The 57,671-nt window shown below is 36.3% G+C and carries 61 protein-coding genes and 2 pseudogenes (1 of these 63 only partly in view); 17 read left to right on the plus strand and 46 right to left on the minus strand.

From position 1 onward, the window contains the following. From polA to NSQ69_RS22595, 4 genes are all read right to left on the minus strand, one after another. Positions 1-1,445: the 5' portion of a DNA polymerase I gene (polA, locus tag NSQ69_RS22580; RefSeq protein WP_033731402.1), read on the minus strand. Its footprint begins 1,189 nt before the window's first position; the window shows 1,445 of its 2,634 coding nt (coding positions 1-1,445); its start codon is at positions 1,443-1,445; its stop codon lies beyond the left edge, outside the window. A 284-nt stretch (positions 1,446-1,729) separates the two neighbouring features. After that, a complete protein-coding gene (gene phoR, locus NSQ69_RS22585; protein WP_002167588.1) occupies positions 1,730-3,493 on the minus strand; it encodes a sensory box histidine kinase PhoR in 1,764 nt (587 codons plus the stop codon). Continuing rightward, positions 3,486-4,205 carry a two-component system response regulator PhoP gene (gene phoP / locus NSQ69_RS22590; RefSeq protein WP_002129355.1) on the minus strand — a complete coding sequence of 240 codons (720 nt, stop codon included), beginning with the start codon at positions 4,203-4,205 and terminating at the stop codon, positions 3,486-3,488. The genes phoR and phoP overlap by 8 nt, the downstream gene beginning before the upstream one ends. A gap of 164 nt (positions 4,206-4,369) precedes the next feature. Further along, positions 4,370-4,606: a hypothetical protein gene (locus tag NSQ69_RS22595; RefSeq protein WP_002129357.1), complete on the minus strand. Its 237-nt coding sequence runs from the start codon at positions 4,604-4,606 to the stop codon at positions 4,370-4,372. Positions 4,607-4,697: 91 nt separating this feature from the next. Between NSQ69_RS22595 and NSQ69_RS22600 the strand changes: the two genes are divergently transcribed. Continuing rightward, entirely contained in the window at positions 4,698-4,829 is a 132-nt protein-coding gene (locus NSQ69_RS22600; protein ID WP_002015487.1) for a hypothetical protein, read from the plus strand. 54 nt (positions 4,830-4,883) lie between these two features. Here NSQ69_RS22600 and NSQ69_RS22605 read toward each other — a convergent pair whose 3' ends face one another. From NSQ69_RS22605 to NSQ69_RS22625, 5 genes are all read right to left on the minus strand, one after another. After that, the gene (locus tag NSQ69_RS22605) at positions 4,884-5,357 is read right to left on the minus strand and encodes a MaoC/PaaZ C-terminal domain-containing protein (RefSeq protein ID WP_002015489.1); all 474 of its coding nucleotides are present in this window, start codon (positions 5,355-5,357) and stop codon (positions 4,884-4,886) included. Positions 5,358-5,573: 216 nt separating this feature from the next. Continuing rightward, positions 5,574-6,512: a malate dehydrogenase gene (mdh, locus tag NSQ69_RS22610; protein WP_002131240.1), complete on the minus strand. Its 939-nt coding sequence runs from the start codon at positions 6,510-6,512 to the stop codon at positions 5,574-5,576. 19 nt (positions 6,513-6,531) lie between these two features. Next, entirely contained in the window at positions 6,532-7,824 is a 1,293-nt protein-coding gene (gene icd / locus NSQ69_RS22615) for an NADP-dependent isocitrate dehydrogenase (protein WP_002088934.1), read from the minus strand. Between the two features lie 160 nt (positions 7,825-7,984). After that, on the minus strand, positions 7,985-9,100 hold the full coding sequence (citZ, locus tag NSQ69_RS22620) for a citrate synthase (RefSeq protein ID WP_012261808.1): 1,116 nt from the start codon (positions 9,098-9,100) through the stop codon (positions 7,985-7,987). Between the two features lie 419 nt (positions 9,101-9,519). After that, positions 9,520-9,981: a DUF441 domain-containing protein gene (locus NSQ69_RS22625; RefSeq protein ID WP_000625507.1), complete on the minus strand. Its 462-nt coding sequence runs from the start codon at positions 9,979-9,981 to the stop codon at positions 9,520-9,522. 431 nt (positions 9,982-10,412) lie between these two features. Here NSQ69_RS22625 and ytvI point away from each other — a divergent pair, with 431 nt between their 5' ends. After that, positions 10,413-11,531: a sporulation integral membrane protein YtvI gene (gene ytvI, locus NSQ69_RS22630; RefSeq protein ID WP_002129361.1), complete on the plus strand. Its 1,119-nt coding sequence runs from the start codon at positions 10,413-10,415 to the stop codon at positions 11,529-11,531. A 474-nt stretch (positions 11,532-12,005) separates the two neighbouring features. Here the strand turns inward: ytvI and NSQ69_RS22635 are convergent, their stop codons facing one another. From NSQ69_RS22635 to dnaE, 8 genes are all read right to left on the minus strand, one after another. Further along, positions 12,006-12,395 (minus strand): FxsA family protein, encoded by a 390-nt coding sequence (locus tag NSQ69_RS22635; protein ID WP_002129362.1) that lies wholly within the window; start codon positions 12,393-12,395, stop codon positions 12,006-12,008. 231 nt (positions 12,396-12,626) lie between these two features. Continuing rightward, entirely contained in the window at positions 12,627-14,384 is a 1,758-nt protein-coding gene (pyk, locus tag NSQ69_RS22640; RefSeq protein ID WP_002015497.1) for a pyruvate kinase, read from the minus strand. Positions 14,385-14,437: 53 nt separating this feature from the next. Continuing rightward, positions 14,438-15,397: a 6-phosphofructokinase gene (pfkA, locus tag NSQ69_RS22645; RefSeq protein WP_002015498.1), complete on the minus strand. Its 960-nt coding sequence runs from the start codon at positions 15,395-15,397 to the stop codon at positions 14,438-14,440. A gap of 128 nt (positions 15,398-15,525) precedes the next feature. Beyond that, positions 15,526-16,500 (minus strand): acetyl-CoA carboxylase carboxyl transferase subunit alpha, encoded by a 975-nt coding sequence (gene accA / locus NSQ69_RS22650; protein ID WP_000818787.1) that lies wholly within the window; start codon positions 16,498-16,500, stop codon positions 15,526-15,528. Continuing rightward, on the minus strand, positions 16,488-17,357 hold the full coding sequence (gene accD / locus NSQ69_RS22655) for an acetyl-CoA carboxylase, carboxyltransferase subunit beta (protein WP_002015500.1): 870 nt from the start codon (positions 17,355-17,357) through the stop codon (positions 16,488-16,490). Before accD ends, accA begins: the two co-directional genes overlap by 13 nt. Before the next feature lie 185 nt (positions 17,358-17,542). Beyond that, positions 17,543-18,187 carry a FadR/GntR family transcriptional regulator gene (locus tag NSQ69_RS22660; protein WP_002129364.1) on the minus strand — a complete coding sequence of 215 codons (645 nt, stop codon included), beginning with the start codon at positions 18,185-18,187 and terminating at the stop codon, positions 17,543-17,545. Positions 18,188-18,201: 14 nt separating this feature from the next. Next, positions 18,202-19,410 carry an NAD(P)-dependent malic enzyme gene (locus NSQ69_RS22665; RefSeq protein WP_161793975.1) on the minus strand — a complete coding sequence of 403 codons (1,209 nt, stop codon included), beginning with the start codon at positions 19,408-19,410 and terminating at the stop codon, positions 18,202-18,204. 133 nt (positions 19,411-19,543) lie between these two features. Continuing rightward, positions 19,544-22,876, minus strand: coding sequence for a DNA polymerase III subunit alpha (dnaE, locus tag NSQ69_RS22670; RefSeq protein ID WP_002129365.1), 3,333 nt, complete (start codon positions 22,874-22,876; stop codon positions 19,544-19,546). A 42-nt stretch (positions 22,877-22,918) separates the two neighbouring features. Here dnaE and NSQ69_RS22675 point away from each other — a divergent pair, with 42 nt between their 5' ends. Together NSQ69_RS22675 and ytrI are read left to right on the plus strand one after the other, a co-directional pair. Continuing rightward, on the plus strand, positions 22,919-23,332 hold the full coding sequence (locus NSQ69_RS22675) for a YtrH family sporulation protein (protein WP_002015507.1): 414 nt from the start codon (positions 22,919-22,921) through the stop codon (positions 23,330-23,332). Then, positions 23,329-23,832: a sporulation membrane protein YtrI gene (gene ytrI / locus NSQ69_RS22680; RefSeq protein ID WP_002088948.1), complete on the plus strand. Its 504-nt coding sequence runs from the start codon at positions 23,329-23,331 to the stop codon at positions 23,830-23,832. Before NSQ69_RS22675 ends, ytrI begins: the two co-directional genes overlap by 4 nt. 58 nt (positions 23,833-23,890) lie before the next feature. Here the strand turns inward: ytrI and NSQ69_RS22685 are convergent, their stop codons facing one another. Then, on the minus strand, positions 23,891-24,823 hold the full coding sequence (locus NSQ69_RS22685; protein WP_002167586.1) for a DHH family phosphoesterase: 933 nt from the start codon (positions 24,821-24,823) through the stop codon (positions 23,891-23,893). 315 nt (positions 24,824-25,138) lie between these two features. Between NSQ69_RS22685 and NSQ69_RS22690 the strand changes: the two genes are divergently transcribed. Beyond that, entirely contained in the window at positions 25,139-25,444 is a 306-nt protein-coding gene (locus NSQ69_RS22690; protein WP_002129367.1) for a YtpI family protein, read from the plus strand. 8 nt (positions 25,445-25,452) lie between these two features. Here the strand turns inward: NSQ69_RS22690 and NSQ69_RS22695 are convergent, their stop codons facing one another. Both NSQ69_RS22695 and NSQ69_RS22700 read right to left on the minus strand, forming a co-directional pair. Continuing rightward, complete coding sequence (locus NSQ69_RS22695; protein ID WP_002034294.1) at positions 25,453-25,716, minus strand: DUF3949 domain-containing protein; 264 nt, start codon at positions 25,714-25,716, stop codon at positions 25,453-25,455. A 213-nt stretch (positions 25,717-25,929) separates the two neighbouring features. After that, the gene (locus NSQ69_RS22700; RefSeq protein WP_002034295.1) at positions 25,930-27,243 is read right to left on the minus strand and encodes a DRTGG domain-containing protein; all 1,314 of its coding nucleotides are present in this window, start codon (positions 27,241-27,243) and stop codon (positions 25,930-25,932) included. Between the two features lie 247 nt (positions 27,244-27,490). On the opposite strand from NSQ69_RS22700, the gene NSQ69_RS22705 reads away from it, so the two are divergent. Next, the gene (locus tag NSQ69_RS22705) at positions 27,491-27,649 is read left to right on the plus strand and encodes a hypothetical protein (RefSeq protein WP_002184837.1); all 159 of its coding nucleotides are present in this window, start codon (positions 27,491-27,493) and stop codon (positions 27,647-27,649) included. A 40-nt stretch (positions 27,650-27,689) separates the two neighbouring features. On the opposite strand, the gene NSQ69_RS22710 is transcribed toward NSQ69_RS22705, so the two are convergent. Further along, positions 27,690-28,373, minus strand: coding sequence for a metal-dependent hydrolase (locus NSQ69_RS22710; protein ID WP_002129370.1), 684 nt, complete (start codon positions 28,371-28,373; stop codon positions 27,690-27,692). A gap of 149 nt (positions 28,374-28,522) precedes the next feature. Between NSQ69_RS22710 and pepQ the strand changes: the two genes are divergently transcribed. Continuing rightward, positions 28,523-29,620 (plus strand): Xaa-Pro dipeptidase, encoded by a 1,098-nt coding sequence (gene pepQ, locus NSQ69_RS22715; RefSeq protein WP_078203644.1) that lies wholly within the window; start codon positions 28,523-28,525, stop codon positions 29,618-29,620. 45 nt (positions 29,621-29,665) lie between these two features. Here pepQ and NSQ69_RS22720 read toward each other — a convergent pair whose 3' ends face one another. The 7 genes and pseudogenes from NSQ69_RS22720 to NSQ69_RS22750 all read right to left on the minus strand — a co-directional run bounded on the left by NSQ69_RS22720 (position 29,666) and on the right by NSQ69_RS22750 (position 32,800). Beyond that, positions 29,666-29,872: a hypothetical protein gene (locus tag NSQ69_RS22720; RefSeq protein ID WP_002088956.1), complete on the minus strand. Its 207-nt coding sequence runs from the start codon at positions 29,870-29,872 to the stop codon at positions 29,666-29,668. A gap of 63 nt (positions 29,873-29,935) precedes the next feature. Further along, a pseudogene (locus tag NSQ69_RS22725) lies at positions 29,936-30,226 on the minus strand (anti sigma factor C-terminal domain-containing protein); the annotation flags it as partial. Positions 30,227-30,328: 102 nt separating this feature from the next. Continuing rightward, entirely contained in the window at positions 30,329-30,784 is a 456-nt protein-coding gene (locus NSQ69_RS22730) for a GNAT family N-acetyltransferase (RefSeq protein WP_016120885.1), read from the minus strand. Between the two features lie 71 nt (positions 30,785-30,855). Then, positions 30,856-31,200 (minus strand): DUF6176 family protein, encoded by a 345-nt coding sequence (locus tag NSQ69_RS22735; RefSeq protein WP_002184835.1) that lies wholly within the window; start codon positions 31,198-31,200, stop codon positions 30,856-30,858. A gap of 2 nt (positions 31,201-31,202) precedes the next feature. Then, positions 31,203-31,997: a GNAT family N-acetyltransferase gene (locus NSQ69_RS22740; RefSeq protein ID WP_088045188.1), complete on the minus strand. Its 795-nt coding sequence runs from the start codon at positions 31,995-31,997 to the stop codon at positions 31,203-31,205. Beyond that, positions 31,994-32,326 carry a cupin domain-containing protein gene (locus tag NSQ69_RS22745; protein WP_016127529.1) on the minus strand — a complete coding sequence of 111 codons (333 nt, stop codon included), beginning with the start codon at positions 32,324-32,326 and terminating at the stop codon, positions 31,994-31,996. The genes NSQ69_RS22740 and NSQ69_RS22745 overlap by 4 nt, the downstream gene beginning before the upstream one ends. A gap of 45 nt (positions 32,327-32,371) precedes the next feature. Then, entirely contained in the window at positions 32,372-32,800 is a 429-nt protein-coding gene (locus tag NSQ69_RS22750; protein ID WP_341099690.1) for a hypothetical protein, read from the minus strand. A 131-nt stretch (positions 32,801-32,931) separates the two neighbouring features. On the opposite strand from NSQ69_RS22750, the gene NSQ69_RS22755 reads away from it, so the two are divergent. Together NSQ69_RS22755 and NSQ69_RS22760 are read left to right on the plus strand one after the other, a co-directional pair. Continuing rightward, on the plus strand, positions 32,932-33,195 hold the full coding sequence (locus NSQ69_RS22755; protein ID WP_088045191.1) for a helix-turn-helix transcriptional regulator: 264 nt from the start codon (positions 32,932-32,934) through the stop codon (positions 33,193-33,195). Further along, complete coding sequence (locus NSQ69_RS22760) at positions 33,192-33,617, plus strand: hypothetical protein (protein WP_016127532.1); 426 nt, start codon at positions 33,192-33,194, stop codon at positions 33,615-33,617. Before NSQ69_RS22755 ends, NSQ69_RS22760 begins: the two co-directional genes overlap by 4 nt. Before the next feature lie 51 nt (positions 33,618-33,668). Here NSQ69_RS22760 and ald read toward each other — a convergent pair whose 3' ends face one another. Together ald and NSQ69_RS22770 are read right to left on the minus strand one after the other, a co-directional pair. Then, entirely contained in the window at positions 33,669-34,802 is a 1,134-nt protein-coding gene (gene ald, locus NSQ69_RS22765) for an alanine dehydrogenase (protein ID WP_003191779.1), read from the minus strand. 213 nt (positions 34,803-35,015) lie between these two features. Then, the gene (locus NSQ69_RS22770) at positions 35,016-35,807 is read right to left on the minus strand and encodes an SDR family oxidoreductase (RefSeq protein WP_002034312.1); all 792 of its coding nucleotides are present in this window, start codon (positions 35,805-35,807) and stop codon (positions 35,016-35,018) included. A gap of 147 nt (positions 35,808-35,954) precedes the next feature. On the opposite strand from NSQ69_RS22770, the gene NSQ69_RS22775 reads away from it, so the two are divergent. After that, a complete protein-coding gene (locus NSQ69_RS22775; RefSeq protein ID WP_001066676.1) occupies positions 35,955-36,413 on the plus strand; it encodes a universal stress protein in 459 nt (152 codons plus the stop codon). 41 nt (positions 36,414-36,454) lie between these two features. Here NSQ69_RS22775 and NSQ69_RS22780 read toward each other — a convergent pair. Next, positions 36,455-37,125 (minus strand): annotated as a pseudogene (locus NSQ69_RS22780) (hypothetical protein). Between the two features lie 95 nt (positions 37,126-37,220). On the opposite strand from NSQ69_RS22780, the gene NSQ69_RS22785 reads away from it, so the two are divergent. Continuing rightward, on the plus strand, positions 37,221-37,400 hold the full coding sequence (locus NSQ69_RS22785) for a hypothetical protein (RefSeq protein ID WP_002129390.1): 180 nt from the start codon (positions 37,221-37,223) through the stop codon (positions 37,398-37,400). 98 nt (positions 37,401-37,498) lie between these two features. Continuing rightward, a complete protein-coding gene (locus NSQ69_RS22790; protein WP_016120889.1) occupies positions 37,499-38,065 on the plus strand; it encodes a DinB family protein in 567 nt (188 codons plus the stop codon). A gap of 58 nt (positions 38,066-38,123) precedes the next feature. Here NSQ69_RS22790 and argH read toward each other — a convergent pair whose 3' ends face one another. Both argH and NSQ69_RS22800 read right to left on the minus strand, forming a co-directional pair. After that, positions 38,124-39,512, minus strand: a complete 1,389-nt coding sequence (gene argH, locus NSQ69_RS22795) for an argininosuccinate lyase (RefSeq protein WP_088045196.1) — start codon at positions 39,510-39,512, stop codon at positions 38,124-38,126. Continuing rightward, positions 39,509-40,714, minus strand: coding sequence for an argininosuccinate synthase (locus tag NSQ69_RS22800; RefSeq protein WP_002129394.1), 1,206 nt, complete (start codon positions 40,712-40,714; stop codon positions 39,509-39,511). The genes argH and NSQ69_RS22800 overlap by 4 nt, the downstream gene beginning before the upstream one ends. A gap of 167 nt (positions 40,715-40,881) precedes the next feature. Here NSQ69_RS22800 and NSQ69_RS22805 point away from each other — a divergent pair, with 167 nt between their 5' ends. Then, positions 40,882-41,199, plus strand: a complete 318-nt coding sequence (locus NSQ69_RS22805) for a hypothetical protein (RefSeq protein ID WP_002015540.1) — start codon at positions 40,882-40,884, stop codon at positions 41,197-41,199. 28 nt (positions 41,200-41,227) lie between these two features. Here NSQ69_RS22805 and NSQ69_RS22810 read toward each other — a convergent pair whose 3' ends face one another. Beyond that, positions 41,228-41,422, minus strand: a complete 195-nt coding sequence (locus NSQ69_RS22810; RefSeq protein ID WP_016120891.1) for a hypothetical protein — start codon at positions 41,420-41,422, stop codon at positions 41,228-41,230. Between the two features lie 856 nt (positions 41,423-42,278). On the opposite strand from NSQ69_RS22810, the gene NSQ69_RS22815 reads away from it, so the two are divergent. Beyond that, positions 42,279-42,941, plus strand: coding sequence for a YitT family protein (locus NSQ69_RS22815; protein WP_002015542.1), 663 nt, complete (start codon positions 42,279-42,281; stop codon positions 42,939-42,941). A 31-nt stretch (positions 42,942-42,972) separates the two neighbouring features. Here the strand turns inward: NSQ69_RS22815 and NSQ69_RS22820 are convergent, their stop codons facing one another. Beyond that, positions 42,973-43,806, minus strand: a complete 834-nt coding sequence (locus tag NSQ69_RS22820; protein WP_002129397.1) for an EcsC family protein — start codon at positions 43,804-43,806, stop codon at positions 42,973-42,975. A gap of 137 nt (positions 43,807-43,943) precedes the next feature. Between NSQ69_RS22820 and NSQ69_RS22825 the strand changes: the two genes are divergently transcribed. Beyond that, positions 43,944-44,579: a DUF1796 family putative cysteine peptidase gene (locus tag NSQ69_RS22825; RefSeq protein WP_002129398.1), complete on the plus strand. Its 636-nt coding sequence runs from the start codon at positions 43,944-43,946 to the stop codon at positions 44,577-44,579. Between the two features lie 71 nt (positions 44,580-44,650). After that, positions 44,651-45,085 carry an NUDIX hydrolase gene (locus NSQ69_RS22830; RefSeq protein ID WP_050001021.1) on the plus strand — a complete coding sequence of 145 codons (435 nt, stop codon included), beginning with the start codon at positions 44,651-44,653 and terminating at the stop codon, positions 45,083-45,085. Positions 45,086-45,112: 27 nt separating this feature from the next. Here NSQ69_RS22830 and ackA read toward each other — a convergent pair whose 3' ends face one another. The 5 genes from ackA to NSQ69_RS22855 form a co-directional block, all read right to left on the minus strand. After that, a complete protein-coding gene (gene ackA / locus NSQ69_RS22835; RefSeq protein WP_002129402.1) occupies positions 45,113-46,306 on the minus strand; it encodes an acetate kinase in 1,194 nt (397 codons plus the stop codon). Positions 46,307-46,605: 299 nt separating this feature from the next. Continuing rightward, on the minus strand, positions 46,606-47,592 hold the full coding sequence (locus NSQ69_RS22840) for a class I SAM-dependent methyltransferase (protein ID WP_002088985.1): 987 nt from the start codon (positions 47,590-47,592) through the stop codon (positions 46,606-46,608). Between the two features lie 211 nt (positions 47,593-47,803). Next, entirely contained in the window at positions 47,804-48,304 is a 501-nt protein-coding gene (tpx, locus tag NSQ69_RS22845) for a thiol peroxidase (protein WP_002015549.1), read from the minus strand. Positions 48,305-48,439: 135 nt separating this feature from the next. Beyond that, a complete protein-coding gene (gene ytfJ, locus NSQ69_RS22850; RefSeq protein WP_000350005.1) occupies positions 48,440-48,835 on the minus strand; it encodes a GerW family sporulation protein in 396 nt (131 codons plus the stop codon). Positions 48,836-48,847: 12 nt separating this feature from the next. Then, positions 48,848-49,486 carry a DUF2953 domain-containing protein gene (locus NSQ69_RS22855; protein WP_002129404.1) on the minus strand — a complete coding sequence of 213 codons (639 nt, stop codon included), beginning with the start codon at positions 49,484-49,486 and terminating at the stop codon, positions 48,848-48,850. A gap of 205 nt (positions 49,487-49,691) precedes the next feature. On the opposite strand from NSQ69_RS22855, the gene NSQ69_RS22860 reads away from it, so the two are divergent. Then, positions 49,692-50,495 (plus strand): NAD kinase, encoded by an 804-nt coding sequence (locus NSQ69_RS22860; protein WP_002015552.1) that lies wholly within the window; start codon positions 49,692-49,694, stop codon positions 50,493-50,495. A 261-nt stretch (positions 50,496-50,756) separates the two neighbouring features. On the opposite strand, the gene NSQ69_RS22865 is transcribed toward NSQ69_RS22860, so the two are convergent. The 6 genes from NSQ69_RS22865 to NSQ69_RS22890 all read right to left on the minus strand — a co-directional run bounded on the left by NSQ69_RS22865 (position 50,757) and on the right by NSQ69_RS22890 (position 57,393). Next, on the minus strand, positions 50,757-52,325 hold the full coding sequence (locus NSQ69_RS22865; RefSeq protein ID WP_341099696.1) for an amidohydrolase: 1,569 nt from the start codon (positions 52,323-52,325) through the stop codon (positions 50,757-50,759). Positions 52,326-52,413: 88 nt separating this feature from the next. Further along, the gene (locus tag NSQ69_RS22870; RefSeq protein ID WP_002190882.1) at positions 52,414-52,845 is read right to left on the minus strand and encodes a VOC family protein; all 432 of its coding nucleotides are present in this window, start codon (positions 52,843-52,845) and stop codon (positions 52,414-52,416) included. Positions 52,846-52,947: 102 nt separating this feature from the next. Next, a complete protein-coding gene (gene mbcS / locus NSQ69_RS22875; RefSeq protein ID WP_002167572.1) occupies positions 52,948-54,534 on the minus strand; it encodes an acyl-CoA synthetase MbcS in 1,587 nt (528 codons plus the stop codon). A gap of 221 nt (positions 54,535-54,755) precedes the next feature. Beyond that, positions 54,756-54,950: an alpha/beta-type small acid-soluble spore protein gene (locus tag NSQ69_RS22880; protein ID WP_000168891.1), complete on the minus strand. Its 195-nt coding sequence runs from the start codon at positions 54,948-54,950 to the stop codon at positions 54,756-54,758. Between the two features lie 79 nt (positions 54,951-55,029). Further along, positions 55,030-56,244, minus strand: a complete 1,215-nt coding sequence (gene thiI / locus NSQ69_RS22885; protein ID WP_003191812.1) for a tRNA uracil 4-sulfurtransferase ThiI — start codon at positions 56,242-56,244, stop codon at positions 55,030-55,032. A 6-nt stretch (positions 56,245-56,250) separates the two neighbouring features. Then, on the minus strand, positions 56,251-57,393 hold the full coding sequence (locus NSQ69_RS22890; protein WP_002167571.1) for a cysteine desulfurase family protein: 1,143 nt from the start codon (positions 57,391-57,393) through the stop codon (positions 56,251-56,253). Positions 57,394-57,671: the final 278 nt, after the last annotated feature.

The raw sequence follows: 57,671 nt of genomic DNA on the forward strand, positions 1-57,671 counted from the left end.
AGTGGTAATTCTAATTCCGTAAATAATTCATATTGCTCGTTCTTTTTTAATTCTTCTAAGAACGTTTGCTTTACATCATATAATACATGCACTTTACGAGCTACATGCTCCGCTACTACCTCTAACTCCGGAACAGCACGCTTCGCACCTTTCCCGTAAACTTCTTCGTCAGATTTTACGGCATGCGTTTCTTTCATTTTCGCTACAGTACGGAAATCTTTATCTGTATCGGCTGGATCAAGTAAATAAGCGGCAATTAATAAATCAAAGTCAATCCCTTGAATATCTACACCTTTCCACTTGAGAGCAACGATAGCACGCTTCGCATCAAATGTATGTTTTCTCATTTCTCCATTTGCAAGCCACTCTTTAAAAGCATCCGATTTAAGAGCAACATCGGCTGGAATGAAGTAACAACCATTTTCATTTTGAATACCAAAACCTTGAATATCGGCTTTATGATAATTATCTTCTTGCACTTCAACAATAAGCGCACTATCTTGCTGAAGCATTTCTTCTGTAACTTCTTCTACAATATCAAATGTAATATCATCTAATTCAGCTGGAGCCGTTTCCTCCGGCGTAACACCTAACTTATTTAAAAGGGATGTAAATCCTAAATTCTCGAACATTGGAATCAAATCGCTTGGTTCATACCCTTTATATTCCATATCATCTACATGCACAGTAATCGGTGCGTCTGTAATAATAGTCGCAAGTTCTTTACTCATAAGAGCTTGTTCTTTATTCGCTTCTAACTTTTCTTTTAATTTCTTTCCACTCACTTGATCTAAGTTTTCATATACTGCTTCTACTGTTTCAAATTGCGTTAATAATTTAATGGCTGTCTTCTCACCAACACCTGGTACACCTGGAATGTTATCCGATTGGTCTCCCATTAAACCTTTCATATCGATAATTTGCTTTGGTGATAAGCTATATTTCTCAAATAAAGCTTCTTTCGTATATTCATCTACTTCCGTAATCCCTTTGCGAGGAATACATACGAGTGTATTATCTGAAACAAGTTGCAGTAAATCTTTATCTCCTGAAATAACTTTAACATGAAACCCTTGCTCACTCGCTTCTTTCGCTAACGTTCCCATAATGTCATCCGCTTCATAATTTTCCAGCTCATAACGCGGTACATTGAATGCATCAAGCACCTCACGAATAAACGGGAATTGCTCTGATAACTCAGGTGGAGTCTTTTGACGCCCTCCCTTGTAATCACTATACGTTTTATGACGGAATGTTGTTTTCCCCGCATCAAACGCCACAAGCATATGCGTCGGTTTTTCTTCCTCTAGTATCCTCATTAACATCATCGTAAAACCATAAATTGCGTTCGTATGTATACCTTTGTCGTTATTTAAAAGCGGTAGTGCAAAGAAAGCACGATACGCGATATTATTACCATCTACTAATACGACTTTTTTTTCCAAACTACAAACCTCCCCATACATATTTGAAACGATTTTTCCCACAGAAAAAAACCGTTCCTGTCCTCTCTCTATATTAACATGACTAATAGAGAGAAGAAAAATAACGGTTTTTTTCTATCATATATAAACAGACTTACATTGGCATAAAGGGAAGTGACGAGAATAGCATAACTACTCTCGTCCAAAATTACTCCTTGGATGAAGGGGTTTTCATATATTATATTAACAGAGCTTTATTAATATTTAATTAAGCCATTGTTAATATATTGTAAATATCCTTCATCCTATTTTTCAGTAGCTGATTTTGGTAAAACAACTGTAAATGTTGTTCCTTCCCCAACCTCACTATCCACTGTAATCGTACCTTGATGCGCTTCAACTAAATGTTTTACAATTGATAAACCAAGACCCGTTCCACCCGTATTTCTACTTCTTGCTTTATCCACTCGGTAAAAGCGTTCAAAAATACGTGGGATTTCCTCTTTACTAATACCAATTCCAGTATCAGATACTTTTATATAAGCATTATATTTATCTTCTGCCAATTCAACAGAAACAACGCCTCCAGCCGGTGTGTATACAATCGCGTTATTAATTAAATTAATAAAGATTTGTTTCAAGCGACCTGGATCCCCAATGACAGAGACACGTTTTAATGCATTCACTTGTAAAGAGATTTCTTTTTCTCCCGCTTTATTATCAAGCACCATATGAATATCTTCAAGAAGTTCCTTCATATCAACGGTCCCCATATTTAGTTTAAACCCTTGTTGCTCGATCTTTGACAAGTCTAATAAATCTTCAATTAATCCTTGCATGCGTTCACTTTCTTTTAAAATAATATGTAAGAAATGTTCGCAGAATTTTTTATTATCCATAGCCCCATCCAAGAGCGTTTCTGAAAAACCTTTAATAGAAGTAATTGGCGTCTTTAGTTCATGAGAAACATTCGCTAAAAAGTCTTTTCTCATTTGTTCTAATTTCTTTAACTCTGTTATGTCATGGAACACAAGAACAATACCTTTCCATTCATGGTTCGTCCCAATAATTGGCGCTCCATATACTTCGAAATGCTTTCGCTCAATTCCAAGCGGCAATAACATTTGTTTACGCACTTTCACTTCTGTCATAAAGATTTCTTCCACAAGCTCAATAATTTCTGTATGATGAAACGATTCATAATATAAGCGATCTAAATATTCTTCATCTGTTACGTGGAAAGTTTCCTTATAAGAACGGTTTACAAGGTTTATATAACCGCGGCTATCAATTAAAATCATTCCACTTCCCATATTTTCAATTAACGTATGCAGACGATCCTGTTGCATTTCCTGCTCAAGAGTCATCTCTTGTAAATTACGAGCTAAAATATTAATCGCTTTACTCAGCATCCCTGTTTCATCCGAATGACTTTCATAAGCGCGTGCTTTATAATTTCCCTTCGCTAATTCAATGGCAACTTTCGTAACCGATTCAATCGGCCTAATATATTGCCCCGTAATTTTCATACCTAAAAATACGACTACGAGACAAGCGATAACAAATCCTATAATTAATAATCCCCACGTTTTTTGATGTACGTCTTTCAATGGCTCAATTGTACTTTTCACCAAAATATATCCTTGTTTTCCTGCTAGATCTTGAACGAACACCGCATGATAAAATTCATTCTTTTGATCTGTTTCTTGCGTAATCACTTTACTTCGTTGTTTTGCTGCTTCAGAAGAAAGTTCTTTAATCATCTCTTGATTAAATGCAGATGGTTGCCCTCCGCTATATTGAACTTTCTTTTTTTCATCAACAAATATAATAGAAGCTGGTATTTTTTCTTCTAACTTTTCAAATACATAAGGCTTTTTTAAAACAGCATCAAACCCTTGCTCTTCTGCTAATACCGCAACATACTGTGTCTCTTTTATCATTCTCTCTTTAGCATGATCTATATAGTAGTTTTCAAATACAGTTTCTAATAATACACCTAGTCCAACTAAAATAAAAACGATAAGAGAAACAAATGTAAAAAGAAGCCTGGAACGAAACTTATTCATCCACTTTTGGCTCCTCTAATTTATAACCTAAACCACGTATCGTTTTAATGTACGTCGGTTTTTTCGTATTTTGTTCAATTTTATCGCGCAAATGGCTAATATGGACATCAACAATTCTTGTATCACCGGCAAAATCATAATTCCATACAGCACTTAATAATTGGTCACGAGTTAATACACGACTTTTATTTTTCGCAAGATAAACAAGTAACTCAAATTCTTTCGGTGTTAATTCCAGTTTCCTTCCTTGGAAGTACGCTTCATAAAACTCCGGTAAAATTTTAAGCTCTCCAATTTTGATGCTCTCTTCATCTGGCGATTCTGAAACTTGTTCTTCCTGCTGTAATTTCGTACGGCGCAAAATCGCCTTCACACGAGCAACAACTTCCCTTGGACTAAATGGCTTCGTCATATAATCATCAGCCCCAAGCTCAAGACCTAGCACCTTATCAAATTCATCATCTTTTGCTGTTAACATTAAAATCGGCGTCATAATACGCTGCAATCGTAATTCTTTACAAACTTCCATACCATCCATTTTTGGAAGCATTAAATCTAATATAATTAAATCTGGGCGTTCTGTAGTCGCTTTTTGAAGCGCCATTTCTCCATCCATTGCTGTAATAACTTCAAACCCAGCTTGTTGTAAATTAAATTCAATTAAAGTTAAGATAAATTCCTCATCATCAACTACTAAAATACGATTGTTCATTCTTTTCCTCCAAGTTATAGACTTGAAACCTTCTTCATCCTAGTATTTTCCCCGTTATTCTCATCATACTAGAAAACAAGGTCTCCCTCAATATAATTGTCTATTCATGGAGCTCGTTTGTACTAGAGTTTCGGAAAATAAAAGCAATCGTAACTTCATTCCCTCTATCCGGTCGCTATCCAAACTTTATAGATGAATCTATCTTTTTTAAACTCTTCTTCCGTATGAACTATAAACTCTCGATTTTGCGCTAGGAAAAACGAAAGAGCATACGCTATTTTATAATCTGGTGTTTCATATCCATCAAATACTTTCCCGTACATTTCATTTGCGATTGAATCGGCCCATACTTCAGCTTCTCTTATCGTTTCAAAGATAACGTCTTCTCTTTTCCACTTCATCTAAAAAAACCTCCCCCTTAATTGACTTCAATTACCAATAATCATATTATTAATTTAAATATATAAATAAATTCGATAAAAGGGGGCTATTATGCGAATATTACTACCTATTTTAACTTTAGTAGTAACATGTTTCCTTACTTTTAACGTACCTAGCTGGGATACGATTAAAACAGGTTGTTCAGAATTTGCTGAAGGGTTCAAAGAAGGATTTTTCAACTAAAATAGCGCTAGCCCCTTATAAAAGGTATGCTAGCGCTATTCATATTTTCATATTTTAAAAATTATCTAATGCTTTTTCCATAATGGAAACAGATTTAAAAGGTGGTGTTACTGTTAATGAACCTTTTACAACAGTTTCTCCTTTTTCATCATGAGCAAATACAAGCATATCAATTGTATGTTCCTCCTCTGAAACAGCCACAACTTCAAAGTGGATTTGTAACGTTTCATAATGGTGAACATGTTTCACGAACGTAAGGTCCTTCCTAGTAATATGACTACCTGGACCTGGTAAATATTTCGTAACCGCCGTTGTAATCAGTCCCGTTAGCATAATGCTTGGGACAATCGGCTTTTCATACGGAGTTTGGGATGCGTAATCATGCTGAATATATAATGGATTGGCATCATTCGTTAACCCTAAGTACAATAACAAATCTTTATCCTCAATTTTTTCAGTGATAGATAATTTCTCTCCTACTGTAATTTCATCCATTCTACGACCAATTTGAACTTTTTTCTTTAACATGTTACAACCCCCTCCGATTTTTTCACCTTATTATCCTACTAAAAGCGATACCTTATCCGAAATTTACTGTGATGAGGGCAATGTATAGTATAAGTCTATAGTTTCATTATAGGATACACCAAATGATAGCGTTTTCATATTATTTCAAAAAAACATTTCAATATATAGTAGAAAAAGATTCGGGGCCCCGAATCTTTTTCCACTTATATTTAATTATTAAACAAGAACTTTCATAACGTTACGTACAGATTCTACAGAGCGATCTAACGCTTCTTTCTCATCTGCAAGAAGTTCTAATTCAATAATTTTTTCAATTCCATTACCACCTAGAATTACTGGTACCCCTAAGTAAAGGTCACTATAACCATATTCACCTTCAAGGTACGCAATAGCTGGTAATACACGGCGTTGATCTTTCAAGATCGCTTCTGTCATTTCAACTAAAGAAGCTGCTGGTGCGTAATATGCACTACCGTTTCCTAATAAGCCTACAATCTCACCGCCACCTTTACGTGTACGTTCTACGATTGCTTCTAAACGCTCTTTTGGAATTAATGTTTCTAACGGAATGCCACCTGCATAGGAATAGCGTACAAGAGGTACCATATCGTCACCATGTCCACCAAGAACAAATCCTGTAATGTCTTTCACAGAAAGGTTTAACTCTTGTGAAATAAATGTACGGAAACGAGCTGTATCTAATACACCTGATTGACCGATAACACGCTCTTTCGGGAATCCTGCTTCTTTAAATACAGAATATGTCATTGCATCAACTGGATTTGTTAATACAAGAATAATCGCATTTGGTGAATGTTTCGCAATGTCGCGCGTAATACTTTTCATAATTTTAGAGTTTGTTGCTACTAAGTCATCACGGCTCATACCAGGCTTACGCGCAATACCTGCTGTAATAACGACAACGTCAGAATCAGCAGTATCTGCGTAATCAGATGTACCAATAATGTTAGCATCAAAACCTTGTACTGGGCTCGCTTCTAACATATCTAACGCTTTCCCTTTTGTTGGATTTTCCAGCTGTGGAATGTCCACTAATACAACATCTGCAAGTTCTTTTTGTCCTAATAAGAATGCTGTTGTTGCTCCTGTAAATCCTGCACCGATGACTGAAACTTTCTTGCGTTTGATTGTCATAATTTACCCCCCGCTTTAATTATGCGTTTTTGATTATCGCTACATCCATGTTTTTAATAAGTTCATTAGCGAACTCAGAACATTTCACTTCTGTTGCACCTTCCATTAAGCGTGCGAAATCATAAGTTACTACTTTTGATTCAATTGTTTTCTCAACTGAATCAGTTACTAAATTCGCAGCTTCGTTCCATCCTAAGTGCTCTAATAATAATACACCAGAAAGAAGAACTGAAGATGGGTTTACTTTATCTAAACCTGCATATTTTGGAGCTGTACCATGTGTAGCTTCAAAGATAGCATGTCCAGTCACATAGTTAATGTTTGCACCAGGTGCAATACCAATTCCACCTACTTGTGCAGCAAGTGCATCAGAGATGTAGTCTCCGTTTAAGTTCATTGTTGCAACAACATCAAACTCACGTGGACGAGTTAAAATTTGTTGTAAGAAGATGTCTGCAATAGAATCTTTTACGATGATTTTCCCAGCCACTTCTGCGTCTGCCATCGCTTTATTCGCTGCATCTTTTCCATCTTTTTCAACAATGCGATCATATTCAGCCCAAGTAAATACTTTGTCGCCGAATTCTTGTTCAGCTACTTCGTAACCCCAGTTTTTGAAAGCACCTTCTGTAAATTTCATAATGTTTCCTTTATGAACTAATGTAACAGAAGAGCGTTTTTCGTTAATTGCATATTGAATTGCAGCGCGAACAAGACGCTTTGTCCCTTCCTCTGAAATTGGTTTAATACCAATCCCTGATGTTTCTGGGAAGCGGATTTTATTAACACCCATTGCTTCTTTTAAGAAAGCAAGAACTTTTTCTGCTTCTGGAGAACCTTGTGCATATTCAATTCCAGCGTAAATGTCTTCTGTATTTTCACGGAAAATAACCATATCAGTATCTTCCGGACGTTTTACAGGTGAAGGAACACCTTCAAAGTAACGAACTGGACGTAGACATACATATAAATCTAATTCTTGACGAAGCGCAACGTTTAGAGAACGAATACCACCACCAACTGGAGTTGTAAGTGGACCTTTAATTGCGATTAAATATTCACGAATTAAATTTAAAGTCTCTTCTGGTAACCACTCGCCTGTTTGGTTGAATGCTTTTTCCCCTGCAAGCACTTCTTTCCAAACGATTTTCTTCTCACCATCATAAGCTTTTTCAACTGCTGCTTCTATTACGCGAGATGCTGCAGCCCAAATATCAGGACCAATTCCATCTCCTTCGATAAATGGAATAATCGGATTGTTTGGTACATTCATAACACCATTAGTTACAGTAATTTTTTCACCTGTCGTCAATGTGATAACCCCCATGTTTGAAATTTCATATGTATGAAACTGAGGGAATAACCCCTCAGTTCAAACCGTTAGTCAAATTTAAATATTCTAATCATTACATCTTCCCAAAAAAATCAGACTTTTGAAAGCGTATTTTCACTATCAAAATAGTGTTTTTCGCTTATCGTTGCGCTAGCGGAACGTACACTTGATGTGTCGGTCCATCATAATCAGCACGCGGACGGATTAAACGGTTGTTTTCATATTGTTCTAGAATATGAGCTAACCAGCCTGACATACGGCTAATTGCAAAGATAGGTGTAAATAAGTCATGGTCAATTCCTAAACAATGGTATACAGAAGCTGAATAGAAATCAACATTTGGTGGAAGACCTTTTTCTTTTGTTACAATGTCTTCAATTTTGATAGACATATTATACCATTTGTCTTCTCCTAAAAGCACGCATAATCTCTTAGACATTTCGCGTAAGTGTTTCGCGCGTGGATCACCATGCTCATATACGCGATGACCAAATCCCATAATTTTCACTTTATTTTGAAGAGCATTATGAATATATGATTCTACATTTTCTTCTTCGCCAATTTCAGTTAACATCTTCATTACATTTTCATTTGCCCCGCCGTGAAGAGGACCTTTTAATGCACCGATTGCTGCTGTAATACCAGAATACACATCTGAAAGTGTAGCTACGCAAACACGTGCAGTAAATGTAGAAGCGTTTAACTCATGATCGGCATGAAGTACAAGTGCCTTATCAAAAGCCTCAATTTCAACTTCATTTGGCTCACGATCATTTAACATGTACAAGAAGTTTGCAGCTAATGATAGATCTTTTCTTGGCTCAACAACATCTAAACCTTTGCGAATTCTTGCATAAGCCGCAATTAAAGTTCCGACTTGAGCCTGTAATTTAACCGCTTTCAAATAATTAGACTTTCCATCCATTATTTCAGCGCTCTCATCATATAATGATAGCATGGAAATCGCAGTTCGTAAAACCGACATCGGGTGCGCGATTTTTAAATCTACTTGTTTCAAATATGTTAAAACCTCACCTGGTACCTTATAGTATTCAGATACTGTTCCACTAAATTCCGCTAGTTCTTTTTCGTTAGGAAGCTTGCGGTGCCATAATAAGTACACTACTTCTTCGAACGTAGCATTCTCAGCTAAATCATCAATATTATACCCAACATAAGTTAATGTATCATCAATAATAGAGCTCACAGATGATGTTGTTGCTACTACCCCTTCTAAACCTCGAATAACAGTCATGACATTCTCTCCTTTTCCTGAAAATTCTCCCAACCTTGCTCCTTATATCTATTTGCTCCCCTTATAAATTATGAACGCTCGTTCACTCTTTAGGCAAGCAAAATGCACGTTCATGCAAATTTATTGCGATGTTCCCCTCTTTTTGTCCATTGCTTACATGGAAAGCATGAGCGTGAATGTCTCCCCGAATCCTCACGCTCAGAACAACAAGTTAGTGAGGAAAATGAATTCCGAAGAGTTTATGATAAAAACAACATAAAACAATATCATTATAAAATTGTTTTATGTTGTTTTTATTTTATCTGGTGTAAAGTCTCTGCTGTTATGTAACTTTTCAAAGTTTCTAATCCTATTATAAACAATTATCTGACTTTTGTGAACAGAAAGAATTCAAAAATTTTATATTACTATAAAATTCCTTATTTAAACATCTGTATAATACTCATAACTGCATAGGCAATTCCAGCCCCAATTAATGGACCTACAGCGACTCCATTAAATAAAGCTACAGCTATAATTGTCCCAAAAACAAGTGCGGTTGTAATATGTGGGTCCGTCGTCAATAATTGTACGCCGCCTTTCGCTAACAAAGCGACCGCCACACCTGAGGCTAAAGCAATCCATGCATAATACGATTTCGCTGCTTCTCCGAGTTGTTTAAAGCCTATTTCCCCTGTCGCAATCGGTACGAGCACTGCTATTGTAATGACTGTTACACCAAGGTTAATCCCTTTCGTTTGTAGATAAGGAAAGACTTTATCTCCTAAAAACGTAAATTTCAATAAGAATAACACTCCAATAGCTACAGTAAGCGATTGGTTTTTAGCAATAAGTCCTATAATAAGTAGTATGAATAAAAATAACGTTGACTGACTAATCATGTTTGCACTTCCTTTCTGAAAATAATGAACTCGCTTCCAAACAAAAATACCTTTAAACCTATCGTTATACATGCTATATCGATGCGTATTTACCAATTATAATAAAGAAACAAATTGATTTTCATGCGCATTTCAAAATTACAAACAAGACTTTAACCAGAAAAAAATAAAGCATGCATATACATTTAAAAGCGGATGTCTCTCCTTTCTTTTATAATAAGAAACAGGTAAAATAAAAAGGAGAGAAAATGAAGTTTTTACCATATAGTAGAAGCATCACCAACAAGCTTCTGTAGTCATTAATCCGCTGCAGAAGCAGGCTAAATCCATCATTCCACTATAACATAAAGTGAAACTTTGATCAGTGAATCTCACTAGTTATAAGTTGAACGAATTAGGATAATCCAAATTGGAATGGGAGGTATACATCTTTGAACCGAAACTTACTATATATGATATTACGACTCATATTTGTCATTGTAGCAACGGTAGTTGGGTTCTATGCATTGCTGTACATGTCAGGTCTTATCTACCCTTTTATTATCGCTTTTGCATTCGCTTATTTGATTAATCCTGTCGTCAATTTCCTTAATCAAAAACTACAATTCCCTCGCGCATTAGCGGTACTCGTTAGCTTAATTCTCGTATTCGGAGCTATCGTTGGACTTGTTACATACCTTGTAACTGAAGCAATATCTGCCACAACGTACTTACTACAAATTGTTACAGTTAAGTTTCCAGATATCGTTGCATTCGCCCAACAATTTGCACTTAATCATATTATGCCTCTCTATGATGATTTAATCTCTAAATTTAATCATCTCGGAGAACCACAGCGATACACTATTACACAAAACATTCAAAACTTAGGCACCGAAGCAACGACACAAATGAAAGAACTTTTAACCGCCATTATAAGTGGGTTAACAAATTTCATTAGTGCATTACCAACAACTTTAACTGTCCTTGTCTTCGTCTTATTAGCCACCTTCTTCATTAGTTACGATTGGCACCGTCTTGCTCATAAAGTAAGAAAACTTCTACCTAATCGTTTGCATGGATACGGAAAAACTATTTTTGTCGATTTAAGAAAAGCTTTGTTTGGTTTTGTTAAAGCGCAACTTACACTCGTATCTATGACAACTATCATTGTACTAATCGGCCTTTTAATATTACGCGTGCCATACGCAATTACTATCGCGATTATTACAGGGGTTGTAGATTTACTCCCGTATTTAGGAACTGGAGCCGTCTTCGTTCCTTGGGTTATATACGTATTTTTCACAGGCGATACTGCATTCGCCATCGGTCTTCTCATCCTATACATCGTCGTGATTGTCCAAAGACAAATCATGGAGCCAAAAGTACTTTCATCTAATATTGGACTAGATCCATTAGCGACACTCATCGCTCTATTTGTCGGCTTTAAGCTCTTTGGTTTTTTAGGATTAATCATCGGTCCAGTCATATTAGTACTACTTAATACATTACACAAAGCTCATGTATTCCACGACTTATGGAAATTCATTAAGGGTTCACCATCAAAATAATATTTCCTAATTCATACACAATAAAAAATCAACTGTAATCAGTGGGAAATTCCCACTGATTACTCACTGTACTTTTTTGTACTACCTACATCTATAAGAGAATTTCCTAAAAAAGGATAATCCTCTTATTTTTTTGCATAAAAACGCATATTTTAGGACGAAAATACATTTTTATTCTATATATTTTATAATTATTACTTACATTTATTACTTTTTATGTAAACGAATAAATATACAAAACGAGGCAGATGAACCCTTTAATCAGTAATTTTTCTTCTCCTGTCTAACTTCTGCTCACTAGTCGAATCTTACTACAAGCAAAAAACAGCATCCTAATGTAACACTTTTCATTCACAAGAACCCTCTGCATCCTATCGTTTAATAACTAACAAAAATCCAACCCGAGCAGGAAGCTAACGATTGACTATAAATAGCAAATAAAAAAATAACGCGTAGATCGCTATAATCTACGCGTTATTTCTGAACAATAATAGTAGTTCTCTTTCTAAATTTCCAATCAATCCACTTCATAACAGCCGGCTTCAATAAAGCCCTCGTTATAGGAACAACAAAGATAAAACCTATTATATCCGTCACATATCCAGGCAGTACTAAAAGAATACCTCCTACGAATATAAAAATACCATTTAGAACCGCATCACCCGGCATTTCTCCTCTATTTAGCCTAAATTGAATCTCTCTAAGTACTTTAAACCCTTGTCGTTTCGCCAAATATACACCCACAATACCCGTAAATACAATCATAGCGAACGTAGACCATAAACCTATTACATGACTCGATCCTATTAACACCGTAATCTCAATCGCCGGCACTAAAATAAGTAAGAACAGTAACCACTTCATAGCTCGCACTCCTTCATATTTCATTTAAAAGTTTTGAAAGTATCACCCTTGCAAAACCCCTTATAAGCCCCTTAAAACGCTCATACAAGCTTCATAAAGGACAAATAACCCTCTTCCACTAAACATTATAATAAACGTTTTTCAAAGCGATTTCAGGTATTTAAAGCTATCTCTATCCTTTTTTGTGTAAAAAAAAGAGAAGGACTCCGATCCTTCTCTCCGTATTACTTCTTATAGCACTTCCGCATGTCCATTATAAACAATTCCGCGTGCTGCATCAACTGTTACTTCTTGGCCATTTTTTAAAGTTGTTGTTACGCCGTTTACACCAACGATAACAGGAATACCGATTGATACACCTACAACAGCTGCATGGCTTGTTAGACCGCCTTCTTCTACAACTAGAGCAGCAGCTTTTTCAATTGCAGGAATCATATCTTTATCTGTGCTTGTTGTAACAAGGATATCACCTTTGTTTACGTTCGCTACAGCTTCAGCAGCTGTTTTCGCTACAACTACTTTACCTTTTGCAGATTTACGACCGATTCCTTGCCCTTTAGCAACTTTTTCACCAACAACGTGGATTTTCATTAAGTTTGTTGTACCAGTTTCAGCAACCGGAACACCAGCAGTGATTACTACAGTATCTCCAAGTCCGATTAGACCCGCATCCATACCTGTTTGAATTGCTGTATCTAACATTTCGTCAGTAGAAGCTGCACGTTTCTCAGACATAAATGCTTGAACACCCCAAACAAGTGCAAGACGACGTCCTACTTGCTCGTCAGATGTTACAGCTACGATTGGAGATTTCGGACGGTATTTAGAGATCATTTTCGCAGTATGTCCACTTTCTGTTGGAGCTACGATTGCAGCTACATCAAGAGCAAGTGCTGTGTGCGCAACAGATTGGCTAATTGCATCTGTAATTGTTGGTGTGAACTCTTTAATACGTTTTTTGAACATATCTTCATATTGTAATGATTTTTCAACACGTACCGCAATGTTAGCCATCATTGTTACAGCTTCTACAGGGTATTGACCCGCAGCAGTTTCACCTGAAAGCATGATTGCATCTGTTCCATCGAAGATTGCGTTTGCTACGTCACTTGCTTCCGCACGAGTTGGACGTGGGTTACGTTGCATAGAATCTAACATTTGTGTTGCAGTAATAACTGGTTTGCCTAATACGTTACATTTTTTGATTAGACGTTTTTGTACTAATGGTACTTCTTCTGGTGGAATTTCTACACCCATATCACCACGAGCAACCATTAGACCGTCAGAAACTTCTAAGATTGAATCGATGTTGTCGATACCTTCTTGATTTTCGATTTTTGGTACGATTTGGATGTATTGAGCGTTATGCCCTTCTAATAATTCACGAATTTCTAATACATCAGATGCTTTACGTACGAAAGATGCTGCGATGAAATCAACTTTTTGCTCGATACCGAAAACGATATCTTGCACGTCTTTTTCAGTGATACCAGGAAGCTTAATGCTTACGTTTGGTACGTTAACACCTTTTTTATTTTTTACAGTTCCGCTGTTTAATACTTTTGTACGGATGTTTCCGTCAGCTTTCTCGATTACTTCTAGTTCGATAAGACCGTCATCGATTAGAATACGAGAACCTGGATCAACATCATCATAAAGACCAGCATAAGATACAGAGAACTTCTCTGCAGTTCCTAATACTTGTTCAGTAGAAAGAATTACTTCTGCACCTGTTACAAGCTCAGCTTGTCCGTCTACGAAGTCATGTGTACGGATTTCTGGACCTTTTGTATCAAGTAAGATACCAACTGTTTTACCAGTTTTCTTTGAAGCTTCACGAATATTTTTAATACGAGCTCCATGCTCTTCATGGCTACCATGAGAGAAGTTTAAACGAGCAACGTTCATACCCGCTTCCATTAATTGCTCTAATTTCTCAATACTTTCACTAGCAGGACCTATAGTACATACAATTTTAGTTTTACGCATATTGCACCTCCGAAAATTATGAAACCGTTCCCAAATACAAGGCATTAAGCCGATTAGATAGATAATTCTTTAGATAATTGATACATATCTTTATCGATTGTATGCTTTTGAGCTAACGCTTCGATAATGTCATGATCAACAAGTTTATTATTTTGAATACCAACACAACGTCCGCCATTACCAGCAATTAATAATTCAACTGCTCTTGCGCCAAGACGACTAGCTAATACACGGTCTTGTGCACTTGGTGATCCACCACGTTGTACGTGACCTAATACAGTTACACGAGTATCAAAGCTTGTTGCTTCTTCAATGTGCTTACCGATGTCAATTGCACTTCCAACACCTTCAGCTACAACGATAATACTGTGCTTTTTACCACGTTCACTACCGCGTTTCAGACGAGAGATAACATCTTCCATGTCATACTTTTCTTCTGGAATTAAGATAGTTTCTGCACCATCAGCTAAACCAGCCCATAATGCGATATCTCCAGCGTGACGTCCCATTACTTCAATAACATATGTACGTTCATGAGATGTAGCTGTATCACGGATTTTATCAATTGCATCAATAACAGTATTTAAAGCTGTATCAAAACCAATTGTGAAGTCTGTTCCAGGGATATCATTGTCGATTGTACCTGGTACACCTACACATGGGAATCCTTGCTCAGTTAATTTTTTTGCGCCTTGGTACGAACCATCTCCACCAATAACGACAAGTCCTTCAATACCATGTTTCTTTAATTGCTCGATTCCTTTTAGTCGTACTTCTGGGTCTTTAAACTCAGGACATCTTGCTGTATATAATTTTGTACCACCACGGTGGATAATATCGCCAACAGAACCAAGTTCTAATTTTTCAATATGACCAGAAATTAAACCAGCGTATCCATGGTAAATACCATATACTTCAATATCATGGAAAATCGCTTTACGAACAACTGCACGAATGGCAGCATTCATACCAGGTGAATCTCCACCACTTGTTAATACACCAATACGTTTCATTTGTACTCACCTCATAAAGATTATTTGCCTTATAATAAAATAACACGAAAAAATACAAAAACACAATGGAGAAGATGTGTCTTTTCATAATAAAAACGTGCATTCGCGAAGAGGAACGCACGCTTTTCTTATTTTATCCCAATGGAAGCGTTTGAAAACGAAACTTGCCCAATTTTCATATATTTTTCATAACGTTTTTCGATTAATTCATCTTTCGAAATTCCGCTTAATTGTTCAAAAGTTTTCTTAAGCATTAAATCTATATTTTCTGATTGTTTCAAAACATTACGATGTGCTCCGCCTTTTGCCTCTGGAATAATTTCGTCAATTACACCTAATTCTTTCAAATCTAATGCTGTAATTTTCATCGCTTCTGCAGCTTCTTTTGCTTTACCAGCATCTTTCCAAAGAATCGCCGCCGCACCCTCTGGTGTAATAACAGAATAAGTGGAATTTTCCAGCATATGAATGTAATCTCCTACTCCAAGACCTAACGCACCACCGCTACCACCTTCACCGATAACGATACAAATAACAGGTACAGTTAAACCCGCCATTTCAAATAAATTACGGGCAATTGCCTCACTTTGTCCACGTTCTTCAGCTGCTTTACCAGGATAAGCTCCCTTCGTATCGATGAAACAAATAATGGGACGATTAAACTTTTCCGCTTGTTTCATTAGACGCAGTGCTTTTCGATATCCTTCTGGATGAGGCATCCCAAAATTACGACGAATATTTTCTTTCGTATCTTTTCCGCGTTGGTGCCCAATTACAGTTACGGGCATCCCCTTATATTTCGCAATGCCGCCGACAATCGCTGCATCGTCGCCAAATAGGCGATCTCCATGACATTCAAAAAAATTAGTAAATAAGTGCTCAATATAATCGAGCGTTGTCGGTCGTTCTGCATGACGAGCAATTTGAACACGGTCCCATACTTTCATATTGCCGTATATATCTTCCTCTAGTTTTTCTAGCTTGTCTTCCAAAATACGAATCTCCTCACTGAAGTCCATCTGGCTGTTTTTCGTATAGTCTTTCAGTTCACGAATCTTATTTCTTAGCTCAACAACTGGTTTCTCAAATTCTAGCTCTGCCATACAGCCATTTCCCCTCCTTGATGAACTTCTAAAATCTTACGGAGTGATTCTCTCATATCATCACGATGCACCACCGCATCTAATTGACCGTGCTCTAGTAAAAATTCTGCCGTTTGGAAATCTTCCGGCAGTTTCTCACGCACTGTTTGTTCAATTACGCGTCTACCAGCAAATCCGATAAGTGCACCTGGCTCTGCAAGATTGTAATCACCAAGTGAAGCGAAACTCGCTGAAACCCCGCCCGTCGTTGGGTGAGTCATAACAGAAATAAATAACCCTCCTGCATTACTATGCTTTTTCAAAGCTACGCTTGTTTTTGCCATTTGCATTAAACTTAATATCCCTTCTTGCATACGAGCACCACCCGACGCAGTAAAGATAATAAATGGAACTTGTAAGTCGTATGCCTTTTCAACCGCACGGGCAATTTTCTCTCCTACAACAGAGCCCATGCTGCCCATTCGAAAACGAGAATCCATTACTGCAACAACAACAAGCATGTCATCAATTGTTCCTTCACCAGTTACAACCGCTTCATTCAATTTAGTCTTCTTACGATCGTTTTCTAGTTTCTCTTCATATCCCGGAAACTCAAGTGGATTTAGTGAAACCATCTCTTTGTCATACTCACGAAATGAACCTTCGTCCAATATACTATCAAGGCGTTCCCATGCATTCATCGGATGATGATATCCACAATTCACGCATACTTTTAAATTTTTAAGAAGCTCTTTCGTATACATGATTTTTTTACATTTCGGACATTTTGTCATAACGCCATCTGGTACATCTTTTCGTACTTGTTCTGAAGGTATTGCAGCGTACTTTTTCTTTTTCACGAATAAATCTCTTAGCACAATTTGACCCCCTTCATTGAGAGCTAAGGTTAGCGTAAGAAGAAAATGGGGCTAACACCAATGTTTGATGTTAGCCTTATCTTCTCAATCTGTCTAATAACCTCTCTCTTTACGTTTAACTTTAACCGCTATGCGGTAGAATGTTTGTCATAACGTGTCATGGTCATTTCGACAAATTTTATACATTACGAGTGAAACTGTATATTCTCTACTAATTCATCGTAAATTTTTAACGCATCATTTTCTTGTTTCACTTCCAAAGTAGCATAAAGCTTTCTATACATTTCGATAGAATCTCCTGAAACTTCACAAGAAAGAGTTGCAACGTAATCATTTACGATCATCCAAATGCGATAGAGTAAATAATTATTGAATTGTTCAATAAGTGTTTTAAAGAACGTTTGATGAAGCACCGGAATTGAGCTTTCATTTTCTTCAAGCACTTGGTGTAATTTACTTAGTACTTCAGAAAACGTTTCTTTCGGTAAATTACATACAAGTCGAATCATATCTTTCTCAAGCAATCGTTTTGTTTGTAATAAATCACGAATTGTTTTCTCATCTTGCAGCAAGAACGGAGCAATTAATTGTACAAGACCGTTATCGTAAAAGTTTCGAATAAACGTTCCCTCACCACGTCTCGTTTCAATTAATCCTACCAGTTCTAACGCACGTAATGCTTCTCTTACAGAGGAACGTCCAACATTTAAGCGTGAACTTAACTCACGCTCAGATGGCAAACGATCCCCTGCTACTAAACAATCCTCTTCCATAATGGAACGGATTTTTTTTACAATTTCGAGATATACTTTTGTATTTGATGATGTCAATGGAAATTCCTCGCTTATTCTTTACCAATCAGCGCTAATTGTTTTGTTTTCTCAGCGACTTCATTTGGATCTACTTGACGGCGAGCTACTCCTGTCTCCATTGCTGCTTTCGCAACGTAAGCCGCTACTTGAGGCGCTACACGCGCGTCAAATGGTGCTGGAATGATATGATCTGCATTCAACTCATCCTCTGATACAAGCTCTGCAATGGCCTGTACAGCTGCCATCTTCATTTCTTCATTAATTTGTGTCGCATGTACATCAAGTGCACCGCGGAAAATACCTGGGAACGCTAGTACATTATTTACTTGGTTCGGGAAGTCAGAACGACCTGTTCCAACAACAGCTGCGCCCGCTGCTTTTGCCAATTCTGGCATAATTTCTGGAACCGGATTCGCCATTGCAAAAATAATTGCATCGTCATTCATTGTACGAACCATCTCTTCAGTTAATGCACCTGCTGCAGATACACCAATGAATACGTCCGCACCTTGTAAAACATCAGCTAAAGAACCTTCTATACGACTCTTATTTGTATATTTTGCAACTTCATCTTTCACCGGATTCATACCGACAGGACGACCTTCATAGATTGCACCTTTACGGTCACACATAATAACGTCACGTACACCATAGCGATATAAAAGTTTAATGATTGCAATACCTGCTGCACCTGCACCATTTGCGACAACTTTAATGTCAGACATTTTCTTTCCAACTAACTTCAGCGCGTTCACAAGGCCTGCTACTGTTACGATAGCTGTTCCGTGTTGATCATCATGGAATATTGGAATATTTGTCTCTTTTTTCAAACGTTCTTCAATAACGAAGCAGTTTGGCGCTGCGATATCTTCTAAGTTTACACCGCCAAAAGTTGGCTCCATTAATTTTACAGTTTCAACAATTTTATCTACATCGTTTGTATTTAAGGCAATCGGGAATGCATCTACACCAGCAAAGCTCTTGAATAATACAGCTTTACCTTCCATTACTGGAAGAGATGCTTCAGGTCCAATGTTACCAAGACCAAGTACAGCCGTTCCATCTGTCACAACTGCTACCATATTTCCCTTCATTGTATATTCATATACCTTACTTTTATCGTCATAAATTTCTTTACAAGGCTCTGCAACCCCTGGAGAATATGCAAGACTTAAATCTTTTGCATTTTCTACTTTTACTTTTGATACAGTTTCTAATTTTCCTTGATGCACTTTATGCATGTGAAGTGCTTCTTCACGAAGTGTTGACAAACTATCCACTCTCCTCAAATTATGCTTGCTGATATCAATTTCTCCAAGTGGTCTGACCACGAACACTACTACTATAATAATCGAAGTGTAGGGAAATTGTCCATTATATTTTCACAACGACATTTTCGTCACCGACAATTTCTCGAAGTGCTCCTAGACATTCTTCACTTGGATGAATCGATAAACTTCGAGATAATTGTACCATTTTATGTTCCTTTTCATAATAAATTAGTACTTTCGTAAAACCTGAATAATCAAACAATATTTTTGTAACTTGATTTACAAGCTTTTTTTCATATTGAGACGGCAATTTCACGTAAACAGATGCTTCTTTCATTCCTTCATAAACATCCATTTCTTCTAGCGGATATAGTCCATTCACGATCCATTGCAACTTATGATTTCTTTGCTCGATCGTACCATCAACTAAAACGATTGCACCTTCTTGTAACCTGTCCGAAAAATGTATATACGTTTCTGGAAAAATAACGGCTTCCATTTCATCATTTTGATCACAGAATGTAATAAACGCCATCTTTTGCAACTTTTTCGTACGAATAACTTTCACACTTGTTATATATACGATCGCTCTTTGTACTTTTTTCTTATGTCGCATCGCCTGAGCAAGAGATGGAATTTCTAATTCTTTTCCTAGTTCCGCATACTGCGCTGTCGGATAGCTAGATAAATAAAAACCGAGTGCTTCCTTCTCTTTATTTAACTGTTCAATAAAGGATAGCTCTTCTCCTTGTACGTATTTTGATTTCGGAACAGCATCCCCTAAATCAAAATCACGTGCAAGATTTGCATACTCCAACGCTCCTTTAAGACTTCTCCATAACGTCGTCCTCGAAACACCAAAACCGTCAAAACAACCAGACCAGACAAACGCTTCTAAATTTCGCTCTGTTACAAATTTTGATGGCATACGAAGACAAAACTCAAATAAATCTTCGAACATTTTTTCCTCTCGTTCTTCGAGTAATGCCGTCACGGTAGCCATCCCGATATTCCGAATCGAAAGTAAACTATATCGAATCGCATTTCCTTCTATTTGGAAGTTGTAACCACTTCTCTGAAGAGAAGGCGGTAAAACGTGAAAACCTTTCCGCTTCGTTTCTCGTACATACTGCACAATCTTATCTTCATTTCCAATTGCACTTGATAATAACGCAGTCATAAATTCCAGCGTATAATTTGCTTTTAAATATGCAAGCTGATATCCGATCATACTGTAAGCTACAGCGTGACTTCGGTTAAAACCGTAATTCGCAAATCTTACAATTAAATCATAAATTTGTTCTGAAGATGTCTCATCGTATCCATTTTCCAAACAACCTTGAACAAAATGCTTACGTTCTTGATCTAAAATATCACGATTCTTTTTACTCACTGCACGGCGCAGCAAATCCGCTTCTCCAAGCGAAAATCCAGCTAACTTCGATGCGATTTGCATAATTTGTTCTTGGTATACAATTACGCCGTATGTTCTTTCTAAAATCGGCTTTAAATCCGGATGTAAATATTCAATTTGTCTTTTCCCATGCTTCGATTCAATAAAGGTTGGAATTTGTTCCATCGGTCCTGGTCTGTATAACGAGTTAACAGCGACTATGTCTTCAAATTCATTCGGTTTTAACCCACGAAGTACATTTCGCATACCACCTGATTCAAGCTGGAATACACCTGTTGTATCCCCTCTTCCTAACAATTGAAACGTCTTTTCATCTTGCAGAGGTAAATTTCTTATATCAATTTGTTTCCCAGTTTTTTCAACAATAAATTTTATAATATTTTCAAGTAACGTTAAATTACGTAAGCCTAAAAAGTCCATCTTGAGCAATCCAAGTTCTTCTAATGCATCAGCTGGATATTGCGTAACATAAACATCGTTATGCCCTTCTTGAATCGCTACACTTCCCGTTAACGGTTCTTGGCTCATAATAACGCCAGCTGCATGAATAGACGTATGACGCGGTAATCCCTCTACACGTTTTGCAATTTCAAACACACGCTCATGTAACAGATTCCCTTGTATAAACTCACGGAGCGATTGCGATTCCTCATATGCATCTCTTAACGTTATACCAAGCTTTGATGGGATAAGTTTTGAAAATATGTCAATATCTCTTGGCAGGAGCCCCATTACACGAGCAATGTCTCTAATTGCGGCTTTCGCTGCAAGAGTTCCGAACGTTACAATTTGAGCAACACGAAGCTGACCATATTTATCTTTCACATATCGAATCATCTCATCACGTCTTATATCTGGAAAATCAATATCAATATCTGGAAGTGTCACACGTTCAGGGTTTAAAAACCTTTCAAATAATAATTCATATTCAATCGGATCAATATCTGTAATTTCCAATACGTAAGAAACGAGTGAACCAGCTGCCGATCCACGGCCTGGCCCAGTTAAAATATGATTTTCATGTGCATATTTCATAAAGTCCCATACGATGAGGAAATAATCGCTAAATCCCATACGAGAAATAACATTTAATTCATGATCCAAACGTCCTATATGCGCTTCTTTCGGCGTACCATAGCGTTTCTGCAAGCCTTCTTCACAAACACGGCGCAAATACGTATCATTCGTCTCGTTAGATGGAACAGGAAATTTCGGTAATTGATTTACATGGAAAGGAATTTCTACTTGGCAACGTTCCGCGATTGTTATTGTATTTTGAACCGCTTCCTCAGCATGAGAAAATAGTGCTCCCATTTCATCCGATGACTTTAAATAATACTGATCCGTTTTCATTCTCGGTCTATCTGGATCAGTCATTTTCGTTCCGCCTTCAACAGATAATAAACATTCATGAACAAGTGCGTCACTTTGATTAATATAGCGAACATCATTTGTTGCAACGACTGGAACGTTTACCTTATTAATAAATTCAGGCAGTTTTTCTTGTAAAAGCAGTTCATCTTGAATTGCATGATGCTGCAAACTTATATAAAAATTGCTGAACATATTTTGATACGTATGAGCTACTTCCTCAGCCTGACTCTCTTTGTCTTCTAATAATAGCTGTTCAATCTCTCCGTCTTTCCCTGGTGAAATTGCAATTAACCCTTTCGCATAATGAGCAAGCCACTTCTTCGGGATACCTTCTTTTGACTTCGTCATAATGCTGCTAGAGATCTTTAATAAATTTTGATAGCCTATTTCATTCTCAGCAAGTAAGACAAGTGGATAAGACCTTTCTTCTTCTTCACTAAAAATAGAAGCTGTTAAGCCGATAATAGGCTGTATACCATTTTTCTTGCATGCTTTATAAAACGGAATAACTCCATACATAACATTTTCATCTGTAATGGCCAGCGATGAAAATCCAAGCTCTTTCGCCCGAATGACAAGCTCATCAATTTTACAAGCACTTTTTAATAAACTAAAAACGGTTTGACATTGTAAATGCACAAACTTCACTGTTGTACCCTCTCTTTACCTATGTGACTACTTTTATTATAGGTGATGAGGAAAGCGGAAATCAAAACATACTTCTCATACTTTGTCCATATATATGAAGAAGAAAGGGGAATGACGATGGATGTAAGAGAACATACTTTTTTCTCTCTGCTTATTATTAGTTATTTTATTGCCTTTGGAGTTATACTTGGTGGTTCATTAATAGGCGGATTTGGTGCATTTCTCATCGGAAAACCAACTCTAACTTATATTAATCAATTCGCCCAAAATTTAAGAATTTGGGCACTCGTTGCAGCAATTGGCGGAACGTTCGATACCTTTTATAGCTTTGAAAGAAGCTTCTTTGGCGGAGATATGAAAGATATCGTAAAACAAATTCTCCTTATTTTTTTTGCAACTGGCGGTATGCAAACTGGTCTTATTATTATTAAATGGCTTACACAGGAACATGTATGAGAGTACCCAGTGCCAATACAGCCAAAAGGTGGTATTTAGTTTTAGCTGGCGCTGCTGTTGGAGGAGTATTGAGCTGGTTTGTTTTTTTGTACATATACGGTGTATTTCAAGAAGAACAAACTAGTAAAATAGCAGAACAAAAAGAAATTATCGAAAAACAAGAAGCAAAACTCCACGTCCTTCTCGAAGACCAAGAGAAATTGAACACAGAAAATAAACGGCTCTTAACAATTCAAGAAATCAAAATAAAAATTATAAATCGAAAAAAATATGATTTAGACAATCTTACACTTGAAAACATGACCACTTCTATCCATAATGATCTCCAGCATCTTTTAACGAAAAACATTCAAAGCATCGCAAAAAATAAAGACCTGCTCAAAAAAGTCATCGAAAATAAAACGTACAAACATTACGATCGTATATACCGCTTTAAAGTAGACACAGTCTCTTTTGATACCGTACTTGAAATTAGTATTGATATAGAGAAAGAAAAATAAAAAAAGGAGGGCTTCTGTGCCTCTCCTTCTCTTTCGTTCAACATACAATTTTTAATTTTTATCTACACAGCTCACGTAAATCAGCAAACAGGCGATCTGCTTCTTCCCAAGAAGATGCTTTTGCACCAGAAGCCATCGGATGTCCTCCGCCATTATATTGCATTGCTAATTTATTAATAACTGGTCCTTTTGAACGAAGACGAACACGAATAACATCATCTTCCTCTAAAAATAGAACCCATGCCTTTAATCCATCAATATTACCAAGTGCTCCGACAACACCAGATGCTTCAGTAGAAAGTACATCAAACTCTTCTAGTACCTCTTTCGTTAATTTAATGTACGCTGCACCTTCTTCTACCATCGTAAAGTTTTGTAAAATATAACCGTTCAAACGAGCAATTTTTTCTTTCGTCTTATACATTTCATTGTATAAATCTGTGAATTTTACATCCATGTCAACGAGCTCACTTACGTAACGAAGTGTTTTCGCTGTTGTATTTGGGAATAAGAAACGCCCTGTATCTCCAACAATACCCGCTAAAATAAGGCGAGCTGCTTCCTTTGAAATCGTTAATCCTTTATCTTTTCCATAACTGTAAAATTCATAAATCATTTCACTTGTAGAACTTGCTGTCGTATCCACCCATGTAATATCTCCGTACGGGTCTTCATTCGGATGATGATCAATTTTAATTAACATCTTTCCTTTTGCATAACGCTGATCACAAACACGCTCTTGGTTCGCTGTATCACAAACGATAACAAGTGCATCTTCATATACACTATCTTCAATATCATCCATTACTCGTAAAAACGATAAAGAAGGCTCGTTGTACCCAACCATATAAATATTTTTCTCTGGAAACGATTCTTGCAGAATTGTACCAAGTCCGCACTGAGAACCTAACGCATCCGGATCCGGACGTACATGACGATGAATAATAATTGTATCAAACTCTTTAATTGCTCCTAAAATTTGCTCATGCATATGTATAATCTCCTTTTTATTCAACTTCTTCATTTTATCCCGCATTAACGTGTAGTAAGACTCCCACCTCAAAAGTATTAAAAACAATGGGGCAAAATTAATTTGGAGCCTGGATGCACGTAAAAGCCCGATTGGTGAGGGCTAATAATTAGCACGTGGGATCTCCCCACACTAATTAAAGTTTCACTTTATCCCCCATTATAACGGAAAACATTTCATACATGCGAACAATTGCTTTATAATAAAAGTTAGAAAGTTTAGATTTTTCTTTTTTCTAAATTGTTATTTTTATACCAATCGATGGGAGCGTGTATTATGCCAGTATTCGTCTTTTGTATTATCATCTCATTTGTGTTGTACCTCTTCTATAAAACAAAATTCTTTCGTACAAACCGTCCAATGGAGAAAGGTTGGCTCTCTGGAAAATCCGCAATGGCACTCGGCTTATTCGTCCTATTCTTTGGGATAAACCAATTCTTTTTAGAACTTTCAACTGCACGCATTATCGTTGGTGTTTTGTTTATGTTACTTGGCAGCGCGAGTACATTTAATGGATTCCGCCAATATAAACATTTTCTACCATTAGCAGTCAAAGAAGCCGAATCTTATAAAACAACGTAAAAAAAGCATCAACATTGTGATGCTTTTTTACGTCCCTTCACTTTCAAAATCATATATGCAACAAACGCAGATGGTATATTAAAGGGATTACCTTGCACGTGAAAATGTAATTGTTCTTCTCCAAAAGACATCTGTTTGTATAGTTCTTGCTGAGATAATCCTGTTCGTTTCTTTTTTTCATTTAATCCTTGTAAGTATAAGTATTGAATTGGTATCATCACAAGGAAATAAAAGAGTGCGATACCACCAAAAAAGAGTAATTCTGATGACATATTGCATCCCCCTTCCGTCATCCATTATCTTACAATCTAATTATATCATAGTATACACTCTAAACGGATTAATATTCTGTTTTTTCTAATTATACAATCATCTCTCCTTATATATATATTTCCAGCTAAAACTCCTCCACATCTTTAGCAACAGCTTCAAAACCCAATAAAACAAAAAAGATGGAACAAACCAAAGCGATTTGTTCCACCTTTTTATTTATCGATTAACTGCACCATAAGTAATGCTTTCCCGACAACATTACCTTCATGATGTACTTCTACATCAACCTTACCAAATTTACGGCCAATTTCTAATACTTTCGGATGAACCGATACAACATTATCAATTTGAACCGGTTTTACGAAATAAATTGTTAAGTTCTCAACAATTGAATCGCTCTTCTTCTGCGCACGAATGACGCGGTTTGTTGCTTCTGTCACAATTGTTGTGAATACACCGTAAGATAACGTCCCGATTGAATTCGTCATTTGTGGTGTCACTGAAAATTGATATAAATGCTCATTTTTTGCTTCTTTCGGCGTCATAAATTGATTCGTTACAATGTCATCAATCGTTTCACCAACTTGTGGTTGACGCTGAATCATCTGCAAGGCCTGAAGTACATCTTGACGACTAATGATACCTTGCAATTTATTTCCATCCTCCACAACAGGAAGTAATTCAATACCTTCCCACACCATCATACGTGCTGCAGCTGCGACAGACATTTTTCCGTTTACCGTAATAGGGTGTTTCGTCATAACTTTATCAATCGGTGTTTCTTTCGCAACACCAATCATATCTTTCGAAGTTACGATACCTAACACCTTTTTATTTTCATCCACAATTGGATAACGTCCATGCATCGTCTCTTCATTGTACTCATGCCATTTCTGCACTATGTCACTAGGCTTTAAATATAGTGTTTCTTCAATTGGTGTTAAAATATCTTCAACTAGTACAATTTCTTTCTTAATAAGTTGATCATAAATTGCACGGTTAATTAACGTTGCGACCGTAAATGTATCATAACTACTTGAAATAATTGGCAATTTCAATTCATCTGCTAACTTTTTCACATGCTCTTCTGTATCAAATCCACCTGTAATTAATACAGCAGCCCCTGTTTCTAATGCTAATTGATGTGCGTTCGTACGGTTACCGATGATAAGTAAATTCCCTGCTTCTGTATAGCGCATCATCGCTTCTAATTTCATAGCCCCAATTACGAATTTATTTAATGTTTTATGTAGTCCTTCTCTGCCTCCAAGTACTTGACCATCGACAATGTTAACGACTTCTGCATATGTCAGTTTTTCGATATTCTCTTTCTTCTTTTGTTCAATTCGAATTGTTCCGACACGTTCAATTGTACTAACATATCCTTTATTTTCTGCGTCTTTAATTGCACGGTAAGCGGTCCCTTCACTTACACTTAAATCTTTCGCAATTTGCCGCACAGAAATTTTATGCCCTACTGGCAGGCTATTAATATGTTCTAAAATTTGATTATGTTTGGTAGCCAAATGGTTTCACCATACTTTCTTTTCCCTAAATTCTTCATGTGTTGTATTTTCAGTATACTATATTTCCAAAACTGTTACACTCTCTCTTTGTATGTCTGTACTATTTTTTTTATAACAAAATGCTCCTTACATTACACCAGTCATTCTATTACAACAATGTAATGGTATTGTCATCTCGTTCGATGTTTTGTCCACACGCTTCAATATACAATTAAGACAAGAAATGAAACAAAGGAGCGAATACATTATGAAAAAGTTTTTAGAGGTTATAGGTGCTGTGTTTTTAGCTTTCGTAGATGGGAAAAAAGTTGCGATGGAATTGAATGAAACACCTGAACAGCCACGTACAAAACGAGAAGAATCAGCTAAACAAATACAGGCTTTAAAAACTGTACTACACACATAAAAAACCCTTCACTTGTCATTTCAAATGAAGGGTTTCTTTTTTATAGTGTAATACTTTCTCCAGCTTCTAATACTTTCCCTGTACAATTTTGTAGCTTTCCTACAAATTGATATGGATCTTGTTCAATAACTGGGAACGTATTGTAATGCATCGGTACAACTGTTTTCGCCTCTATCCATTTTGCTGCTAACACAGCATCTTCTGGCCCCATTGTGAAATTATCGCCAATTGGTAAAAATGCTAAATCAATATTATTCAGTTCTCCAATTAACTTCATATCAGAGAATAAAGCAGTATCTCCTGCATGATATACCGTTTTCTCCTCTGCTGTAAACAAAATACCAGCTGGCATACCTGTATATGTAATCGTCTTATTTTCTTCATCAATATAACTAGAGCCGTGGAATGCTTGAGTAAATTTCACTTTTCCAAAGTCAAATTCATGTGAACCTCCAATATGCATTGGATGTGTATTTACACCTTGCCATCCTAAAAATGTTGCTAGTTCAAACGGTGCTACTACAACTGCATTATTTTTCTTCGCAAGCTCTACTGTATCCCCAACATGATCACCATGTCCGTGCGATAAAATAATCGCATCAACTTTTACATCTTCAGCCTTTAAATCTGTTTTCGGATTTCCCGTTAAAAATGGGTCAATTAAAATAACTTTTCCATTCGTTTCAATCTTTACAACTGAATGCCCGTGATACGATACTTTCATCATTACATTCCTCCCCTATTCACATTCACACTTTTTATTCTACATGATTTCTCAATTCCCTGTCTTTTCTAACATCGATTTACTTGTCATAACGCTTTCGTCCGATGTAAAGTTATATTTGTAATTAAATATCTCGGGGGTGCCAATCGATGAATGCTAGATTAGAAAATTTAATGCAATGGCTAAAAGAAAAAAACGTAGAAGCTGCGTTCTTAACTTCTACACCGAACGTCTTCTACATGACAAACTTCCACTGTGAACCACATGAAAGACTACTTGGTATGTTTGTATTCCAAGAAAAAGAGCCTATTTTAATTTGTCCTAAAATGGAAGAAGGCCAAGCACGTAACGCTGGCTGGGCACATGAGATTATCGGATTTACTGATACGGACAGACCATGGGATATGATTGCAAAAGCAATTAAAGATCGTGGTATTGATGCAAAGGCAGTTGCAATTGAAAAAGAACATTTAAACGTAGAACGTTACGAAGAATTAACAAAGTTATTCCCAAATGCAGCTTTCAAATCAGCTGAAGAGAAAGTTCGCGAACTTCGCTTAATTAAAGACGAAAAAGAACTTTCTATTTTGCGTGAAGCGGCTAAAATGGCAGATTATGCTGTTGAAGTTGGTGTAAATGCAATTAAAGAAAATCGTAGTGAGCTAGAAGTATTAGCAATCATTGAACACGAATTAAAAACAAAAGGCATACATAAAATGTCATTTGACACGATGGTATTAGCAGGTGCGAACTCTGCTCTTCCACACGGTATTCCAGGTGCAAACAAAATGAAACGCGGTGATTTCGTACTATTTGATTTAGGTGTAATCATTGAAGGTTATTGCTCTGACATTACGCGTACAGTAGCATTTGGTGAACTTTCTGAAGAACAAACTCGCATTTACAACACTGTACTTGCTGGACAACTACAAGCAGTTGAAGCATGTAAACCAGGCGTTACATTTGGTGCAATTGACAACGCCGCTCGCTCTGTTATCGCAGATGCAGGTTATGGAGACTTCTTCCCACACCGACTTGGTCACGGACTTGGAATTAGCGTACACGAATATCCAGATGTAAAAGAAGGCAATGAGTCTCTATTAAAAGAAGGTATGGTCTTCACAATCGAGCCAGGTATTTACGTACCAAACGTAGGCGGCGTTCGTATTGAAGATGATATTTACATCACAAAAGACGGATCAGAAATCTTAACGAAATTCCCGAAAGAATTACAATTTGTGAAATAATAAAAAAGGTAGCGTGATCGCTACCTTTTTATTAAAGAAGGCCCTTTAAAAAGTGCCTTCTTCTATCTCACTAATATTTATTTGAAATTTCACGATCCAAACTGAGAAAAGGTGGACAAGAAGCGCAAACGCCATACATGCTCCGCTTAAAAAAGTTAGTATAGGATGCGAATACACGTGCCCTAATCCATAGGATATCGCCACGAAAAACATTGTTATGTAAATATAAATTGCTCCATGTATTTGCCTCATATAAACCTCCTTTTCCCATATTATAACATAAATTTTCTGATTATTCACATTAATTAACTGTAATTAATATTTCTCCACTGTTACACCTCTAACAGCCGCTTTAATATATAGCGCTCCTTGTAAACCTTGTAAATCCTCTGTTTTTCCAGTTACGACTACTCCGTATATTGGTATGTCTTTTGGTTTCGTGTTTTTTATTTCTTTATAATATTGTTCAAAATAATCACTTGGTATACCTTCACTATTTTTTGCTAAAGACTTCATTTGGTACAGAAACTCTTTTGAGTTTATTGTTAAATCATTTTTCACACCTTCTGTTACTTTTGCATAACTCCCTTCAAATCCAAAAAAATTTTCATAATAAAAAGCACATATATTTTAATTTTTTAACATACAAATCAATTTTTTCGAAATAAAAACTTCCACTCATTTAAAAGATATATTCTCATAATATCTTTATGATTTAGTTGTCATAATAATTGAACGTGGATAAAATCCCAGCTTTTGATAAAACGATACAGCTTCATTTCCGTACACTACTATTAATTCAATGTCATCTACTTGCTTTTCTTTAAACCATTCCACTGCACTATTCATTAATTTCAAACCGAATCCGTTTCTTCGATATTTTTCATCAACAAATAAAACTTCAATCTTCCCACTTACGCTTTTACTATACGCTATACAAAAGCCTAATATATTATCTGTTTCTAACTCAATCAATAGTTCAATTCTATATTCTCCGTACTTTGAATTTTTTTTATAATCTTCAATACGTTCCTCAAATGTCATTCTTGGATAATCACCAGAAAAATATTTTGATTTACTGTTATGATATTCATGCAATTTATCTAATGAGTCTCTGATTATCTCTATTTCATTGAGAGTGATATATTTATGACTAATTCGCATCTTACAGCATCCCCAATAATATATATTTCACAAAAAAAGAGGATGGTTTATCTTTACAAAATACTATTCTATTATTTCATCGCTTCCTTCACAACATCTTGAATCATAACAACTTCTGTTTTCATATCAACAGACGGTGCTTCTTCATCAATACACTCATACCAAAACGCTACATGCTTTTTATCAATTTCATGATGAGAATTTTCGACAAGAGCCCCGCCTTCTCCTTGCACAGAATACCAATATAAGTACTCTTCTCCATCTCTTATTTCCCGGAAAATTGTCTCTACATACATTTTCTCGTCGTTTAATGTCAAAAGCACTTCTTTCATATTGCCATTAAGAAGCTGCATCCATTCATCTACCCGATGACTTTTACCTTGTTTCACTTTAAATCTCGTTAACTCCACATTCATTTTTATTCCCCCGTTCTCTTACGTACAAACAAACTATATTCTATTGGATTATGAAAACTTAATTTACTAGCTAATTTTTGCGAAGGAATATTGTCTACATAACAATCCCAGCATGGTGTAATATGATTTTGTATACACTGTTCAATGAAACGTGTTGCGACAGCTTGAGCTAACCCTTTCCCTTGATGTGCTTCATGTGTTGCAATATCAATTTCAGCAAAACCATTCCCTCTAAATATTGAGACGCATTCGGCTACAATCATCCCATCTTGTTCTATACAAAAACCAAAGCCGTTATTTAAAAACACTTCTTTTGATCCCCAATATTCTTTATAATAATCCTCTGTAAATTCATTACTTCGTTCTATATCACTTTTATCAATACGTTTAATTTCATATGTATTTTTATTTAATTCTATTTTTCTATCTTCAAAAACTTCTCTTTGAAATTGAAATGTCATTCGTGGGATGTTCCGAAATGCATTACTAAAACGCTCTTCTAACATCATTTCCCACTCGTCACTCGAAGTGAACAATGTAAATCTCTTCTCTGTTTTTTCAATAGCCATTTTTAAATATGCAAATAAATATTCGTTATAATTTTGATCATCCGTATCACCAAATAAATAATAGATACCATTAGCTGTACGAATTAGTCCTGCTGTTAACTTCTCGTTTGCAAAAACTTCACCATCTATAATTTGATCACATACCGCATGAGCAAAGGTTGTTGTCCTTGTATGACCTTCTAAAATCGGAAGGATTTTTCTATACTGGGCTACAGATAATTTTTTCATAATTGCTCCACTTTAATCGTATCAGCCTCTATATTTTCAAAACAAAGATTTACCGTTCTCCTTAATGCTCTCGTTCTATGAATTGTGCATGCTGGAATTAAGATGGAATCGTTCGGTTTTAAAATTGCTGTCTCCCCATCTTGAAAATCAATAAGTAATTCTCCCTCTAATACAATGAATAATTCGTCCGAATTAGAATGATAGTGCCAATCATATTCACCAGTAAATACGGCGATTCGTAAGCAATGATTATTTATATTTGAAACAACAAAGTTTTTGTGTTGATCTTGAATACCCTTTGTTAATTCTATTAAGTTCACAGTTTCCATCTTTCGTCCCATCCTTTCATTAGTCGTTCTTCTGAAAAAACTAACTTAGTCGCCACCGCCTCCGCAGTCACCTCCACCATCACTTGAGCTGCTACAATCGTTGCTACTATAGTCACCAAATCCACTTGATGAGCTTGAAGCATAGGAAGAGTTTTTTCTCTTTTTTCTTTTCCTATCACTCTTACTTTCATGACTAGGCCATACTGTATCAAAAAATATAACGAATAAGACTAATTCTATTGCAACAAGGATAAATACTAAAATACTCTCAATAATATTAGGAGTTATCTCAAAACTGTAAAACACTCCAAATGAATACATACACAAAATTACATACAGAGCCATACAAATATACCGAAATGTTTTTTCTATCATAATGACTACTTTTTGTGAAAAAGGTATGTTCTGTTCCTGTTTTTTCTTTATGTACTTTTGTCTTTTAGCTTGTTTTTGCTTCCTCTTTTTGCTTCCCATTGAATCTCCTCTTTTGACTTTCATTTTTCACTTAATTCCAAATTATCACAAAAAATAACATTATAACAAGCTATATTTCACGTAAAGTTTTATTTACTTTTTGTAAAGTTTTATTTACTTTTTACCTATAAATGGATATTATAAATGTAATAAATTTACAAAAAGGAGACTTTGTGTATTTGATTAAAAATAAAGTGAAACAATTCCGCGTCGTTAGAGACATCACCCAAGAGCAATTAGCCTCCTCTGTTCAAATCACTAGACAATCCCTCATCGCTATCGAGAAGAATAAATACAACCCAAGTTTAGAATTAGCATTGAAATTATGTGAGTTTTTCAACTGTAAAGTAGAAGATTTATTTCAATTAGATAAAACTGGGGAGGAAAAAGAATGAAAAATACTTTTAATCAAGAATTCATTTCACATCTTACCATTTTAGTGTTAGGATCGACTTTTCTTTATTTCAATAGTAGTGATGAAGAAAAGATTCGTTCCGTCCTTCTATTCGCTGGCGTATACATACTCTTAGACTTGGTACTATTAGTAGTGAAACGAATATTCTTTAAGAACAAAAAGAAAGAGTCCGAGAAATACCCATTACCTGAGACAGATGAAAGAATTGAAAAAATGGGCTTAAAATTTATGGCGCAAATTTTCGGTCTTTCTCATTTAATTGGCTCTGCGATACTATTTGTTTTATATATCACTAACGAAAATTCGACGATACGAGTAGAGTATGCCCTGTATTACTTGTTTGGAATTCTTTTCTTCACAATGATGTTCGGCTTGAAAATTGTGAAGAAATTAGATAATTAGTTTAAACAAAAAGACCCTTCCTACAAAGGAAAGGTCTTTATTTTATTTCTATTATGATAAAGCAGGAGCTTTTTCAAGAAGCTCTTTCGCATCTGCATATTGTAAACCGTGAGCTTCTGCAACTGCTTCGAATGTTACATATCCATCTAATGTGTTAATACCTTTTAGTAATGCAGTGTTGCCTAAGCAAGCATCTTTATAGCCCTTGTTCGCAATTTGTACTGCATATGGTACTGTTACGTTTGTTAATGCAAGAGTTGATGTACGTGGAACCGCACCTGGCATATTTGCAACTGCATAGTGAACAACACCATGTTTCTCATAAGTTGGGTTGTCATGAGTTGTAATACGGTCAGTTGTTTCGAAAATACCACCTTGGTCAATCGCAATATCTACAACGACAGAACCTGGTTCCATTGATTGAATCATTTCTTCTGTTACAAGTTTTGGCGCTTTTGCACCTGGGATTAATACCGCACCGATTACAAGATCAGATTCTCTTACAGCTTCTGCAATGTTGTACGGGTTAGACATTAACGTTTTTACTTGGTTTCCAAAAATGTCATCTAATTGACGAAGACGTTCTGCACTTAAGTCGATGATTGTTACATCTGCACCTAAACCTACTGCAATCTTCGCTGCGTTTGTACCAGCTTGACCACCACCGATAATTGTTACTTTTCCGCGTTTCACCCCTGGAACGCCTGCAAGTAAAATACCTTTACCACCTTTGTTTTTCTCAAGGAATTGTGCACCGATTTGCGCAGCCATACGACCTGCAACTTCACTCATTGGCGCAAGTAATGGTAATGAACGATTATCTAATTGTACTGTTTCGTATGCAATTGATGCGACTTTGTTATCAATTAATGCTTTCGTTAATTCTGGCTCTGGAGCTAAATGTAAGTATGTGAATAAAATTAAACCTTCGCGGAAATAACCGTATTCACTTGCAACTGGCTCTTTTACCTTCATAACCATATCTTGATTCCATGCTTCTTCAGCAGTTTCAACAAGTTTCGCACCAGCTTGTACGTATTCTTCATCTGTAAAGCCTGATCCTATACCTGCTCCTTTTTGAACAAAAACTTCATGACCATTTTGCACTAAATGTACAGCTCCCGCTGGCGTCATTGCCACGCGGTTTTCATTGTTTTTAATTTCTGTTGGAATACCGATACGCATTATTAGTTCCCCCTTGAGTTATGAAATGACCCCTGAATCATTTTTTAAAGCGCTTTCTACGCTCTTATATTTTAACATAATATCTCAATATTTGACAAAAAATAAGACGAGTTTTCCGATAGATTTAATCTTACATTAAAGGACAGTATTATCCGCACCTTTCAGTATAAAGGATAAACTGTCCAATTATTCGAAACTTCACTTTATTTAATTCTATCGATGTCTATGAATAACATCAACAGCGCCTGTTACTTCAATAATCGTGCCAGTAATCATATCAGAATCGTCCTCACATAAAAACGAAATGGTTCTTGCGATATCTTCCCCTGTTCCAGATCTACCAATTGGTGTGTTACTACCTTTCAGATTTCGTGCTTCTTCAATCGTTGCCTCTTTCATTTCACCAATTATATCACCAGGACATACCATATTCGCAGTAATACCGTATTCAGCTTCTTCGTATGCGACTGTTTTCGTTAAAGAAACAAGTCCGACTTTCGCAGCTGCAAAGGCTGAACGATAAATCCATCCAGGCGCGCTATCTGCCCCTTGAAATCCATAGTTAATAATACGGCCAAATTGCTGGTTTCTCATAATCGGTACGACAAGTTTTAATAAATGAAACACCGCTGTTAAATTACCCTGGATCATTTCATTCCATTCGTCTTCTTCGTAATCGACTAATTTTTTCCTTTCAAATACGTAAGGACCAGCATTATTAATTAAGAAGTCAATTTTGCCAAAACGGCTCATCGCTTCTTCTACTATTTTATGTAAATCTTCCTTTTTCGTGACATCAGCTTGCACGAACTGTAGACGTTCTTCCATATTTTTATATGTTTCTTTCATTGTTTCCATAGCACTTGTATCGCTATGATATGTTACTGTTACTGAATATCCTTTAGCCAATAACTTTTCTGTTACTTGCTTTCCTAAACCTTTCGTACCGGCTGTAATGAGCGCGTGTCTCACAAACATGCCTCCTTTTAAATTGCTATACTCCATATGTAACAAGTTCTCGCTTCAATTACAACTAAAATGAATTAAGGCAAAGTTTTCAAAATTCTGTAACGTTTCCAACAAGCACATTACCAAAATTTGTTTTATAATAAAGTTGTAAACGGTAATAAAAATGATTGGGAGGAATTTACTATGAATAATACATATACAAATATTTTAATTGCGGTGGACGGTTCTAAAGAAGCAGAAAAAGCCTTTAAAAAAGCAATTCAAGTTGCAAAACGAAACAACGCAACATTAACAATTGCTCATATCGTTGATGTAAAAGCATACTCAGCAGTAGAGGCTTATAGCCGCGCAATTGCTGAACGTGCAAATCTATTTGCAGAAGACTTATTAGAAGACTACAAAAAAACTGCGCTTGAAGCTGGTCTTGAAAAAGTGGAAACTGTATTAGAATTTGGTAATCCTAAATCTAAAATTTCAAAAGAAATCGCTCCAAACCATAAAGTGGATTTAATTATGTGTGGTGCAACTGGTTTAAATGCTGTAGAACGTTTCCTAATTGGTAGCGTCTCTGAACATATTATTCGCTATGCGAAATGCGATGTCCTTGTTGTTCGTGGTGACGAGGAGCAAGGTGATCTTTAATTTATAAATAAAACACCAAGTCCACATAGGCTTGGTGTTTTTCATTTCACAAACTTCACTATAAATACAAGACAAGCTACAACAACAACGGTACCTGCCAACACATAAGGCGGAAGGAACTTCAAAGACCATAACGCCATCATTAACGTCGCAACCGTTAAGTACGTTTGTTTTGCATCTTCTGTCATTTTTTTGCGAAGTAAAAAAACATACAAATAACCAATTGGCGGCGTAATAAAACAAAGAACATATATGATTTTAGATTTTAAATACCACTTGTGTTCTCCAAGTTTCTTTATGTCTTCTTCTATTCTCTTACTCTCTTGTTCTCTCGCTTTTCTTTCATATAAGGAAGAAAGTGCATGAAAAAATAACATGTAAATATAATTGCCCAAAATTCAATATCCAATCTTTCTAGTGGAATATGCTCACTAAAAAATGCAGCAGCAATCACTAAAGAAAAACAATACGTCATCATCCAAAATGAACGTTTTCTCTTTTTCCGTTCTATTTCTTTTTTATCTTTTACTTCTTGTACTTTCTTTTTTCTAGAAAGCCATACAGAAATACAGCAATCTACTACAAATAAAGTAAAGATAAAGATTGCTATATGCATTGTTGTTACATTCTCAAATGAAAATACTTCTGGGAATGCAACGTGTAATACAATTAGCGTGTACAAAATTAACCCTACAAAATAAATACGTCTCATCTTCCATTCCTTTCTCATTTCCTAACATTAGGTTAACATACATTTTTTAGAAATAGACGGACAAAATATATGTGTTTAGAAAAGGAGGATGCTACATGGATGATTATGAACGCATTATTTTAGATGTGAATGGGAAAGAAATCGAAATGTTAGATATGATTCGCGAGCATTTTAAAGAAAAACATGGTGTTGAACTAAGTCACGGTGCATTACTTAGAGATTTAATGGATATTGAATACATTCGAATTACAGAAGATCGCCACAAGTATGATTAATCAATGAAGCTTTAAGCCTAGAACATATTGTTCTAGGCTTAATTACATCTATACGAAAAATGTTATAATTAGGAAAAAAACGCAGAGGATACCAGAATATGAAATCTGAAAATATCTCAAAACATTTTCACACATTACATGTGCAAAGAAACCAGTTCCTTCCTGAGCTTCATTCACTTTCACAAGAACAACTATGGCATAGAAAAGAGGACGGAAAATGGTCTATTGGTGAACACTTTTATCACTTATATTTAATTACAAGGATGCTAAAAGTAGCGATTAAATTCTCTTTCACTCTTATCCCCTATGCCAAACTAAGAAGAAACACCCCATTCGCAACTGAAATTCATGACATTTATGCCGAATACAAGGAGAAGCATGGCAGAGGAATGAAAGCACCTTGGATTTTAATCCCTTCAAAAAAAGTTTATGATTCTATGAATGTAACAGAATTAGAAGACTTACTTTCACGTGAAACAGATGAAATAAAAAAACTAGTTCAAAATACAGAAGAAAATATTGCAGGACATATCGTATTTTTAGATCCGATTGCTCACTACCCTAACCTTATTCAATCTATTCAACTATTAGCGATTCATGAGAAGCATCATTTTATGATTATGAAACATAATTATGAAATGATAGATACATACCTAAAAATCTAAATACAAAAAGGTAAGGTACTTTCTAAAAAAGCACCTTACCTTCTATATCATATATCATTTAACTTCCAACAAACTCTATTGCTAACCCCTTCGCTTTCTCCAAAGCCTTTTCAATCTGCTCAAATCCTGTCCCGCCAGCACTGTTACGGCGCTTTACAGCTGCATAAGGTGAAAGAACTTCATATAAATCTTCTTCAAATAACGGACTCATTTCTTTATACGTTTCAAGTGGTACATCTAATAAATAGATTCCTTTTTGCGTACAATGAAGAACTAGTTTCCCGACAATTTCATGAGCTTGACGGAACGGCAGTCCCTTGCTTGCTAAATAGTCGGCAATTTCTGTTGCGTTAGAGAAGTCTTGCGTCACAGCTTGCCCCATTTTTTCTTTGTTTACAGTCATCGTTTCAAGCATGCCTGCCATAATATGAAGGCATCCTTCTACTGTTTTCACTGTATCAAACATTCCTTCTTTATCTTCTTGTAAGTCTTTATTGTAAGCGAGCGGCAATCCTTTCATTACTGTAAGTAAACTGAATAAATTACCGTATACTCTGCCCGTTTTACCACGAATCAGTTCCGCCATATCCGGATTTTTCTTCTGCGGCATAATACTGCTTCCTGTTGCGTATTGATCGCTCATTTCAATAAATTGAAATTCTTGGCTACTCCATAAAATAAGTTCTTCGCAAAAGCGTGATAAGTGCATCATAAGCATAGATGAGTTACTTAAAAACTCTAATATGAAATCACGATCGCTTACCGCATCTAAACTATTTTCATAGATTCCATTAAATCCGAGAAGCTCCGCACTATATTCTCGGTCAATCGGGAATGTTGTACCAGCTAGTGCTCCTGCTCCTAATGGTGAAATGTTAATACGCTTTAACGAATCTTCATAACGATTCACATCGCGCTCTAACATCCAAAAGTAAGCAAGAATATGATGCGCAAATGAAATCGGCTGTGCACGTTGCAAGTGCGTATAGCCGGGCATAATTGTTTCAATGTTATTTTCCGCTTGATGAACAAGAACAGTTTGCAATTGTTTTGTAGCTTTTATAATATCTTCTACTTTTTCTTTTAAATACAAATGCATATCTGTCGCTACTTGATCGTTACGGCTTCGGCCTGTATGAAGTTTCCCTCCTACTTCACCGATTCTTTCAATTAACATCTTTTCAATGTTTAAATGAATGTCCTCAGCCTCAACTGAGAAATTCAATTTATTTTCTTTCGCTTCCTCTAGTAAATATTGAAGCCCTATCTTTATTTTCTCTGCTTCTTCTTTCGTAACAATGCCTTGCTTTGCTAACATCGTTACATGTGCGATACTCCCTTTTATATCTTGATTTACTAATTGTTGATCAAAGGAGATGGATGCTCCAAACTCTTCAACCCACGCTTCCGCTTCTTCTGTAAAACGTCCGCCCCAAAGTTTGCTCACGCTTCCACCTTCTTTTGATTCACTTGGCTGTATACTTTCGTAGGTAAACCGAATAATGAAATGAATCCAACTGCTGCATCATGATTAAATTCATCCTGGGCAGTATACGTTGCTAATTTTTCATCGTATAAAGAGTACTCAGATTTACGCCCTTCTACAATCGCATGACCTTTAAATAATTTCACACGCACTGTACCTGTTACATTTTTTTGCGTTTCTTGTAAGAAAGCATTGAGCGCTTGTTTTAAAGGTGAGAACCATAAACCGTTATAAATTAATTCTGTTAGTTTTTGCTCAATCATCGGTTTGAAATGAGCGACCTCTTTCACAAGTGTTAAATCTTCAAGTTCTTTATGCGCTGTTATTAATGTCATTGCTGCTGGGCATTCATATACTTCACGAGATTTAATACCGACAAGGCGATTTTCTACATGGTCGATACGTCCAACGCCATGTTTTCCAGCTAAGGCATTTAACGTTTTAATTAGTTCTGAAAGTGAATATGCAGTGCCGTTTAAAGTCGTCGGTACCCCTGCTTCAAATCCGATTTCTACAAACTCTGGTTTATTCGGTGTATCTTCTAATGCTAATGTCATCTCGTATGCTTCTTCTGGCGGCGCTGCCCATGGATCTTCTAAAATTCCACATTCGTTGCTGCGTCCCCATAAGTTTTGATCGATTGAAAACGGGCTATCTAAATTAATTGGAATCGGTATATCATTTTCTTTTGCATATGCAATTTCTTCTTCACGTGACCATTTCCATTCACGTACAGGCGCAATAACTTCTAAATATGGATTCAACGCTTGAATAGAAACTTCAAAACGAACTTGGTCATTCCCTTTCCCTGTACATCCATGTGCAACTGCACTTGCGCCTTCCTGCTCTGCAATTTCTACTAATTTTTTTGCAATAAGCGGACGAGATAATGCAGAGACAAGAGGATATTTCCCTTCGTATAACGTGTGAGCTTGCATCGCTATCAATGCATATTCATTCGCATATTCTTCTTGAACATCAATCATATATGATTTAATTGCACCTACTGAAAGTGCTTTTTCTTTTACAAACGCTAAGTCTTTACCTTCTCCTAGATCTAAGCAAAGCGCGATAATATCATAATTCTTCTCTTGTAACCATTTAATTGCAACGGAAGTATCAAGACCTCCGGAATATGCTAATACAACTTTTTTCTTCTCCATTTTGCATCCCCCTAAAGAATAAATATTCATCTTTTCTTATAATAATCCAAACTTTATCACCTTTCATAAAATGAATCAAGGGGAATTTATAAATTTTTTTCAAACAATTTCGTCGAACTTCTTTCTTTTTTTATGTAAAATAGAGGAAGGAAAATGGAGGGGTGTCTATGAAAAAGTATTTTATATACAATGAACATCTAGGAATTGAAGTACCGAACATACAAAAAAAATGGGAAGACATCTCTGAACAAGCGCAGCATTCAATTTTATTAAAATGGGAGCAAGTTCGCGGAAAAATACCTGATCGCATAAAGGAACTTGAGCACCATATTAACGCTAAACAACACCACTTAAATAACGAAGAAGACTTCGAAATTTCTTGCAAGCTAAATTCAGAAATTGCCGATCTTGCTTCAATTATTAACGATCTTTGGCTTTGGTATCGTCTAACCCAAAACGTATCTGAGGGAAAAGCACACCAATGAAAAAAGCATGCCCCTCAATTAATTCGGGTCATGCTTTTTTGTCGTAACAAGCTCTGCAATATATTTCTTGCGCCGTTTTTGCTAAACATACATCAAACGGGCCTACTAATACACTTCTTTCTTTCGGCAACTTCACAAAAGCAACTAGCTCTTCTTCATATTCAATCTTTTTCTGACATAAAACGCATTTTAATTCTTTTCTTTTAAACATGTCTTTTAGCATATCTCCATTCTCCCCCTCATCTATCTATATTAATATACTCTCATAATAGTTAGAGCTTGTAAAAAAATGACACATTCCGAAACAAATTATTCATATACTATGTACAAAAGGAGGTCTCAAACTTATGCGAGCTTTCATTATTATCGCTTTAACTTTTTTAAGTATCATTAGCTGGGATGCATTTTTTAAAGATAAAAGTGATGAGAACAATACAATTGAATAAAAACCCTTCTTTTCTTACTTATTGGACAAACTTCTAAAAGTTGTCCAGTTCTACGAAATAACTTAGGCTTTTCTACAAAAATATTTAAACATAACATTTTTTGTAGATTCCCTCCGGTTATTGTCGGTTTCCATCCGCATGTATTTTTTGAAAGTATGATATAATAATATAAATCTTGAAGGAAGGGATTTTGATATCATGATCGCTCGAAGGAGCATGTGGCATCGTATTGACGAATCATACACGTAGCGTATTTTTTAGCTCAGATACTTTAGTCTAGCGAAAAAAATACGAGAGTGGGGAAATTATGATTGCCCGAAGGATAATTTGGCAAAAAAAAGACTCTTCTTACACATAGCGTTTTGTTTAGGACTTAATTGTTACTAGCTAAACAAAACAAAGAAGAGCAGGATTGCTAAATGAAGAATCCTACTCCCCGTTTTGTTTAGTCGCTTTAAGACTTAAACTAAAACGAAGGTAGGGAGAATTGATGGACGAGAGGATTATTCGTTATTTCTTCAGCGACATATAGCGTAGTTAGTTTTTTTCGTAAACTAACTGAAAGCTACATGTGAGCTCGTAGTTAGTTTACAACACCAAAAGGACTACTAACTACGGAAAGAAGGAATAACGATGAGGAACATCCAAAGTCGACAAATTATTAAAGAAGTTTTTATGGTTTTAATCGGTTCATTTATATTAGCAGCAGCGCTATATCACATTCACTTCCAAAACCACTTAACAGAAGGTGGCTTTGTAGGTATTGCACTATTTATCCAAAATTTTTATGATATTTCACCATCTATTTCAACTGTAGTAATGGATATCCCTATTATTTTACTATGTGCTTCATTTTTAGGTAGAAAAATGGTTGGCTATTCATTCTTAGGTTCACTTTCATTTGGAGTATTTTATTCCCTTATGGAAAATTATTCTCCTTTTACGGTAGATTTATCAAATAATTTATTTGTAGCTGCAGTAGTTGGCGGTGCGTTAGCTGGTATTGGACTCGGTTTTATATTGCGATTTGGCGGTGCAACCGGTGGAGACGATATTTTAACAATTATATTAAGTAAACGAACTCGGTTTACAATTGGGCAAATTTTCTTCGTCTTTGACGCGATTGTTCTTGCGCTTTCATTATATTATTTAAATTGGACAGAAATTGCTTTTACTATTCTTTCGATTGCCGTACAGGCAAAAACATTGGATTTAATTTACTATCCAAAAACAGAAAAGAAAGCAGCAAAGCAACCCGTTTCTATTCCAATATCCAAAAAACATGCGACAAACTAAAAAGCGAAAGGCTTCGGCCTCTCGCTTTTTTTCATGCTCTCTTTTCTTTTTCTAATATGTAGCGTACTTGATAAAACTTATTTGCAAATTCAGTAACATTCCTCGTTAAGCGATAGTTCACTGTAGAGCCAATCGCCATTCCGAGTACAGGAATGCCTTGGAATACTTTACGACGAAGAGCATAAATCGAAAACGTCTTCAAAATTTGTTTTAACACAACCTCAGTAGAAGCTGGCTTTAATACTGCTTCGTCTCCTTCATAGAAGAATGAATCCTCTTGTTCGAGTTCTCTCAGTAAATTGTACCATGCATATTGCTGAAGTCTCGCCGGCAATAATGCTGCATGGAATACCTTTAACGCAAGCATCATTTCATACGGCTTGTTCACATCATGCCCAAATGATGTCGCCACAAGTTGGACAGCCTTCACATTTAACGCAATCATAACCGGAAAATCAGCCGTTAATAATAATAAACCACCAGCACCTGTTGCTCCGCCTTGTACGAATGAATATAGACGATGACGTGCTGTTTGCTGCTCTGCTATGTATGTTAATTGATCAATAGATAACGCCTTCAAATCTTCAAGTTGCTCAATCGATTCATCAAATAATCTCGACGTTCCTAAAATACGATTACGTGCATCTAGCTGTGATTGTGAACTTTGAATAAGCGCATGCAAATGAAAGAGCCATCCATCTGCTTTCGTAAAAAAGTCTTTTCGTTTTTTCTCAGGCAGTTTCGCAATTGTCGTATGCAACCACTTATCAAACATCTTTTGAAAATCGGTCGCTTCTTGCTCTACTAATTGCCCTTCCCACTCTTTTATATTGTCTAAAATGGCTTGTTCTCGCTTCGATCGCATCGTAACAACCACCTCGTTCGATTTTTTTCTATTGTAACATATTTCTGCTTCTTCTTTGCAAATATGCTTGTCTATCTTTATTCACATACCATTTTTTAGTGACATAAAATATTAGCAAAAAGGATGAGATGAATCACATGAATCTATCCAATATAAAAAAAGAATATAATGCAGTATTCAGCTTAGGACAAAACTGCTGGCCTGCTTGGGCTTTATATCAATTCGAATTATCACCATTTTTTGGTGTTATCGATTTTATGCTAAGCCCTTCATTAGAAAAAGTGAATTTATTATTACAAAATCGATTTGACCGTTTTTTACAGTTCGAAAACTTATCCTTCATCTCATTTTGGGATGATGATGCGAAATTAAGACTCCGTGACAACCTATATGAAATCGACTCCTGTCACGACTTTAAAACAGATGTAAACACACCAACATCCTGGCCTTCTTATACAGAAATTAAGTTAAACTATGAGCATCGAATTAATCGTTTTCTAACTACAATCGAAACGGCAGAATCCACATTGTTTATTCGAACGGGAGGAACATACGAAGAAGCACGTTCCTTGGAACAAATTTTATCTCAAATAGTTAAACATACATTCTCTGTCCTATTACTCATTCCTGAAGATGTACCAACTATCGCCCAAGAAGATTGGGGATTACAAAATATTTGTGTTATAAAATGCCCAGTGATGGATATATACCAGTACAATGAAGCATTTTGGAATGACTTATTTAATGGCATCACAATTCGGCCAAACGCTTAAATACACGTCACCTTTTATCACACCCTGCCTTATAATCATCCTTATACAAAATAAATAAGGAGTGATTATATATGTATCCACGTGCAAAAGCTTTTGGCATCGCTATACATCACGGTCGCCTTCTCGTACAAGAATATCATACAGGCGATGAAACATATTACCGACCTCTTGGCGGATCAATTGAACTTGGTGAAAAATCAGCACATACTGTTATTCGCGAATTTCAAGAAGAGCTTCACACAGAAGTGGAAATCACCAATTATTTAGGCTGCTTAGAAAACATCTTTCATCTAGATGGAGAAATTGGTCATGAAATCATTCAGCTATATTCTTTACGCTTATTAGACATGTCACTATATGAAATGGAAATACTGAATATATCAGATGAACAAACACTGTCATATGCAAAATGGATTTCCCTCACTGCATTCATTCAAAAAGAAAAATTACTATATCCGGATGGAATTTTGAAATATATCCAAAAGAAAAAAGACGAGATCCTATAGGATCTCGTCTTTTTTTCATATAGTATATTAACCAATATCTCCAAGACGTAATACGTCACGAGCAATCATAACTTCTTCGTCAGTTGGAATTACGATAATTTTTACTGGAGAGTGTGGGAAGCTGATGAATGCTTCTTCACCGAATACGTTATTGCGTTTTACGTCGAAGTATACGCCCATGTACTCAAGGCCTTCTAATACGCGCTCACGAATAATTGCACTGTTTTCACCTACACCAGCTGTAAAGATGATAGCGTCAACGCCTTTCATACGAGCTGTGTAAGAACCGATGTATTTATGGATACGGCTCACGAACACGTCAAGTGCTACTTTCGCACGGTGGTCGCCTTCTTCTTCTTTCGCAATGATGTCACGTAGGTCACTAGAGTAACCAGTAAGACCTAACATACCACTCTTCTTGTTTAATACGCTAACTACTTCTTCTACAGTTTGGCCTGTTTTTTCCATGATGTATGGAATTAACGCAGGGTCAATGTTACCAGAACGTGTACCCATTGTTACACCAGCAAGTGGAGTGAAGCCCATAGAAGTATCGATAGACTTACCACCTTCTACTGCTGCGATACTTGCACCGTTACCTAAGTGACAAGAAAGTAGGCTTAAGCTTTCAAGTGGACGACCTAATAATTCAGCCGCACGCTCTGTTACGTATTTATGAGAAGTTCCGTGGAAACCGTATTTACGGATGCCAAATTTCTCATAGTATTCATATGGTAAGCTGTATAGGAATGCAGATTCCGGCATTGTTTGGTGGAATGCTGTATCAAATACTGCTACTGCTGGTACGTTTGGTAGTACTTCTTGGAATGCTTTAATACCAACAAGGTTTGCTGGGTTGTGAAGTGGTGCTAAATCGCTTAATTCTTCGATATCAGCTAATACTTCAGCATCAATTAAAACAGAATCAGCAAATTTTTCGCCGCCGTGTACAACACGGTGACCGATACCGCCAATCTCATCAAGAGATTTTACGATTCCGTTTTCAGTTAATTTCTTAAGAAGCATGTTAACTGCTACTGCATGATCTGGGATGTTTGTAATTTCTTTTTGTTTTTCGCCATCTACAGTAATAGTGAAGATACTATCTTCTAAACCGATACGTTCTACTAAACCTTTTGTTAATACTGTTTCACTTGGCATTTCAAATAATTGGAACTTTAAGGAAGAGCTTCCTGCGTTAATCGCGATGATTTTTGACATCTAGTCTTTCGCCCCTTTTTCTCTTGGTAGTTGTGTGGATCATTCCACAAACCGCTCGATTTTATCTAATTAAATTCACTCATTATGAAAACGTTTCATCATTAGTAAATTTTATACTCACGATTTTAATTTAAACATCGTCCGACATATATTTCAAGTGAAAAAATTATAACACCAAGAAAAAAAATATATTACAGATTTCATAAAAATTCAGTTAAATCTTGTATATATTAAAAAACATTACATATCCTATAAAACTGTACTACATTAATTACTAACCCTGTTACATATATATCGTATTATTTATGTGTTGCAAACCAAGTATTCAATTGATCCATAATGTTCTCCATAGCCTTCATGTTAGAGAATTTAGGTAATTCCACTAGTAGTGCCTGTTTCGGCATTGTTACACCTTGGCCTTTCTTTTGGAGAACAAATATACTTTTTGCATTTTTCTCGTTTTTAAACATGGAAACAGGAAGCTGTAATAATCCTTGAATAAAGCATGTCTCTTTAATGAATGCATGTAGCTTTGGCGCTTGATCACTTTCAAAAATGAAGTTTGGTACTAAGAAGAATAAATACCCGCCTTCTTTCGTATGTTTCACACTTTGTTCAATAAATAAGTGATGTGCATATGACATTCCTTCATCTGCTTTTAATGTATATTCACTTGCAACAATTTCATTTGGATAATAACCAATTGGTAAATCTGAAACGACTGCATCAACTGGATCAATATAAAGTGGTGCTAGTCCATCTTGGTGGAAGAATTCGATTGCATGCTTTTGTAAATTTGCATTTACTAAAGCAAGTTTAATTAACACCTCATCCACTTCTACACCAAATCCACTCATTGTTAGTTCTTCTTTGGCGCTATTAAACAATGTAGTCATTAAGTTACCAGTTCCAATTGCAGGGTCTAAAACAGTAATTTCTTTTTGACCTTGCATAAATTTATGGAATAAGTAGCTCATGAACATTCCAACTGCATCTGGCGTCATTTCGTGATTCGCTTGTACGCCCTCTTTCATTCCTTTTAAAATGGCTAGCTGAAATGCTTTACGAATTTCTTCCCCTTTATATGTTTCTTCATTAAACGTACTATATTCACGATTCAACCTTTCAATTGTTGATTCGGATAATTCCTCTTGTAAAATCGCTCCTTCAAACAAGTTATCACCTGTTTCTACAAGCGCCTCTAAATATGTTACATCTAATTCTTTACGTAAAACTACCGTAGAAGAATCAAAAATAGAAAATAATGTTTCTACTGCCTGACTCACGTACATTCCTCCTTCTCTCTTTTACACATAACTTATATCATACCATAATCTAAATTTTTCCCAAAAGAAAAAGCGACCTCTTGCAAAGAGCTCCCCTTCAAGTTGTTTATGATGTAACGTCTTTTCTCATATATTGGTTCAGTTAACAATACATGAGAAAAGACGACCTCTTCTAAAGTAAAACTTTAATGAGAGGTCGTCTTCATTTACATTACTTCGCAGATTTAGCTGCTTCTAATGCTGCTTCATAGTTTGGATGGCTTGTACCTTCGCCTACGTATTCTGCGTAAACTACTTTGTCATTGCTATCTACTACGAATACTGCACGAGCAAGTAAACGAAGTTCTTTCATTACTAAGCCGTAAGCTTCACCGAATGAAAGGTCACGGTGATCAGAAAGTGTTACAACATTTTCTAAACCGTTTGCTGCACACCAGCGTTTTTGAGCGAATGGTAAATCAGCGCTAATTGTTAATACTTTCGCGTTTTCAATACCTGCTGCATCTTCGTTAAAACGACGAGTTTGTGCATCACATACACCTGTGTCGATTGAAGGTACAACACTAATTAATTTCACTTCACCTTTGTATGTTTCTAAACTTACTGGAGATAAGTCATTTGCTAATACTTGGAAGTTAGGCGCTTGATCGCCAACTTTAACTTCTGTTCCAACTAAAGTCATTGGGTTACCTTTAAAAGTTACATTTGCCACTTAAAAATCCTCCCTTATTTTAAACAAAATATGTACAATGTAAATGATAGTTTGTCCCTATCGATAATGCAAATAAAATCGCTTTATTTACAAAAAAATTAAAGAAGCTAATCCACTGATCAGCTTCTTTATTCGTTAAATTTGAAATTCAGGATCATCTTCTTTTCGTTTATCCATCATTTCTTTCACTTTATCAACAGCTTGTGGCGCTAATTCAATTATTTTATCGATGACGTGTGTTTGCTTATCTAAGTGTAATACTTTCACACCTTCTCCATTTATAACAAGAAAGGCAACAGGATTAATAGAAACTCCTCCACCACTTCCCCCGCCAAATGGATGACGGCCTGAATGTTCTACTTTACCAAATTCACTTCCACCAGCAGCAAATCCAAAACTGACTTTCGAAACTGTAAGAATTACACTTCCATCTGCCGCTTTAATTGGGTCACCAACAATTGTATTTACATCAGTCATTTGTTTTAAATGCTGCATTGCGGTTGTCATTAAACCTTGAATTGGATGGTCCATTCTATATCCCCCCTATGCTTGAACAGATTTTTCTGTCATACCAGATTTTTGCTTTCTCATAAACATGAGTAATTTTATCGCTGTTTTTACAGTACGGAATATACGAAAAGATGCTGTTAACTCGCATCTTGATGCAAATCCCTTTCCTTGAAAAACAGGAGTAATTTCAAATTCTGGTACGTCGACAATATGCATATATTGTCCTACAACTCCAGCAGCCATTCCTTTTGTCCCCCATGCATATCCAGTGACAATTCCAGTACTAGCCGCGTCGCCTGCTCCAATTTGCGTATGCCATTTCCAACCATTGATTTTCACTCTTTTGAGAAAATCTTTAACAATAGTATGAACGTCTTGAAGCTTTTTTATCAGTTCCCCTATACTATCGAGTTGTGCCATAATTTTATTATCTATTCCGCCGTCCTCTTCAGCTTTTTTAATTTTTTGTCCTGTCTTCTTCTGCTGTTTTTCAATTCTTTCCAATACATCAAACGTATATCGAATCATCCATATTTTCACTTGAAACAAACATTGTTTTTCCATTTCTGAATATAAAAACGTCACCTTAAGCGATATTTTCGATAATAGTATAAGCAAAATAAAAAGTAGAAGAATTATCATTCCAATTACGAGCCACTTCATTCGTACCATCCTTTCACTCCATACCCATTATCGACAAGTTTATTCATCATTAAACAGACTTTGATAAAATTGAATATAAAAATTTTTCTAAAAATAAAAAGGAATTTTGACAATTTATATCGAAATATACTATTTGAACATATCATCCAGAAACATACTCTGACGATATGTAGCACTAAGACTAGAAAATTTAACTGCAGTGGAGGGATACATAATGGCAAATCGTCGCAATTTATTTTTCTTTTATGGTGATGACAAAGTAACGCTCGTTGAAAAAATGAAACCAGTATATCGTATTTTAGAGGAGAATGGATTTACCATATTAGATCATCCAAAAAATGCAAACGCTATCGTCAGCGTTGGAGATGATGGGACTTTCTTACAAGCCGTTCGTAAAACCGGCTTTAGAGAAGATTGCTTATACGCAGGTATTTCTACGAAAGATGAAATTTCTTTCTACTGCGATTTCCACATCGATCACGTTGATACAGCCCTTCAAGAAATTACAAAAAACGAAATTGAAGTGCGAAAATATCCAACAATTAAAGTAGATGTAGATCACGGTACATCTTTCCATTGTTTAAATGAATTCACATTACGCTCTAGTATCATTAAAACATTTGTCGTAGATGTACACGTCGACAATTTACATTTCGAAACCTTTAGAGGTGATGGATTAGTTATCTCCACACCAACAGGAAGTACCGCTTACAATAAATCATTACATGGTGCAGTTGTCGATCCACTTATCCCATGTTTCCAAGTAAGCGAACTAGCATCTTTAAATAACAACACATACCGTACACTCGGGTCACCGTTCCTTTTAAATCACGAGCGTACGTTAACTTTAACACTTAAACCAGATGGAAATGATTATCCTGTTATCGGAATGGATAACGAAGCACTTAGCATTAAACAAGTGGAAAAAGCCGTTGTTCGTTTAAGCGATAAACAAATTAAAACTGTTAAATTAAAAAACAACTCTTTCTGGGAAAAAGTACAGAGAACGTTTTTATAGTAATCAAAAAACCCTCGAATTATGGAATTTCCATAATTCGAGGGTTTTTTATTTATCAAATGCAACTTGACGCTGTTTCACAAAACATTTTGGAACAGGACAACAGTATATGAAATTATATCAACGATTTTTCGAATGTATCTATCACAAGTCAAAATATATCAACGATTTTACCCAAAATATCAATTTACGACATCATCAGCCTATCTAAAAAGAGGAAGCATCACCAACATGTATTTTCGGAGCCGCTCCCTCAAATTTTTAGACGTCTTTTCTATAAACAATCTTCCCATCAATGACGGTCATTTCTGCCTGTACTTCTTTTATTTCTTCCGCCTCAATTTCAAAAATATTGCGGTCTAATATCGTAAAGTCTGCTTCATATCCTTTTGTAATTTGTCCTCGCTTTCCTTCTTTTCCAATTGCATACGCACTTCCTGTTGTAAATAAAGAAACAGCCTCATATACCGTTAATCTTTCTTCTGGGATATAACATACACCATCAATAAAACTTCTACGTGTAACAGCACTATATATACCTAAAAACGGATTCACTTGTTCAATTGGAGCATCAGAGCCTCCATTACAGTGTAATCCTGCATCCAGTAACGTCTTCCAAGCATACGCATAACGAAGACGGCGTTCTCCTAGTTTTTCAATCACTGATGGAAAATCCGATGAAACAAAGACTGGTTGAATATCAATAATAGCTGGCAATTGTTTCATTCTTTCAATCAACTCTTCACGAGCTAGCTGACAATGAATAATACGGTCACGTAATCCTTCTGCTGGTGGATGTAATTCAAGCGCATCAATGACATATTCAAGCGATAAATCACCAATTGTATGAATCGCAACTGGCATATGTAAATCTCGTGCTTTTTTCACTAAACCTGCAAGCTCTTCACGTGAGAAAATGGCAACTCCATTTGTTTCCTTCGCATCTTCATACGGTTCACTTAATAAAGCTGTTCTTCCGCCAAAAGAGCCGTCAGAAAAAATTTTCATCGCACCAAATTCAATATAGTGCTCATTTTCATATTCTTTTCGTTCATTCGCTACTTCATGGTGAACGAGTAAATGCGCTTTAAACCGCATTTCTTTTATAACGTGTGAAAACGCATTGTACGTTTTTTGAAAGCCGCCATAATAATTTAAGTCTTCCGTATGTCCGCCAACGAGTCCGTATTGCCAGCAGTCTGAAATCGCTGTTTGCAGAGCACTTTGCAAATACACTCCATCTATTTCGGGCTGAACATGTTTAATTAACTCTTGTCCTTGCTCATATAAAAGTCCTGTTAAATTATTTGACGCATCACGGCCAATTTTTCCGCCCTTTGGATCTTGCGTCGCTTCTGTTATGTTCGCTTCTTGCAATATGTATGAATTCACCCATGTCACGTGACGACAAACGCGCTTTAATAAAATCGGATGTTCTTTAGAGATTTCATCTAAATCACGTACATGAACTTGTTTTGTATCTGTAAAATTATTTTCATTCCATCCTTCTCCGATAATCCAAGATCCTTTTGGCGCTTCTTCTACGCGCTTCTGAACAAGAGTAAGTACTTCGCTATAAGATTTGCAATTTGATAGATCTAGACGAAGCAACCTCTCCCCATGCCCAATAAGATGCATATGGCTATCAACCAGCCCTGGAATCATCGTTTTCCCTTTTAAGTCATATAACTTCACTTCTGAATATCGGTTTTCTAACTCTTCTTTATTCCCTATATGAACAATGACGCCATTTTCAACGTAAATAGCTTCTACTTTTTCATTCTCTTCTCGCATAGTGTAAATGGTGCCGCCATACCAAATTTCTCCCATATACTCATCCCCCTTTTCCCTTTAGTCTACGAAATTCATTCGTATAAAAAAAGCACCATTTCGATTAAAAATGGTACTTTTCCAAAAATTAATTTTGTTCAGTAGGATTCGTTGTAATTTGCCATTCAATGCTAAATTTATCTTTTACTTGTCCGTAAGCTGGGCTCCAGAAAGTTTCTTGAAGTGGCATAATAACTTCTCCACCTTCTTGTAACTTATCAAATACTTCTTTCGCTTTTTCTGCATTATTAATTTGAATTGCGATTGTTACTTGAGATCCGATTGCATGCCCTTGACCTGGGAATGTATCAGAAATCATAAGGTCCGTATTACCAACTTTTAAAGTAGCATGTAAAACGCGCTCTTTCGCTTCAGCTGGAATTGGGTATTCTGGATTTTCAGGCATGTCACCAAAAGTTTGCATTACTTCTACTTTTGCGTCTAACGCCTCTTTGTAAAACTGTACAGCCTCTTGCCCACTACCATCTAAAACTAAGTACGGATTAATACCTAAAATCATACGGACACCTCTTTTTTTAATTTATAAAATCGAACTTATGTTCGTTTTTATAATATCATCGTTTTACATTTCATTCAACTATTTACTTCCCTATTTTCAAAATTATTTTGAAGGAAGCTCCATTTCTTGTTTTCTAAGTTCAATACGGCGAATTTTTCCGGAAATCGTTTTTGGTAGTTCATCTACAAATTCAATTTTGCGAGGGTATTTATATGGTGCAGTCAATTCTTTGACGTGTTGTTGGAGCACTGGAATTAATGTTTCTTCGTTCTTGTCTATATTCTCTCTTAATACGATAAATGCCTTCACGACACTTCCGCGAATTTCATCAGGGCTTGCGACAACCGCACATTCTCTTACATATGGATGTTTTACAAGTGCATCTTCGACTTCAAACGGTCCGATTGTATAACCAGAGCTAATAATAATATCATCACCGCGACCTTCAAACCAAAAATAGCCTTCTTCATCTTTTTTCGCTTTATCACCGGTAATATAATAATCACCGCGGAATTGCATCGCTGTGCGCTCATCGTCTTTATAATATTGTTTAAAGAGTGCTGGTGTTTCAATGTGAACTGCAATATCACCAACTTCTCCTACCTGTACAGGAGTTCCTTCTTCATTTACGATATCAACATGGTTTCCTGGCGTCGGTTTTCCCATTGATCCTGGTCTAATGTCCATCCCTTTCATTATCCCAACGAGTAATGTGTTTTCCGTTTGCCCATAACCGTCTCTTACCGTAATATCAAAATGCCTTTGGAACGTTTCAATAACTTCCCTGTTTAACGGCTCACCAGCTGATACAGCGCTATGTAACGCTTCTAAATTGTACTCACTTAAATTTTCTACCTTTGCCATTAATCTATACTCAGTCGGCGTACAACAAAGCACATTCACCTTATTATCGCCTAATAAATTTAAATACGTTTTTGGTTCAAACTTACCATTGTATACAAATCCTGTTGCACCTGAACCGAGAGTCGCTACAAACGGGCTCCAAATCCATTTTTGCCAACCTGGACTAGCCGTTGCCCATACAACATCTTCTTCTTCGATTCCGAGCCAGTTCGGGGCGCTTGTACGTAAATGAGCGTATGCCCATGCATGCGTATGAACAACTCCTTTTGGATTTCCTGTCGTCCCTGACGTATAAGATAAAAAGACCATATCTTCTTTATCCGTCTTCGCCATTTCTAACGTATCACTTTCCGTTTCTAATGCTGTTTTTAAATTCGTCCATCCATCTACTGAACGCTCGCTCAAAACGAATTTTTGAAGAGATTCCACCGCTTCTACGCCGTCGAATTGTCCAATATACGGTTCGTAACTTACAATTGCTTTCACTTCTCCGTGCCCAATACGGTACTCAATATCTTTTTTACGCAACATTTCTGAGCTTGGAATAACGACAAATCCTGCTTTAATCGCAGCAATATACGTCATGTAAGCTTCAATTAAGCGCGGCATCATAATAAGGAGCTTGTCCCCTTTTTGTAAGCCACTTTTTATAAAAGCGTTTCCAATTTTATTCGCACCTTGCATTAATTCAAAATATGTAATCTCTCGTCTATTCCCTTTATCATCTTGCCAAATTAAAGCAAGCTTCTCTTTATCACTCGTATATTTCTCTATTTCCGAAACTAAATTATAAGACGGCGGCGCTAACAATTCCTCTCTCTTCATATAACATCCTCCTTTATTTCTATGCCTCCCTTATATAATAAAGAATTTTCAGTAAATTTTGAACCCTCTTCTTTTGACAATTTTTTTATATTTATGTCGAAATGATGTATGAATGTATAGCGACGATGTTTTTAATATAACGATTCACCGGCAAATAACGACGAAAACGACAAAAAGAAAGAGCGGGAGAACCCGCTCTTTCTAAGCCATCGTATATGGGATTATTTTTGGTAACCGCCTAATTGTTGCTCAGCTAGTGAAACTAGACGTTTAGTAATTTCGCCACCAACAGATCCGTTAGCGCGAGATGTTGCATCAGCTCCAAGTTGAACACCAAACTCTTGAGCGATTTCGTATTTCATTTGATCTAATGCTGCTTGAGCACCAGATACTGCTAATTTATTTGTGCTTGCCATGTTGTATCACCTCCTTGTGAGTATAGAGTGTGATAAACAACATGACTTCATGCACATTTGAATGTGGTAATTTATGGGTTTAGAAAAGTTCTTCGAATTTTTCTTCTTCAGCCACTACTTCTACTGTTTGTAATACCATTGTTTCTTTGTTCTCTACAGCCTCTTCAATTAACGGCGCGAAATCGTACTTCGCTTCAAAACGATTTGCTTTCTCACGCTTCGGTTTCGTCGATGGACTTGCTGGTGTAAATACTGTACAGCAGTCTTCATATGGACGAATTGAAATATCATACGTTCCAATTTCTTTTGCAATTTTAATAATTTCTAATTTATCCATCGTAATAAGCGGACGAATAACAGGATAGTTTGTCACTTCGTTAATCGTATGCATACTATCTAACGTTTGGCTCGCTACTTGTCCAAGACTTTCACCAGTCGTAATTGCAAGTGCATTACGCTCCTCTGCAATACGCTCTGTAATACGCATCATCATACGACGCATAACTGTCATAGAATAGCTAGATGGAATTTCTTTATTAATCGTTTTTTGCACTTCAGTAAATGGAACAAGGTGAAGTGTTACACGTTTACAGTATTTCGTTAACTCTTGTGCTAAATCGATTACTTTTTGTTTCGCGCGCTCGCTTGTGAAAGGTGGACTATGGAAGTGAACTGCTTCCACAGATACGCCGCGTTTCATCGTTAAGTAAGTTGCTACCGGGCTATCGATACCACCAGAAAGAAGTACCATTACTTTTCCGCCAACACCAACTGGTAAACCGCCAGCTCCCATGTGCTCACCACACATAATATAGCTGTAACCACTGCGAATTTCTATACGTACATTCACATCTGGATTATGAACATCTACTGTGATATCCTCTGTATTTCCTAAAATGTGCCCACCGATTTCTGGAAGTAACTCCATTGTCTTCATTGGGAAGCGCTTATCAGAGCGGTGCACTGTAATTTTAAATGTTTTCACATCACCTTTTACTTGTAAGAAAGCTGCTAATGCACCTTTTTTAATATCTTCTAATTCTGATGGTACTTTCATTGCTAAGTTAAACTTATGAATACCAAATACATCTTTCAATCTTTCAGAAATTGCTTCATGGTCTTCACCATTTAACTGAATGTACATACGATCATGTGTTGCATCAATTTTAATGTTTGGGAATTTTTTTAATTTGAATTTCACATTATCTTTTAACGTACTTACAAACTTAGAACGGTTCTTTCCTTTTGTCGTCATTTCTCCATAACGAACTAAAATATATTCATATGTCATCATATTTCTTTACCTCATCACTTCATATAATTTTGGCATCGTCTCTTTAACAATACCTTCAAATTGTTTTACTTCTTCCATCGTGTTGTCTGGTGCTAGACTAATGCGAATCGCACTTGTAGCTGCGGCGTGCGGTACTCCCATTGCCACTAGTACTCTGCTCACTTCATTTGCTTTTGAAGAACAAGCAGACTTCGTCGATACATATACACCATGCTCTTCTAAAGCATGAACGACTACTTCTGGTTTTAAACCGACAAATGATACATTTAAAATGTGCGGTGCCGCATATTCAAGTGATGTATTAATCGTTACAGTTTCCATCTCTTTAAAGAAACGGACCAGCTCTGTTTGTAAATTTTGCAAATGAACTATCTTTTCTTTCACTTGTTCCATCGTCATACGAAGTGCTTTCACCATCGCTACAATACCAGGTAAATTTTCTGTACCTGAACGATACTTGAGCTCTTGTTGACCACCTGATAAGATTGGATCTAATCTTACACCATCACGTACGTAAAGAAGACCTGTCCCCTTTACGCTATGAAATTTATGTCCAGATATTGAACAAAGGTCAATATGAGAAGCGTATAAATCAAGTGGTACTTTTCCTATCCCTTGTACATGGTCCACGTGGAATCTTATTTTCGGATAGTTCGTTAATAATGTTCCAATTTCAGCAACGGGCTGAATCGCTCCAGTCTCGTTGTTCACGTGAATAATTGACACAAGAATCGTATCTTCACGAAGTGCTCGTTTTAGATCTTCTACCGATACAACACCGTGCTCGTTAACCGGTAAATACGTTACATCAAAACCGAGATCTTCTAATTGTTTATATGCTTCAAACACAGACGCGTGTTCAATATTTGTTGTAATGATATGTTTGCCGCGCGAACGATTCCTCATCGCTATCCCTTTAATCGCAAGGTTATTCCCTTCCGTTCCACCTGATGTGAAAATAATTTCAGAAGGTTTAACGTGAAGGAGCTGTGCCGCAATCGTTCTCGATTGTGTTAATAGACGCTCTGCCTCTCCTCCAAGCGAGTGGATAGAAGAAGGATTACCAAAATATTTCCCTGCAACCGTTACGTACGATTGAAGCGCTTCTGGATATGGCTTCGTCGTCGCACTATTATCAAAATAGATCATCGTTCTTCCCCTTTCAGCGCTATCACATCATATAATCATATCACAAATACGTGTAATTACGCTAAGACTACTCAAAGGTTCCGTTTTTATATAAAAGTGTACATTTCCCCCGGCCATTTGCAGGCATACTGAGTGGTGAAGATTAATAATCAGTGGTGGATGAAACCCCATCACTTATGGTTTCACTTTATCCCGCATTAACGGGCAGTAAGACTCCCACCTCAAAATTCAGCTGGAGCAAAGAAGTTAGGTGGGAAATCCACTGCCCGTAAATGCCC

It is taken from the genome of Bacillus sp. FSL R10-2201 (genome assembly GCF_038008665.1).
In the GTDB taxonomy this organism is placed as follows: domain Bacteria; phylum Bacillota; class Bacilli; order Bacillales; family Bacillaceae_G; genus Bacillus_A; species Bacillus_A mycoides.

What these genes read in the sequence shown, in the direction of transcription:
- NSQ69_RS22860 (WP_002015552.1), top strand. Translation starts at nt 49,692, where the DNA reads ATGGCAAATCGTCGCAATTTATTTTTCTTTTATGGTGATGACAAAGTA.
- NSQ69_RS22685 (WP_002167586.1), bottom strand. Translation starts at nt 24,823, where the DNA reads ATGCATGAGCAAATTTTAGGAGCAATTAAAGAGTTTGATACAATTATT.
- NSQ69_RS22665 (WP_161793975.1), bottom strand. Translation starts at nt 19,410, where the DNA reads ATGCATAAAGTGCATCAAGGAAAATTAGAAACTGTATCAAAAGTAAAA.
- NSQ69_RS22755 (WP_088045191.1), top strand. Translation starts at nt 32,932, where the DNA reads ATGGATATTATAAATGTAATAAATTTACAAAAAGGAGACTTTGTGTAT.
- NSQ69_RS22790 (WP_016120889.1), top strand. Translation starts at nt 37,499, where the DNA reads ATGAAATCTGAAAATATCTCAAAACATTTTCACACATTACATGTGCAA.
- NSQ69_RS22695 (WP_002034294.1), bottom strand. Translation starts at nt 25,716, where the DNA reads ATGTCATCAGAATTACTCTTTTTTGGTGGTATCGCACTCTTTTATTTC.
- citZ (WP_012261808.1), bottom strand. Translation starts at nt 9,100, where the DNA reads ATGACTGTTATTCGAGGTTTAGAAGGGGTAGTAGCAACAACATCATCT.
- NSQ69_RS22595 (WP_002129357.1), bottom strand. Translation starts at nt 4,606, where the DNA reads ATGAAGTGGAAAAGAGAAGACGTTATCTTTGAAACGATAAGAGAAGCT.
- NSQ69_RS22690 (WP_002129367.1), top strand. Translation starts at nt 25,139, where the DNA reads ATGCCAGTATTCGTCTTTTGTATTATCATCTCATTTGTGTTGTACCTC.
- NSQ69_RS22800 (WP_002129394.1), bottom strand. Translation starts at nt 40,714, where the DNA reads ATGGAGAAGAAAAAAGTTGTATTAGCATATTCCGGAGGTCTTGATACT.
- phoR (WP_002167588.1), bottom strand. Translation starts at nt 3,493, where the DNA reads ATGAATAAGTTTCGTTCCAGGCTTCTTTTTACATTTGTTTCTCTTATC.
- mdh (WP_002131240.1), bottom strand. Translation starts at nt 6,512, where the DNA reads ATGACAATCAAACGCAAGAAAGTTTCAGTCATCGGTGCAGGATTTACA.
- NSQ69_RS22735 (WP_002184835.1), bottom strand. Translation starts at nt 31,200, where the DNA reads ATGAATGTGGAGTTAACGAGATTTAAAGTGAAACAAGGTAAAAGTCAT.
- NSQ69_RS22820 (WP_002129397.1), bottom strand. Translation starts at nt 43,806, where the DNA reads ATGCGATCGAAGCGAGAACAAGCCATTTTAGACAATATAAAAGAGTGG.
- phoP (WP_002129355.1), bottom strand. Translation starts at nt 4,205, where the DNA reads ATGAACAATCGTATTTTAGTAGTTGATGATGAGGAATTTATCTTAACT.
- NSQ69_RS22720 (WP_002088956.1), bottom strand. Translation starts at nt 29,872, where the DNA reads ATGAGGCAAATACATGGAGCAATTTATATTTACATAACAATGTTTTTC.
- NSQ69_RS22770 (WP_002034312.1), bottom strand. Translation starts at nt 35,807, where the DNA reads ATGGAGTATAGCAATTTAAAAGGAGGCATGTTTGTGAGACACGCGCTC.
- NSQ69_RS22830 (WP_050001021.1), top strand. Translation starts at nt 44,651, where the DNA reads ATGTATCCACGTGCAAAAGCTTTTGGCATCGCTATACATCACGGTCGC.
- NSQ69_RS22785 (WP_002129390.1), top strand. Translation starts at nt 37,221, where the DNA reads ATGGATGATTATGAACGCATTATTTTAGATGTGAATGGGAAAGAAATC.
- NSQ69_RS22880 (WP_000168891.1), bottom strand. Translation starts at nt 54,950, where the DNA reads ATGGCAAGCACAAATAAATTAGCAGTATCTGGTGCTCAAGCAGCATTA.
- NSQ69_RS22760 (WP_016127532.1), top strand. Translation starts at nt 33,192, where the DNA reads ATGAAAAATACTTTTAATCAAGAATTCATTTCACATCTTACCATTTTA.
- NSQ69_RS22635 (WP_002129362.1), bottom strand. Translation starts at nt 12,395, where the DNA reads ATGAAGTGGTTACTGTTCTTACTTATTTTAGTGCCGGCGATTGAGATT.
- NSQ69_RS22605 (WP_002015489.1), bottom strand. Translation starts at nt 5,357, where the DNA reads ATGTTAAAGAAAAAAGTTCAAATTGGTCGTAGAATGGATGAAATTACA.
- pfkA (WP_002015498.1), bottom strand. Translation starts at nt 15,397, where the DNA reads ATGAAACGTATTGGTGTATTAACAAGTGGTGGAGATTCACCTGGTATG.
- pyk (WP_002015497.1), bottom strand. Translation starts at nt 14,384, where the DNA reads ATGCGTAAAACTAAAATTGTATGTACTATAGGTCCTGCTAGTGAAAGT.
- NSQ69_RS22865 (WP_341099696.1), bottom strand. Translation starts at nt 52,325, where the DNA reads ATGGGAGAAATTTGGTATGGCGGCACCATTTACACTATGCGAGAAGAG.
- ytrI (WP_002088948.1), top strand. Translation starts at nt 23,329, where the DNA reads ATGAGAGTACCCAGTGCCAATACAGCCAAAAGGTGGTATTTAGTTTTA.
- NSQ69_RS22825 (WP_002129398.1), top strand. Translation starts at nt 43,944, where the DNA reads ATGAATCTATCCAATATAAAAAAAGAATATAATGCAGTATTCAGCTTA.
- NSQ69_RS22815 (WP_002015542.1), top strand. Translation starts at nt 42,279, where the DNA reads ATGAGGAACATCCAAAGTCGACAAATTATTAAAGAAGTTTTTATGGTT.
- NSQ69_RS22775 (WP_001066676.1), top strand. Translation starts at nt 35,955, where the DNA reads ATGAATAATACATATACAAATATTTTAATTGCGGTGGACGGTTCTAAA.
- NSQ69_RS22805 (WP_002015540.1), top strand. Translation starts at nt 40,882, where the DNA reads ATGAAAAAGTATTTTATATACAATGAACATCTAGGAATTGAAGTACCG.
- NSQ69_RS22855 (WP_002129404.1), bottom strand. Translation starts at nt 49,486, where the DNA reads ATGGTACGAATGAAGTGGCTCGTAATTGGAATGATAATTCTTCTACTT.
- NSQ69_RS22810 (WP_016120891.1), bottom strand. Translation starts at nt 41,422, where the DNA reads ATGCTAAAAGACATGTTTAAAAGAAAAGAATTAAAATGCGTTTTATGT.
- thiI (WP_003191812.1), bottom strand. Translation starts at nt 56,244, where the DNA reads ATGATGACATATGAATATATTTTAGTTCGTTATGGAGAAATGACGACA.
- NSQ69_RS22745 (WP_016127529.1), bottom strand. Translation starts at nt 32,326, where the DNA reads ATGGAAACTGTGAACTTAATAGAATTAACAAAGGGTATTCAAGATCAA.
- accA (WP_000818787.1), bottom strand. Translation starts at nt 16,500, where the DNA reads ATGGCAGAGCTAGAATTTGAGAAACCAGTTGTTGAGCTAAGAAATAAG.
- ackA (WP_002129402.1), bottom strand. Translation starts at nt 46,306, where the DNA reads ATGTCAAAAATCATCGCGATTAACGCAGGAAGCTCTTCCTTAAAGTTC.
- NSQ69_RS22730 (WP_016120885.1), bottom strand. Translation starts at nt 30,784, where the DNA reads ATGCGAATTAGTCATAAATATATCACTCTCAATGAAATAGAGATAATC.
- mbcS (WP_002167572.1), bottom strand. Translation starts at nt 54,534, where the DNA reads ATGAAGAGAGAGGAATTGTTAGCGCCGCCGTCTTATAATTTAGTTTCG.
- NSQ69_RS22750 (WP_341099690.1), bottom strand. Translation starts at nt 32,800, where the DNA reads ATGGGAAGCAAAAAGAGGAAGCAAAAACAAGCTAAAAGACAAAAGTAC.
- ald (WP_003191779.1), bottom strand. Translation starts at nt 34,802, where the DNA reads ATGCGTATCGGTATTCCAACAGAAATTAAAAACAATGAAAACCGCGTG.
- NSQ69_RS22870 (WP_002190882.1), bottom strand. Translation starts at nt 52,845, where the DNA reads ATGATTTTAGGTATTAATCCGTACTTAGTTTTAGATGGTAGTGGGCAA.
- NSQ69_RS22600 (WP_002015487.1), top strand. Translation starts at nt 4,698, where the DNA reads ATGCGAATATTACTACCTATTTTAACTTTAGTAGTAACATGTTTCCTT.
- ytfJ (WP_000350005.1), bottom strand. Translation starts at nt 48,835, where the DNA reads ATGGACCATCCAATTCAAGGTTTAATGACAACCGCAATGCAGCATTTA.
- NSQ69_RS22890 (WP_002167571.1), bottom strand. Translation starts at nt 57,393, where the DNA reads ATGATCTATTTTGATAATAGTGCGACGACGAAGCCATATCCAGAAGCG.
- NSQ69_RS22740 (WP_088045188.1), bottom strand. Translation starts at nt 31,997, where the DNA reads ATGAAAAAATTATCTGTAGCCCAGTATAGAAAAATCCTTCCGATTTTA.
- NSQ69_RS22710 (WP_002129370.1), bottom strand. Translation starts at nt 28,373, where the DNA reads ATGAAAGTATCGTATCACGGGCATTCAGTTGTAAAGATTGAAACGAAT.
- NSQ69_RS22625 (WP_000625507.1), bottom strand. Translation starts at nt 9,981, where the DNA reads ATGATTAGTCAGTCAACGTTATTTTTATTCATACTACTTATTATAGGA.
- NSQ69_RS22705 (WP_002184837.1), top strand. Translation starts at nt 27,491, where the DNA reads ATGAAAAAGTTTTTAGAGGTTATAGGTGCTGTGTTTTTAGCTTTCGTA.
- pepQ (WP_078203644.1), top strand. Translation starts at nt 28,523, where the DNA reads ATGAATGCTAGATTAGAAAATTTAATGCAATGGCTAAAAGAAAAAAAC.